The sequence below is a fragment of the Corynebacterium sp. c25Ua_47 genome (assembly GCF_039907205.1).
Taxonomy (GTDB): Bacteria; Actinomycetota; Actinomycetes; order Mycobacteriales; family Mycobacteriaceae; genus Corynebacterium; species Corynebacterium hiratae.
Genome location: NZ_JASBOH010000003.1, coordinates 1 through 56,235, shown reverse-complemented (window position 1 = coordinate 56,235; position 56,235 = coordinate 1). Strand labels below are relative to the sequence as shown.

Here is a 56,235-nt window from a genome sequence, read left to right as displayed (position 1 = left end):
GCGCCGCGCCACTATGTCATCCGTACCTCCTGGGTCTTCGGCGATGGAGCCAACTTCATGGCCACGATGCGCTCGCTGGCGGCTAAGGGGGTCAAGCCCTCCGTCATCCATGATCAGCGCGGGCGCCCCACCTTCGCCGAGGACCTGGCCAAGGGCATCATCCACCTGCTCAAGACCAAAGCCGAGTACGGCGTGTACAACATCTCCAACTCCGGTGATGCGGTGGGTCGCGATGAAATCGCCATGGCCGTCTTCACCGGCGTGGGCCAAGACCCCGCTGGTGTCACGCCGGTCAGCACCGAGCAGTACCGCGAGATCGCCGGGCCTGAAGCTCCCCGCCCGAAGGAGTCCACCTTCGACCTGTCCAAGATTGAAGCCACCGGCTTTAAGCCGATGAATTGGCGGGCCGCTTTAGCGCTTTACCTGGGCCTTTACCCGGCATAACACTTAACATAACACTTAGCTTCCCAGGTGTTATGTTGAGTGGGAAGTTAAGTGTTATGTTCGCCAGCCCGCGCCGCCGCACCCCGGCGCGGGACCCCTCCGTTAAGCTTGAAGCCCATGAAGGGCATCATCCTCGCTGGCGGTTCAGGGACCCGCCTCTACCCCATCACCAAGGGCATCTCGAAGCAGCTCATGCCCATCTATGACAAGCCGATGGTCTACTACCCTCTGACCACCCTGATCCAGGCCGGTATCCGCGAGATCCTCATCATCACCACCCCAGAAGACCAGGCCGCCTTCCAACGCCTGCTTGGCGACGGCTCCCAGCTCGGCCTCATGCTGCACTACGCTGTCCAACCCCGGCCCGAAGGTTTGGCCCAGGCCTTCCTCATTGCGGAGGACTTCATCGCCGAGGATGACGTGGCCCTAGTTTTGGGTGACAACATCTTTGACGGCCACGGCTTCTCCACGGCGCTGAATGAGTGCAGCCACCCGGGCGGCGGCATCATCTTTGCCTACGAGGTCTCCGATCCGCAGCGCTATGGTGTTGTCGAGTTTGATGAGTCTGGCCAAGCCCTGTCCATCGAGGAAAAGCCCGCCGCGCCCAAATCCAACCACGCCGTGGTGGGCTTGTATTTCTATGACAATTCCGTGGTGGAGATTGCTAAGTCCATTACGCCCAGCGCACGCGGGGAGTTAGAAATCACCGCCGTCAACGAGGAATACCTGCGCCGCGGGCAGCTGCGCGTCAAACGCATGCAGCGCGGTGATGTCTGGCTGGACACCGGCACAGTGGACTCCATGAGCGAGGCCTCGGCCTACGTGGAGGTAATGCAGAAGCGCACCGGCACCGTCATCGGCTCGCCGGAGGTTGCCGCCTTCGAGGAGGGCTTCATCGATGCCGCCGCACTCACCGAGCTGGCCGAGCCCCTCCTGAAGTCCGGCTATGGCCGCTATCTCCTGGCCGCTGCCCAAGAGAGTTGAGGCCGAGGTGCATTTCGATCAAATAAGGACCGAAAACCCACGGGATCTGGGACCTAATTTGATCGATCCGTACTTGCCAAAGCGTCCCCACGCAGTATCAGAAGCCAGCATCACCCAAACGGGCCTAGACGCGTTAAGGTAATCGCATGCCTACTTCATCCTCTCGCCCCACCAGCGATCCCAAGAAATCAGCGCTATCCACCATCAGCCCCGTGGCGTGGGGCCTGTTGGTGCTCGTTGTCATTCTGGCCGTCATCATCGGCTTCCTTCTGGCAGAGCGCAATTCTTCCGGCGATGCCGGGACTCAAGCGGCGCAGGAGACTTCGACGAGCGCGGCGCCCACCGAAGACTTGGCAAAGGATGCCGACAAGGCCACGCCCGGCACGAAGTTCTCCGACGGGAAGGGGGACCCGATGGTATTCGGCCCCGGCGGTGACACCAAGAGCGGCGATATCACGGTGGTGCACCGCAAGAAGGAGGATGATCCTTTCGCCGTGGGAGCGGTGGATGCACCCGTGGTGATTTCGGAGTTCTCCGATTTCGAGTGCCCGTTCTGCTCCCGCCATGCCAATGTCACTGAGCCAGACCTCCTCAAGAAGTACGTGGAGAAGGGCCTGGTGCGCATCGAGTGGAATGACTTCCCCGTCAACGGCCCTGCCGCCGTCGAGGCTGCTAAGGCCGGGCGCGCGGCCGCGGCACAGGGCAAGTTCCAGGAGTTCAAGCACGAGCTCTACTCCGCTAGCAAGGACATCAGCGGCCACCCGGAATTCGGCATCGAGGACTTCATGAAGTTCGCCGAGAAGGCCGGCGTTGCGGACTTGGATAAGTTCCGCCAGCAGGCCACGGATGATACCTACACCGAGGTCATCGAGAAGGCCACCAGCTACGCCTCCCAGATTGGTATTACGGGCACCCCGGCCTTCGTGGTGGGGGATCAGTTCATTGGTGGAGCGCAGCCACCGGAAGTCTTTGAGCAGACCATCCGGGAACAGCTAGGGAAGGCGGCCAATGGATAAGCCGCCACTCATCGTGTGGATCTTCATCGCGCTCGTGGTTCTGACCGCGTTCTTAGGCGGCTATGCAGTGGGGGTGAGCGTATGAGTATCGGAGTTTTTGGCGCCGTCATCGCCGGTGTGCTGACTTTGATCAGCCCCTGCTCAGCGCTGTTGGTGCCAGCCTTCTTTGCCTATGCTTTTGAATCGCAGCGCCAGCTGCTGCTGAAAACCCTGGTCTTTTTCTTAGGCCTGTGCACCACGCTCGTGCCCATCGGCATGGGACTGGCTGCAATCCTCGCGCAATACCGCAGCCAGGTCATCACGGTGGCGGGCTGGATCATCATCGCGCTGGGGATCTTTACCGCCTTGGGCGGCGGTTTCCGCATCCCCGGCATGGATGCCCTGTCCAGTAAGGCGCGGGGCAAGGTGTTTCTGCTCGGCGCGGTCTATGGCTTCGCGGGCTTTTGCGCGGGCCCACTCTTAGGTGCTGTGCTCACCACTGCAGCCGCATCCGGCAGCGCACTCTACGGCGGGATCATCATGGTGGCGTATGCCGCGGGCATGGCCGCACCGCTCTTTGTTCTGGCGGCGCTGTGGGAGCGCCTCAATGTGGGCTCGTGGTCCTGGCTGCGCGGACGCGAGGTGGTCCTCGGCCCCGTGCGCACGAACACCTTGTCCATTGTGTCGGGCGCGTTCTTCGTGCTCATCGGCGCGCTATTCATTGCCAGCTATGGCACCGCGACCTTGCCCGCGGTCTTGAGTACGGATGCGCAGTTCGCGGTGCAAGAAAAAGCCCGCGCTGTGAGCGCGGGCGTCGCTGACGCGTGGGTATGGTTCGGGCTCTCACTTGCCGCCACGGTGGTGGCAGGCATCAAGGCTGCCCGCACCCCGGCCTAGTAGCCGCGTGCGATGTATTCGTCGATACGCGCAGCCTCAGCACCAATGGTGGTCTCGTCGCCGTGCCCCGGCAGGACGCGGGTCTCCGGCGGAAGGTTCAGCACGCGGTTGCGCAGGGACTCGATGATGACGTCAAAGTCGGAGTACTTGCGGCCGGTGGCGCCGGGACCGCCGTTGAAGAGGGTATCTCCCGACAGAAGCGTGGCTTCGTCCGCGATGTAGAGCACCACGCACCCTGGCGAGTGACCAGGCGTGTGGAAGACCACGAAGTCACTATCGCCCACGGTGAATAGCTGGTTATCCTCCAGCGGCACGAAGGTCGCATCCTCGTGCGTTTCCTCCCACAGCGGGCGGTCATCCGGGTGCAGGTACACGGACACACCGAAGTGCTCAGCCACCTGGGGGGCGAGCTCGCAGTGGTCGTTGTGCGCGTGGGTGAGGATAACGCCCTTGACGGTGCGCTTTCCTACCTCGTCGATGACGCGCTCGGCGTCGTGGGAAGGATCGACGATGTAGCACTCGGCGTCGCTTGACGCGCCGCCTGCGGCCAGGATGTAGACGTTATTGTCCACGTCCCACTCACCGCCATCCAGGCGGAACTTTCCTGAGGTTACAAACTGTTCGATAATCATTTACAGCTCCACTACGGATCGAAGTACCTTGCCAGCCTTCATGGTAGCGAAGGCCTCCTCCACGTCGTCGAGGCCAATGCGCTCGGACACGAAGTCCTGCAGCGGGAAGCGGCCCTGCAGGGAGAGGTCAACGTACATGGGGAAGTCGCGCTCCGGCAGGCAGTCGCCATACCAGGAGGACTTGAGGGAACCGCCGCGGCCGAAGAAGTCGATGGCTGGGACGTCGAAGCGGCTGGTGAGGTTCGGGACGCCCACCATGACCATGCGGCCGGCCAGGTCGCGGGAGTAGAAGGCCTGGCGGGTGGTGGCTGGGATGCCCACGGCATCGATAGCCACGTCGGTACCGAAACCATCGGTGAGCTCGCGGACCGCCTCGATGACCTCGTCCTCAGACTTATCCTTCGCCGCGATGGTGTGGGTAGCACCGAACTGCTTGGCCAGCTCCAGCTTGTCCGGATCCAGGTCCACGGCGATGACCTTCGAGGCACCCGCCAGCACCGCGCCGGCGATGGCTGCCATGCCGACACCACCGCAGCCGAAGACCGCGACGGACTCGCCTCGCTTAACGTCACCGGTGTTGACCGCAGCACCCAAGCCTGCCATCACGCCACAGCCCAACAGGCCCGCGGCGGCCGGGTCTGCCTCCGGATTGACCTTGGTGCATTGGCCTTCATGAACCAGGGTCTTCTCCGCGAAGGAGCCGATGCCGAGCGCCGGGGTGAGCTCCGTGCCGGCGTCGGCGTCGCCCTCGGCAAGCGTCATCCGAGCGGACGCATTGTGAGTGTTGAAGCAGTACTTCGGCTCACCCTTCTTGCAGGCGCGGCACTCGCCGCACACCGCGCGCCAGTTCAGGACCACGAAGTCCCCAACCTCGACGTGGGTAACAGCATCGCCCACGCGCTCGACGACGCCCGCCGCCTCATGCCCAAGCAAGAACGGGAAGGCATCCTCGATATCGCCATCGCGGTAAGCCAGGTCGGTGTGGCAGACGCCGCAGGCCTGAATCTTGACCACGACATCGTGCTCGCCCGGAGCGGGTACAACAATGTTCACGGTCTCGACGGGCTCGCCCTTCGCGCGCGCAATCACGCCGCGGACAACCTCCGAGCCTTGCTGGGAGTTATTTTCATTTAGGTTTTCATTAACAGTCATGTCCGCGAGGGTACGCGAAAGGCCCGGGCACCGTTGCCCGGGCCTTAAAGTCATAAGAACGCGTTTCTAGAAGCTCGCGAGATGGTTGGCCACAAACTCGTGACCACGAGCATTGATGTGCAGCGGTAGGTTGCCCGGGCCGGCAGAGAAGTCCACCAGACCCGCCCACAACCGCTTATCGGCATCGGCACACATACCGCGATCCCAGGTCATCGGCTTCATATCCACGAACTCGGTGCCGGTCGCGTGCGCTAGGTCCACCTGCATCCACTGCGTGACGTTTTCATAGCGCTGTACCATCGGCAGGGCCGTGGCATCGGCCGGCTTCGGGCCAAAGTGGAGGAGGCAGTAGCGGTCACCGGAGCCGATGGTCGGATAACCCACGATCTGAATGCGGGCATTGGGGGCCGCTGCACGAATCTTGTTGATAATCGGCGCATTTGCGCCAACAAAGCGGGCGCGCATGTCGGCGTCGGAAAGCTGAGCATTGTTATACGTATCGTTAAAGCCGCCCGCATAGAGCACGCGCTGGGTGTCCGGGCTGAGCGCACCGCGGCGGATGGCATCATCGACCTGCGCGTTCATCTGCGGACCCTGGGACATCGAGACCGCACCGGAGCAGGAGAAATCCGCCACCGGCATGCCCAGCTTGGACGCGACGCGCTTGGCGTAGTTATTGCCGGAGGGGCAGTCGAGACTCGGGTTACGGTTGGAGGAGCCGAGGCGCGAGGAGAGGTAAACATCCAGCTGCGGATCCGCCAATACGGAATCGCCAAAGGCGACGAGGTTTCGCTCGCCGGCGGCGGCCTGCGGAGCCTGGGACAGGCCTACTGCCACGAGGAGGGAGGCGCAGAGGGCAGTGATGCGCTGAGTAAACTTCACGTGACTGATGTCCTTTCAAGAAAAGGGTATGTTCTTAACCGAAACCATATTAAACTAAGCTAGCAGTTAATCTTGTGTAACAATAGCAACAACTGTAACAATTTGTCGTTTTAAAAACAGGCGCGTTAGCCGCCTCCCCCGTAACCTTCTACCCCTTCCCTACGATGAGAACCCTATGAAGCTTTCTGATCTCACCTTCCATGCCGCCGCTCTCGCGCGTTTTGTCCCCGCCCTCTTTCGCGCCGGCCTTATTAGCCCCGCTGGCGGCCCACGGGCAGTACTCTCCACCGCGCCGGTTCTCGCCCGCTACCGCTTCACCACCGCCCGCGAGGTGGAGCAGGCATACCTGACCTGCCCAGAACGCCTAGCGCTTATCGACGACGACGGGGCCCTCACCTACCGCCAGCTGCGCGAACAATCCCAGACCTTCGCGCGCTGGTTGCTCTCCCTGGGCCTCGACGAGATCCGTCTCGGCGTCATGGCTCGCAATGGGCGCGGCATTATCACCCCGCTGGCCGCCAAAGGTTATGCCGGAGCGCACATCTTCCTACTCAACGTTGGCTCCTCCCCTGAGCAGCTCGCCGGATGCATTGAGGAAAACCGCATCAACGTGCTCGTTATCGACGATGAATTCGTTGACCGCCTTGCCCCCGCAGACAGCGCTAGCCCCAGCCCCGTTGCTGGACTGCAGGTCGTGATTGGTCATGAGTCCGGCGAGGAGATCCCGGCTGAGCTGGCCGAGGCCCCGACTCTGCGCCAGATCGTGGTGAACCCGCGGGACGTCGAGAAGCAGAAGCTTCCCGCCTGGCCTAAGCACGGACATATCGTGCTCATGTCCTCCGGAACCACCGGCATCCCCAAGGGCATTATGCGCCCAGAGCCCACGCTGCCCGTGGTGGTTGCCTCCATCGTGGATGCGGTGCCGTGGCGTGGGGACCAGAAGGTGCAAATGACCGCCTCCATCTTCCACACGTGGGGCTGGGCCTGCCTCAACATCGCGCTGGGCCTGCGCAACACCATTGTCACCCGCCGCGTCTTTGACCCGGCGGCCGCGCTCGATGACATCCAGCGCTACCAACTTGATGGCCTGCTCTCCTCCCCCGTTTTCTTCCGCCAGATGGTGCAGGCCGACCCAGATTCGGCCTATGACACCTCCAGCCTGAAGTTCATTGCTTCTGCAGGACATGCGCTGACCCCGGAGATCGTCAAAGAAACCCACGAGCGCTTCGGCCCGATTCTCTGCAACGTCTATGGTTCCACGGAGCTGGCGCTGGCATCGACGGCCACCATGGAAGAGGTGGCTAAGGACCCAACCATCGGCGGCAAGATTGCCTCTGGCACGAAGCTGCGCATCCTCGATGAGGATGGCAAAGAAGTCCCGCGCGGCGAGGTCGGCGAAATCTATCTGACCAACTCCACCGCGCTCATTGGCTATACCAACCCGAAGATTCCGCTCAACAAGGTTGATGGCCTCATCTCCATCGGTGACTTGGGCTATATCGACCCCGAGGGCTACCTGCACGTGGTGGGCCGCGCCGATGACATGATCATCGTCGGCGGCGAGAACGTGCACCCGCAGTCGGTGACGGAGGTGCTTGAAACCATGCCGGGCATCGCGGAAGTGCATGCCGGCGGCGTGGAGGATGAAACCACCTTCCAGCGCATCGCCGTGTGGGCCGTGACCACGCGCGATGCCTTGGGCAACACCGTGACTGCCGACGCCATCCGCACCTGGGTCCGCGAGAACCTCGCCGACCACTCCGTGCCGCGCGACGTCCACTTCCTAGACAAGCTGCCGCGCAATGCCACGGGCAAGGTGGTGCCGCGCCTGCTAAGCCACACCGACTAGCCCACGCTTTTAGAACCCCCAAGCCAAAACTGCCCTTGTTGCCAAAACCTTCGCTCCTCACCGCATGGAGCGCCGCTGGTTTTGTCAACTAGGGCAGTTTTATTCCTGGGCTGAGCCAGGGGGTCAGGTTAGTTGCTGCGCTTGACGGTTGCGGCGACATCGCCTGGCAAGGCATGACCCTCGCGGGCAATGTCGACTCCGGTGACTTGCTTGGCCGTCGGGCACACCACCGGTGTGATGAGGTTGACGCCGCGCTCGCGCAGCTTGCTTGCCTCCACCGCGATGATCGGCGTGCCGGCGCTAACGGTATCGCCCTTCTTGGCCAGGGCCGTGAACCCTTCGCCCTTGAGCTCCACGGTGTCGATACCGATGTGGATGAGCAGGTCCAGCCCGTCCGCTGTCTTCATGCCGAAGGCGTGGCGCGTCTTGAAGATCATGGTGATGGTGCCGTCTACTGGGGCGCAGACGTCGAAGGCATCGACGGCATCAGGCATAACGGCGAAGCCTTCGCCCACCATGCCCTGTGCAAAGGACGCATCCGGGACCTGGGAGAGCTCGACGACGTCACCCGCGAACGGGGCGCGTACGTCGACGTCCGTCTCACCGTTGACGCTCTTAACGCCGGCGCTGGCCGGCACACTGGCTGCAACACCCGCAGCTCCAGCCGCGCTCGCAGCACCCGCCGTGGCCAGCGCCGGAGAACCGTGACGCAGCTGGTGACTGACCTCGTCATACATGAATTGCACGGCCGGGCCCACGATGACCTGGACGCTCTTCTCCGAGGGGTGGATGACGCCGGAGACGGCGGCGCGCTTGATTACGGAGTCGTCGACAAGCGCGCGATCCTTGACGCCCACGCGCAGGCGCGTGGTGCAGTAGTCCAGGGAGTCAATGTTGTCCTTGCCGCCGAGGCCTTCGATGATGCGCGCGGCATCGGCTGCGGTCTTGTCATCGCCGCTGACGGAATCCGCCGCGTCGTCGGCCTCATCCTCGCCGCGGCCCGGCGTCTTCAGGTTCAGCCAGCCGATGAGGAAGTAGAAGATGACGAAGTAGAGGAAGAAGAAGCCCACGCCCATGACCAGCAGCATGTACCACTTGTTGGCCAGCGGGTTCTGGGAGGAGAGCAGCATATCCACGAAACCGGCGGAGAAACCGAAGCCGGCGGTCCACTCCATGGCGGAGGCGATGAAGACGGACAGGCCCATCAGTAGCGCGTGCACCACGTAGAGCAGCGGGGCGACGAACATGAAGGAGAACTCCAGCGGCTCGGTCACTCCGGTGAAGAAGGAAGCCAAAGCGCCGGCGGCCATGAGGGAGCCGACGACCTTGCGCTTGCTCTTATCCGCGCGCAGGTACATGGCGAGTGCCGCGCCCGGCAGACCGAACATCATGACCGGGAAGAAGCCCGCCTGGTAGCGGCCCACGACGCCCTCGACCGTGCACTGGCCGTTGGCCCAAATACCCGGGCAATCAGCGGCAGAGGTCGCGGCCGCGGCGGCGTCGATGGTGGCCTGGCCGGCCTGGAAGTTACCGATGTCGTTGATACCGATGACGTCGAACCAGAAGACGGAGTTCAGTGCGTGGTGCAGGCCAGTCGGGATGAGCAGGCGGTTGGCCACGCCGTAGATGCCGGCACCCGCCGCGCCCAGGCCCTGGATGGAGGTACCGAAGTTGAACAGCGCGTTGTAGATGAACGGCCACACAAAGTAGAGGATCCCGGAGACAACCATGGCGAAGATCGCGGTAAGGATCGGCACCAATCGGCGGCCAGAGAAGAAGGCGAGGAAGTCCGGCAGCTTAGTGCCGTGGAAACGGTTATATACCCAGGCCGCCATGATGCCGGCGAGGATGCCGAAGAGGACGTTGCCGCCGCCCACAGCATTCCAGCCTTCCGCGGCCCATTCCAGCGCCTCATCGCCGGTCAACGCGGTGGGGTCTTCGATGCCGCGGTAGCCGGCCACGGCCTCCGGGCCGAGCAGTTTCATAAACGTGGCGAAGGCCAGGAAACCAGATAGTGCTGCGGCGCCGTTGGAATCCTTGGCCAGGCCGAAGGAAATCGCGATGGCGAAGATCCAGCCCAGGTTAGCCAGCACCGCATCACCGGAGCTGATGAGCAGCTGCGCGGCGAGGTTATCCGGGCCGGCGGCGCTGGATATCCAGTAACCAACACCGCAGAGGATCGCCGCGACGGGCAGCACCGCCACGGCGCCCATGAGGGCTTTTCCGAGCCGCTGCAGCGGCCCCATGACATCGACTTTCATGCGAGGAGTCCTTTCACATTAGTAAGGAATAGATGGAGTTTTTAGGAGAAGAGTGGGCGGTGCGGACGATGTTGGTCGGCGAAAATGTAGTACTCGCGGTCCTCCAACTGGGAAGCAGCGGATTCATCCACAATCACCGTGGCGTGCTGGTGCAACTGCAGGATTGAGGCCGGGCAGTGTGCAGACAGTGGGCCTTCCACCATGTCGCGCACAGCATTGGCCTTGTTGCTACCGGTAGCCAGCAAGAGCAGACGACGCGCCTCGTTAATCGTTCCCAGTCCTTGAGTGACGGCAAAGCGCGGCACCTCGTCCACGGTGTCAAAGAAACGGGAGTTATCGTTCACGGTCTGCGGGTGCAGAGTAGTGACGTGGGTGCGCGACGTCAGGGAGCTGGAAGGCTCGTTAAAGCCGACGTGCCCGTTGGCCCCGATGCCTAGCAGCTGGATGTCCACGCCGCCGGCATCACGGATGGCTTTGTCATAGGTGGCCGCGGCGGTGGCAGGGTCATCGGAGTCACCAGCTGGGCTTTTTACCAGGTCATCATCGAAATCCACGTGGCTGGTGAATTCGCGGCGAATGGTGGAATAGTAGGACTGCTCGTGGGTGCGCTCCAGCCCGATGTATTCATCGAGCAGGAATGCGCGGCTGCGGGCAAAGCTCACCTCGCCGCGCTCATAGCGGGCGATGAGTTCCTTGTACATCGCCACCGGGGTCGATCCCGTGGCGAGGCCCAGGGTGGACCCGGCGTTGGCGTAATGCGCGAAAATGTTCGCGGCTTCCACGGCCACCTCGGCGGGGGTAGAGCGAATAAGTATGTCCATGAGCTGCCTTCCTCGTTGCTTCTTTATTTAACGTCTAGATTTTTAACGGTCGAGCGGGATATCAGCACCGCCAACGATGACGCGCACCGGTTCCAGCTGGGCATTGAGACCCACCAGATTGGCACGAGCGTCAACAGCGATTCGGCCGAGATCTTTGCATCCCAGCACATCCGCTGCCGTGGTGGAGGTAAAACGCACCGCCTCGCCCAGACCATGGCGCGCGGCGAAGCTGGCGAATTGCTGAGACAAAGTAGAGGTGCCGCCCGCGATAGCACCGCTGGGCACGCGCGCGACTCCCCCGCTCACGGTGACAGGCAGCGAACCCAGCTCATAGTCACCATCGGCCATGCCGGCCGCCGCCATGGCATCAGTGATGGCGAAGGCGCGGTGACTGTGAGCCATGTCCACGGCGCCGTCGACAAGATGCACACCATCTGCAATGAGCTCGACGGACACATCCCCCGCCTTCGCCGCGGTGAGCAAGGCCGCTACCGGGCCCGGCGCGCGGTGGTGAATAGAAGGCATGCCATTAAAGAGGTGCGTTCCAGTCACGGTCAGGCCGAGCTCCTTAGCCTTGGCGATAACGCTCAGCGTGGTGTCGTAATCGGCCTCGGTGTGGCCCAGGCTGGCGATGATGCCATGCTCCGCGCAGACTTCGAGCAGCTTGTCGACGTTCTCCGTTTCCGGCGCGAAGGTAATCGAACGCAGGTGGCCGCGGGCCGCGGCGATGACTGCTCGGAAGAAGTCCGGGTCACCGGGCACGATGCGCGAAGGGTCCTGTGCGCCGCATTTGGCCGCCGCGATGAAGGGGCCCTCCATGTGGATGCCGGCGATTTCACCCTCCTCAGCCAGTTGGGCTAAAAGCTCAGCCCGGGCACACAGCTCTTCTTGTGTGCCGGAGACCAAGCTGGCCAACAACGTTGTGGTGCCGTGCGCGCGGTGGAAGCGGGCGGCGGCCAGGCACTGCTCATAGTCGCCGTTGGGGAAGCCCCCGCCATTGCCTCCATGGTTGTGCAGGTCCACGAAACCGGGCACCCACAGCAACGCATCCGGGTCCCCGGCGTGCCAGGCGGCCTCGGCTGCGGGGACGTCGCCAAGCACTATGCCCTCAATGTTCTCCCCGAACGTGACGGCTCCGGCGCGCAGCTCGAAGTTCTCATCAATGTAGAGGCCCTCGACGTGGCCTTTCGCCTTTGTCTGCATAACTCATTCGATTCTGTTTGTACGGGCTGGCGTGACACAGCCCAGTTGACAATTCACTTGAAATTTATCAGGGCTGTCGATTTTTGTGAACCACGCCTACTTCTGAGGGGGATGTGAGCACGGGTTACTTTTAGCATGTTCGGTACACTGCGCGGGATGGCGAAAGGCCCCGCGAGTTACCAGCCGCGGGTGGCCACTCGGTCCCAAAGCGCGTTGCGAGCTAGCTCACCGGCGCCCGCTGGTGAGGTGCCAACGAACACGTCTCGCGCATCAGGATCGTCAGCAAGAATGTAGCGGAACCACGCGGTGGCGTAACCATCCCCGAACTCTAAAACGTCCTTGTGGTCCGCGCCTAGGCGGCGGGCAATGACTGCCGGACCACCAGCTGATTCATAGCTCTCCTGCAGGTCTTCCCACGGGCTAACAAACCAGCGGTCTGAACGGCCATCACTCGTCATCAGGAAAAGCGGTTCCTCTACGTCGGCTGTGTTGTAGTCCCAGTCATTGGACCGCGCCACCTTGTAGGAGGCCGGGCTCGCCGCATACACGGCTGCTACCTCCACTTGTGCCGCAGCGTTGATGGCACCCGCGCCGCCCTGCGAGTGCCCGAAAATACCGACCCGTGACCGGTCCACACGGGAATCCAGTTCCGGCAATCGCTCGATTAGATGCACGACATTCTCCCCTGTTCCGGTGTGGGGAGTCTCATCGCCGACGACCACGAAGCCCCAACTAGCCAGGTGTTCCGCCACGGGTAGGTAGCTGCTCAACGGCGTGTTCGTTCCATTAGCCATGACCACCGCCGGAAGCGGTCCCGCGCCCGTCGGTGCCGCAACGGTCACATCACCGTCACGCCGCACGTCGACCTCGTGTGGCCCCTCGTCCGCGAACGACGCTTCCAGCGGGCCACCTGTCTCAGCGCTGTATCCGGCAGCCACGCCGTCATCACCGGTCACGCTGTCTGCATCGACCCACTGCATGAATCCCACAAACCCGACAAACGCCACCACAATCACGGCCACCACGGCAATCATGCCAACCACAAGCTTTTTCATGCTCTATATTGTGTTTCCCACGAGAACGAAGGTCACTAGCGCTAGCACTACTTTTTCCTATACACAGTGCATGACCTGCCTCCGCTTGAAGTGGAGGCAGGCAGGTCTAGGGGTGTACCAAAGTAATGCCGCAATTCATCGGGCAGATCGCTTCCTGCCCCAACTACACCCTTGCGATATGAGACACACATCATTATCTTGCTGAATATAACCGTCATCACATATGGGAGAAATAATGGTTATCTCCGAATCGCTTTCCGAAGTAGTCACAGTAGGACGTTCAGGTCCGTCCAGCAGTCAGGGCAACGAAACAGTTGCAGCCTAAATGCATCCCCCTAGAAACAGTGGCGGCAAAGAGTTTTTATCTATCTACACCTTGACCGCCACATATTTTTTATTATCAGTGTGCGGGTCAATGACCAGCCTCTCGATTTCACTCCACTTCGCCGAACTCAACAAGGGCGAACTGTTGGTGGCAAGCATCTTCATCTCGGGTACTTGCGCTCAAGTTTTTGCAGTCCCCTTTCTGACCCCGCTCTTCAACAAATTCAACAGCTATCACATTGCGCTTGCTGCACTTTTCTTAGATCTTCTGGGCTTGTTATCAATGGCGGCCTATCCAGAGCCATTGATCCTCATTCTTGGAAACCTCGTCACCGCATGCTTAAGCGGCCTGTCAATTCCATCCATTTTCACCATCGCTGATTCTCAGGTCGGCGAAGGACAGGAGGCGAAAGCCTTCTCCCTCTTAGATACAGCCCGACTTGGCGGCGGATTCCTAGGCCCGCCTCTAGGTGGATTACTACTGGACCAAAGAAACCTGCAGACAGCGCTCTTCGTCGAAGCCTGCGCCGTTGGGGTCTCGCTGCTTGCTTTTTATTTCCTTTATAAATCCTCGCCCCAGAAACCCCTGCTTCATCCAGAAACCAAAGACTCTTCACCGAGTTTTCTCCACAAGGTCCTCGAAGCACCTTCTCTTTTGCTGAAGAATAGAAGCGCTCGGTCCGCGTTAACCAGCATTTGGGGAGCAATTATCTGCACCTCGATTTTCAACGTTTCGCTTGTCTTCTATGCGACACAGACCCTCCACGTCAGCGGTACGTTATATGCCATCATTGCCCAAGCATTTATCGTGGGCCGCATCTTTGGCGCACGGCTTTCAGCTCGCCTTCACTCACAGAACGCTGGGAAAGTCCTGGCCGGGGCAGGATTCGCTATGGGGTGTTTCATAGCTTTACCTGGACTATTTCCCTCATTGTGGCTCTGCATCCCATGTTTCCTCCTGGGCGGAGTCTGCAATGCTGCTCAGGTGGCCGCACTACGCATAATCGTTGTCGGATCCGTACCTGATGAAGTGAAACCCAAAGCCCTTTCTACGATGGGTTCAATTAACAGCTCCGCAATGCTTATTGGATACATCATCGGGGCACCTGTTGTAAGTGCCATCGGCCCAGCTGCGGCCCTTGTCGTATCAGGGTTTGGCACCTCTATCCTCACTCTGGGGCCAATTCTGAAGACCACCATGTACGGTGCCTCCGGTGACCAAGACTACGACAACAAATAGCATTCAATTCTGTAGTAAATCTACTGTCAGATGCGAGTTTTTGGTACCGGTGTGTTCAGAAGACTGAAATGGTAGCGGTGTGGTGAGGGGCCTGACCCCCGGAAAGTAGACACGTCGGGGGTTAGCTATGCTGCTCGGGTCAGTGTAGCTGATGTGAGTGCTTCGTAGTCATCGGGGGCTAGAAGATTGCACCAGGAGTGTCGTCTACGGGTGTTGTAGCGCATGCACCATCGGAAGACTTCTTGGCGGCAGCTGATGGGATTGTCAAAGACTTTCCTATCTCGCAGAACTTCACGCTTTAGGGTGGCGTTAAATGATTCTGCCAGGGCATTATCGGCACTCGTTCCCACTGCTCCCATGGATTGGCGTACACCAAGCTTGGCGCAGTGGTCCCTAAATGCCTGTGAGGTGTACACACTGCCGTGATCGGAATGGAAAATTGCCCCTTTAAGGCTTCCACGGACTTTCCTTGCATGAGATAAAGCTTCGATAACCAGCGATACGCGCATGTGGTCAGCGAGTGCATGGCCGACGAGTTTGCGCGAGTAGGCGTCGATGACCGTGGCTAGGTACATGTTCTTGCCGCCCTTACACGGCAGGTAGGTGATGTCGCCGACGTAGACGTGGTTCGGCCTGTCAGCTGTGAATCTGCGGCTTATTAAATCTGGCATGACTCGGTGGCCAGGCTTGCGCCTGGTGGTGATGCATCGACGCCGTTTACTAAAGCCTTTCAGCCCCATGGATTTCATGATGCGTGCGACCTTCTTGTGGTTGATCGGAGGAATGTCCGTATCGTCGTTGAGGCTTGCAGCGATGCGTTTAGCACCATAAAGCCCGTGCTCATCATCGAAGATGGTCTTGATTCTCGCCCCAATAAGGGCATCGGAACACGTCTTTAACCTGCGTTTTTCGCGGGTGTTAACCCATTTGTAGAACGAGGAGCGATTGAGCTTTAACACGTGGCACATCCGCTTGACCGAGTATTCGGTTCGGTGGTCATAGACAAACTGGAAGCGGATTACCAGCGTGTCTCTTCGGCAAAATACTTAGCAGCCTTGCGCAGGATGTCGCGTTCTTCGCGCAGCTTAGAGACTTCTTTTTCTAGCTGGCGGATCCGTTCAGAATCAGTCGTCGCCTGGGCCTTGTCACGCAGGGTCTTCGTGCGGGCACGCTTGCCGGTGCCGTACTGCTTAAGCCAGGAATAAAGTGAGGAGCGATTGACTCCTAGCTCTGCTGAAGCCGCGTGAAGTGAGAGGTCCTCATTGTTTTCGTAGAGGGCCACAGCATCACGTTTGAACTGTTCGGAGTACCTAGGCATGGTGGTAGATTACCTTTCTTCCCAACCCAACTGGGCTGGATATCAGGTGTCTACCAAACAGGGGTCAGGTCCTATCGCGGACAAAGCCACCTACCACAGGTCATCGACGCCATGTTTAATACAGACCAGCTCGAAGCGGAGTCCAAGCGCCTAGACGAGAAAATCCGCGCTCTTGCCAGCGAGATTGAATCATTGGTTGCAGAAAATCAGCGGGTAGCGCAAGACCAGGACCAATACCTCGCCCGCTACACCCAGCTAGAAGCGCGATACCAGAAAACCCTGGGCCGCAAACAAGCCATCGAGGCCGAGATTGCTGCCAAGAGTGCCAAGGCCACTGCGATCAAAACCGCCTACACCCAGTTGGCCGACAAGCCCATCCAGCATTTTCAACCATCCCAGTGGACAGCGCTTATCGACCATGCCGTTATCGGAGCCAACGAGATCCAGTTCGTCTTCAGAATCGGCACTGAAATCACCGTGCCTATTGCTAGCAGGCTGCCAGTTTCTTCCACTTCCTGATTTTGGTGCGAAACGTCGTAAATGGCGCGACGGTGTTGATATGCACCCATTTCCACACCGGCCACGCCGACGGGGTGGAAGAAGCCCACGCACGCTGACCCGAACTAAACAATTCTGATTCGGTTAGACCGCCCACCATTTTGACTATCTCACCAAGCAGGATCTTGAACCTGTCGATCAAATCCTCAGTAGATACCTGCTCCCAGCGTTGGTAGAACGATTCATACAATCCGCCCAGTTGATTCCACTTAAAACCAGGTGCCGGAGTCACCACGTCAAGACCGGCTTGTTCGTCACGTTCCCAGCCGAGCAGTAATTCCATCCAGCCAAGCTGGTAGGCGATCATCTGCCGGGGCGTGCGGTCAACACCGTCAACCAGCCGGTCCCAACCATCGCCAGGAACGCCTACGAACTCGCCGATAAAAAGTTCGCCACGCTTAGTAATCTCTGCGGCTAGTTCATCGCCGGACGCATACGATCTCACCACACACCTCCTCGTGAAACGGCCTTAGGTTTAACGCTTCGTTAGCGCGTTAAACCCTGAATACGCATTTTACTAGGGCAAACAAGATACCCGCTAACGCAAAACCCAAACCCGCTAACGCAAGCGATTTTTCACACCCCCCTAAGCGATACTCGCTAACGCAAAAGGGTACTTATCAAATCCGACGTCTAAGTGGAGCCGCCTGCGAGAATCGAACTCGCGACCTTCTCATTACGAGTGAGATGCTCTACCGACTGAGCTAAGGCGGCACGATGCAGTGTGTATATGCACCGCCTGAGAGTTTAGCCTAGGCCTGGGCTGATAAAGAAATCGGGCTATCACCTGTAGTGTGCACGCAGCACACGTGCTGGTTAGCGCGCGCCACAGGCCAGGCGCAGGCGGCCCACCATGCCGTCGAAAGCCACCTGCGGGGTGACGTTCTGCGGCAGCTGCTCGCGGCAGGTGCGGATGGCGGACTGAGCAGCCAGCAAGCCATCTTCGCTCACGCGCTGGGCAAGTTCACCGGCTAGGCCCGCGAAGTCCGGGTGGGTCATCTCCACCTCAGCGCCAACTTTCAGCATGAGCGCATCGCGGTAGATACCGGCGAGATCCACGAGGGCGATGTCGAGGCCGTCGGAGATGCGTCGTTTAGCGCGCTTCTTGTGGAGCTCCTCCATATCCTTCAGGGCACTGCGGGCGTCGCGCTGCGCCTTCGTCGCGCCCTTGCCCTTAGCGCCGACACCGAAGGATTGCTCAATCTTGGAGCGCTCCGCCTCCTCCGCCGCCGCGTGGGAGTCCTTGGCTTCCTTCTCAATAAACTTCAGCAGCGCTGTGACGGACTGAAAGGCCTGGGAGCCGTGGAAGACATCCTCGGCCAGGTTGATGGCCATGGCGCGGCGCTTCTGCGCGGCGGGGTCGTTGACCAGGTGCCGCGCACGGCCCACGTGGCGCAGGGTGGTCACGGCGGCCAGGCGCGCGTCATCCTCGGTAGCACCTTCGGCGACGAGCTGCTTGACGACGCCCTCCACACTCGGCGCCGGGATATACAGGTGCCGGCAGCGCGAGCGCAGCGTGACCGAGAAGTCCTCCGGGTCCTCCGAGGGCGCCACCATGATGATGACGGTGCGCTCCGGGGGCTCCTCCACGGTTTTCAGCAACGCGTTGGCGGCCTCGTTGCGCAGGCGGTCGGCCTTGTTGAAGATGACCACGCGCCACGGCGCCACGCTAGGCAGGCTGGCCGCGCGCCCGATGACCTCGCGAGCCTCGCCCACGGTGATGAATTGCTCCTGCGGATCCACGTAGACCAAGTCGGTATGCTCCTGCTTGGCCAAGACGCTCTGACAGGAAGGGCAGCGCCCGCAGCCGGGGTTGCCGTTCTCGTCGGCGGACGTGCACATGAGTGCTGCGGCGAAGCATTGCGCGGCCAGCGAGCGGCCGGCACCGGGAGGACCGGTAAAAAGCCAAGAGTGGCTCATCGCCCGCGGGTCGCCCTCACCGCGTGCCGCGCGGGCAGCACTGAGGATGGTGTGGGCGACGGAGGGGGCGTCGGCAAGCCTTTCTGCAACGCTTGATGTATTCACTCGCCCTAGCCTACTGGGATAACTAAAGTGAGTAATCATGAATAGACTGATGCGTGGCGCCCGCTGGTTATGGGGTACTCAATGGCCGATGTACGCCGCGCTCGTCCTTGGCTCCAACATCATCGGTGCCATTGCGATCATGACCTTCGTGGTCTTCTTTCTGCCCATGCCGGAGATCTCCGACTTCATCGCCCACACGCCCCATCTGTGGACCTATGGCACGTTATTCGTGACCTTCGCTGTCATCATTGGCATCGCGGTGACCCTGCGGCTGTTCCGGCCGGTGTTGGACTGGCAGCGCAGCCCCGATGATCATGACCCCAACATGGTGCGCAACTTGGTCCTGCGCATCCCGCTCTACCAAGCCGGGGTGGCCGCGGGTGTGTGGCTGCTGGGCATTGTTTTGGCGGTGATATTGGCGGCCCAGCACTCGGCACGGCTGGCCGTCGCCGTGGGCGTTTCCGCTGCGCTGGCCGGCGGCCTCATCGTTCTCCTGACGTACCTGCAGGCAGAGCGTCTCGTACGCCCCGTGGCGGCGGAGGCCGTAGCCCGGCGCTTCGAGGATTCCACACTGGAGCCGCCGATTAAGTACCGGCTGCTGTCCACGTGGCTCATGACCTCCGGTATCCCCCTCATCGGCATCATCTTGGTGCACCTTGGTCAGAAGATGGGGATGTTCACCGCCGATACCGCCGATATCATTCCCGCCATCATCGCGCTGAGTATTACGGCGCTGGGCACGGGGCTTATCGGCACCATGTTCGCCATGATGAGCGTGGTGGATCCGATCCTGGAGCTGCAGGACGCCATCAACCGCGTGCGCCGCGGCGAGAACGACGTCCAGGTGGACATCTACGACGGCTCCGAGCTCGGCGTTCTGCAGGCCGGTTTCAACGAGATGATGCGCGGCCTGCGTGAGCGCCAGCGCGTGCGCGACATCTTCGGCCGCTACGTCGGCACTGAGGTGGCACAGCGCGCCCTTGAGGAACGCCCGGAGCTGGGCGGCGAGGACCGCAAGGTGGCAGTGCTGTTTATCGACGTCATCGGCTCCACCACCTTCGCCGTCAACCACACCCCGGAGGAGGTCGTGGAGGAGCTCAACAAGTTCTTCGAGCACGTCGTTGAGGTGGTGCACCGCAACAAGGGCATCATCAACAAATTCCAGGGTGATGCCGCTCTGGCCGTCTTCGGTGCCCCGCTGACGGTCTACGACGCCAACTCCATGGCCTTGCAGGCCGCCCGTGAATTGCGCCAGGAGCTGCGCGGGCTGCGGCTGCAGGCAGGCATCGGCGTGGCCGCGGGCCACGTGGTGGCTGGCCACATTGGTGGCGCGGACCGCTTCGAGTACACGGTCATTGGTGATGCCGTCAACGAGGCCGCACGTCTCACCGAGCTGGCCAAGGACACGCCCGGCCAGGTGCTCACGAACTCCGCCACGCTGCGCGGTGCCAACGAGGCGGAGCAAGCGCGCTGGACGCTCATGAAGTCTATTGAGCTGCGCGGGCGCCGCCGCATGACGCAGCTGGCACGCCCTATTCGCCCGACCTTGGCGGAGCGTGCCCTCGGATAAATAAGTCTTTGTGATTCTGGTAGCTTCGGGGCCATGCTCCAACAGCCACATCAGCCCCATCCGCCACGTCAGAATTCGAGTCCTCGCCTCCTCGTCCCCGACGTCGCCCGCGGCATGGCCCTGCTGGGCATTGCTTTGGCAAACGTCTGCACTGCATGGATCATGAACAGCGGCGATGGCCCCGATGTTTATTTCGGCGGCGTGGAAACGCTCGCGGACAAGATCTACGTGGTCTTTGCCGCCATGTTCATCCACGTGCGCGGCCTGCCGATGTTCTCCACGCTCCTCGGCTTTGGCGTGGGGCTTATTGCGATGAGCTTGTGGCGGCGAGGCTTCCCGCTTCGCCGCGCACAGGCCGTGCTGGCAAAACGCTATGGCTTTCTCGCCCTGTTCGGCGTCTTGCACTGCCTTTTCCTCTTTTCCGGCGACATCATGATCCTCTATGGCGCGATGGGCATGCTCATTGCGTTACTGCTTTCTTTCACCGACAAGCTCCTCATGCGTGTGGCCTACGGGCTCTGTGCGCTACTGGTTGTGTCGGGCATCGGAATGGGTATTGGGGCCGCGTTCATCGATACCTCAGAATTCGATTTCAGCGGCTTTACTGCCGCCGAGTCCTACTGGGAGCTGCTGGGTGAGCAAGCCATCATGGCCGGCGCCCAACTGATGTCCATTCCCCTAACCGGCGCCATGGTCCTGCCGGTCATGCTCGTGGGCTTCGTGTGGGCGCGCCGCGGAACCTTGGCCGGGGGTCATCAGCGCGAGCTGTGGGCGTGGACCCTTTTGGCCCTAGCCATCATCCTCTTCCTCGGCCTGCCCTGGGGCTTGTCGACGATTGGGGTACTGGATCCAGCACTGGCGGAACCCCTCAACGCGGCGAATAGCTGCATCGGTATGCTCACTGGGCCGGGCATCGTGGCGGCGGCGACACTTGCCCTAGAACCGCTGCAGCGCCGCGGTGCGCGCCCGTGGTTCCTGTGGCCGCTTATTGCGCTGGGCAAGCGTTCCATGACCGGCTACGTGCTGCAGTCCGTGTTCTTCCTGGCGCTGGTTTACCCCTTCACCCTCAACATTGGCCCTGAGTTCAGCGCCGCAGGCCAGGCAGCGCTGGCCGCCGGCGTGTGGCTGGCCACGCTTCTCATTGCCTGTGCGCTCGAGGCCGCAGGAAAGCCCGGGCCCTTCGAGTGGGTGCACCGCCGCTTGTCCTATGGCAAGACGATGCGCCCGGAATTAGGTGCTGCGCCTAACCCCGCGCCTTCCGCGCCAGCCCATCCACCAGCAGCACCAGGCCTACCGTCTGCGCCGCCGACTGCGCCGCATCCAGGGCTCGGCCACGCAGGCCCGCATCCCGGCGCTGCTCAGCCGGGTTCAGGACCGTCAGCGCCTCAGAGGCCAGAAGCAGGTTAGCGCCGTGGCTCAGCCCCTGCGTAGATTCAGCAGCGCGCAGGGCTGGGTCACCGGCTAGCGCGGAGAGCGCAGCCGCCGGGGTTCCGGCGACTGCCGTGGCAAGGCGCTCGCCCCCGGTACGGGACAGTGCAATGCCTGCGGCCCACGCCCCAGCACGCAGGCCCCAGCCCAGCGCATCGTTGCGCGCACCGCGCAGCCCCCACGCGAAGGATGCGTATTGCACGCCGACACACGTCACGCCGAACGTCGTTGGCTCACCGCGCTTGGCGGCCTGGCCAAGCGAAGCGGCGATGAGCCCCACGCGGGTCGCCGGTGCGCAGTCTGGGCGCAGGGCCAACAGCACTGGTACAGCGGCCGTCGTGGCCGTGCCGAGCGTGCGCCAGTTAAACAGGCGTGACCAGACTGCAGTCTCCCCCGCAGCGAGCGCGCCGAGGGTGAAGTGATCGCGGCCGGTAAAGGCCGGGCCCACCGCGCGCAGGAGAGCCTCAGTGCCCTCCTGAGTGCGAGCCACCATGTCGCGCGCGAAGCTGGTCTTCATGTCCTGCTACTTCCTGCGCGATCCGGCCTTGACCACGTTCTTGGTGCCGGGCGAAGGCTTCTTCGTGGCCTTCTTGGTCGACTTTTTCGTAGCCTTCTTGGTCGATTTCTTAGTCGACTTCTTAGTGCTCTTCTTCGTCGACTTCTTCGCCCCACCATTTGCGGCATCCTTGGCGCGGCGCTCGGAGAGGAGCTCGTTCGCGCGGGCGTCGGTAAGCTGCTCCGGATCGTCACCACGGCGCAGCGAGGCATTCGTCGTGCCGTCGGTGACGTACGGGCCAAAGCGGCCGTCCTTGACCGTCATCGGCTTGCCGGAGACGTCGTTATCACCCAGCTGCTTAATCGGCGGCTGCGCGGCAGCACGGCCACGGCGCTTCGGCTCCGCATAGATGCGGCGCGCCTCATCCAGCGTGATGGAGAAGATCTGCTCCTCCTTGGCCAAGGAACGCGAGTCCTTGCCCTTCTTCAGGTACGGGCCATAGCGGCCGTTCTGCGCGGTGATGACCTCGCCGTCCGAGGGGTCCACGCCCACCTCACGCGGCAGGCTCAACAACTTGAGTGCTTCCTCCAGCGTGACGCTGGACGGCTCCATCGAAGCAAAGAGCGAGGCCGTGCCCGGCTTCAGCTTCTCCTCAACGTACTCAGCAATGCGCTTTTCCTTCTGCTTCGCCGCGGTCTTGGTCTCCCAGTTCTTCGCGCGCTTGCCCTCGGCCGCGCGCTGGGCATCCTCCGCGGCGCGCTCCTCCTTGACGATCTCCTCGGCTTCGGCCTCGGCCTTCTCGCGCTCGTCGTCACGCACCTGCTCGGTCACGTACGGGCCGAAACGGCCCTCCTTGGCCACGATGGTGCGGCCATTCTCCGGGTTCTGGCCCAGCTCGCGGCCGCCCTGCGGGGTGGCAAAGAGCTTCTCCGCCAAAGCCTCGTTGAGCTCATCCGGGGTCACGGTCTCGGACAGGTTAGCGCGCTGGTACTCCACCGTGCCGTCCTCATTGGTGCCCACAGCGCGCTCAATGTAGGGCCCGTAGCGGCCCACGCGCACGAAAACATCGCGGCCCTCCGCGTCGGTGTAGAGACGCAGCGAGTTGACCTGGCGGGCATCGATGGCCTCCAGGTTGATGTCCACCAGGGACTTCAGGCCGCCGTGACGGGCAATGGATGCGGCCTTCCGCTCGCCGGCCTCCGTGTTTCCGAAGTAGAAGTTATTCAGCCAATCCGTGCCGTTCTCCGAGCCGGCCGCAATGGCATCGAGCTCATCCTCCATGGAGGAGGTGAAGTCATAGTCCACCAGCTCGGTGAAGTTATTCTCCAGCAGGCCCACCACCGCGAAGGCAACCCACGAGGGCACCAGCGCGTTGCCGCGGGAGAGCACGTAGCCGCGGTCCTGGATGGTCTTGATGATGGAGGCGTACGTCGACGGGCGCCCAATGCCCAAATCTTCCATCTTCTTAACCAAGCTGGCCTCGGTGTAGCGCGCCGGCGGGTTGGTGGAGTGGCCGTCGGCAGTAACCGCGGACGTTGTCAGCGTGTCGCCCTCGTTGAGGTGCGGCAGGCGCGACTCTTCCTTCGACCCCTTCGCCGCCACGTCCTCGTAGGCCTTGAGGAAGCCCGGGAAGGTAATCGTGCGGCCGGTGGCGGAGAAGTCGGCGTCGTGGCCGCCGGCGTTGACGGTCGCAGTCACCTTCATCGAGGTTCCCTTGGCATCGGCCATCTGGGAGGCGACGGTGCGCTTCCAAATCAGCTCGTAGAGCTTGTACTCCTCGGCGTCGAGCTGCCCGGCCAGCTGGCCCGGGGTGGCAAAACGCTCACCGGCGGGACGGATGGCCTCGTGGGCCTCCTGGGAGTTCTTCACCTTACGGTCGTAAGTGCGCGGCCCGTCGGCCACAAACTCGGCGCCGAAAATGGACGTCGCCGCCTCACGTGCCGCGTCCAGGCCCTGCTTGGACAGGGAGGTCGAGTCGGTACGCATATAGGTAATGTGACCGTTCTCGTAGAGGCGCTGCGCAATGCGCATCGTGCGCTCCGAGGTGTAGTGCAGGCGCCGACCCGCCTCCTGCTGCAGGGTCGAGGTCATAAACGGCGCGGAAGGCTTGCGCGAATAGGGCTTGTGCTCAACGCTGGCCACGGTCATGGTGGAGCCCTCCAGCGCGCTGGCCAGCTCCTCCGCCTGGGCCTGCTTGACGACGACCACCTCGTCGCTCTTCAGCTGACCCCTATCGTTGAAGTCGCGGCCCGCGGCCACGCGCTTGCCGTCGAGGGCGCTCAGGCGCGCGTCGAAGTCCGGCGTGGATTTCAGCGTTGCCGTGAGATCCCAGTACTCGGCGGGGATGAACGCCATGCGCTCGCGCTCGCGCTCGACGATGACGCGGGTGGCCACGGACTGCACGCGGCCAGCCGATAGCCGCGGCATGACCTTCTTCCACAGCACCGGGGAAACCTCGTAGCCGTAGAGGCGGTCCAGGATGCGGCGGGTTTCCTGGGCGTCGATGAGGTTTTCATCGAGCTCACGGGTGTTTTCCGCGGCCTCCAGGATGGCGGACTTGGTGATCTCGTTGAAGACCATGCGGCGCACCGGCACCTTGGGCTTGAGTACTTCCAGCAGGTGCCAGGCAATGGCCTCGCCCTCGCGGTCGGGGTCTGTTGCGAGGTAGAGCTGATCGCACTGCTTCAGCTTGGCCTTGAGGTCAGCGACCTTCTTCTTCTTGTCCTGGCTGATGACGTAGAGCGGGGTGAAGTTATCCTCCGGGTTAACACCGAGGCGCGCCCAGGATTCCTTCTTATATTTGGCGGGGACGTCGGCAGCGCCGCGGGGAAGGTCCCGGATGTGGCCGACGGAGGCCTCAACAATGTACTTATCGCCGAGGTAAGGCTGAATCTTCTTCGCCTTGGTTGCTGACTCGACGATGACCAGGGTCTTCCCCGGGCCGGTAGCTTCTGCCACTTCGACTTCATCCCTTCCGATGGCTAGTCCTCTGCTGGGCAATTGCCCCTAGAGTACACAGATAGAGGTTCACTCTAGTTATTCAGGCCAGTACACGTCCACACAACCGGGGGTCTATACTGGCCGTCCGAGGATTCGCCTCACAGTACACAACCGGGAGACAGCGTGATTGCGTCTATTACTGCATGGTTCGAGGTCATCATGGCCACCCAGTGGATTTATCCGCTGGTGGGCTCGCTGATTTTCCTCGACTGCTTCTTCCCCGTTTTGCCTTCAGAGGTTCCCCTCAACATGGTGGGCGCCTGGTCTGGTTCCCAAGGATTCCCCCACCTCCCCACCATGTTTTTCGTCGCCATGGTTGCCGCCATTTTGGGGGATAACTTGTGCTTCCTCCTAGGAACCCGGCTCATTGCCCTTATTAATAGAGCCCAAAAAGGCACGAAGGCTTATGACGCCTTGACGTGGGTCAAGCGCAACATTCGGCGCAGCGGCGGCGCGGCCATCATCATTGCGCGTTTCATCCCCTCAGCCCGGCTCTTCATGACGATTCTGCTGGGTTCCATGCGCTACCCGTGGGTACTGTTTTTCTTCTTCGACACCATCGGCGTCCTGCTGTGGGTGGCACAGGCTCTAGCCATTGGTTATCTCGGCGGCGTGGCCTTCTCCGGCTCGCCGGCAATAGCCATGCTCATTTCCATCATCGCCGCCGTCATCATCGGCTACGGCCTGCAGAAGGGACAGAATAAGCTGCTGGAGTGGTGGGATACCCGGCGCGGCTATGCCGAATCCCCCTAAACCACCTCGACGTTGGTGGCCTGCTGGCCTTTAGCGTCTTCCCCAATCTCAAAGGAGACGCGCTGGTTATCTTCGAGGGTGCGGAAGCCGGTTCCTTGGATTTCGGTGTAGTGCACGAAGATGTCGCCGGAGCCGTCCTCCTGCTCAATGAAGCCGTAGCCTTTTTCGGCGTTGAAGAACTTGACGGTACCGTATGCCATGATGAGTTGTCCTTTGCGGAAATAAAGTAGTGCAAACTAGTGCACTAGTGTGCCACGTTTGGACACCTGCAGCAGATTAGTGGAGGCAAGCGTGAGTGAGAACCCTCTGGGTGAGGAGCTCGTCGAGCACCTCGTTGAGCGTTTCCCCGAGTCCGAGCTAACACACTCCACTACCCTGCCCGCCCAGCCAGCGAGCTATGCCGAGTGGCCAGAGTGGATGCTGCCGGAGTTGCGGTCGGCGTTGGAGGAGCAAGGCGTCGCCAAGCTCTATGCCCACCAGGTCGCCGTGGCACAGGCCGCGTGGGAGGGGCGCGATGTGGTGGTCTCCACCGGCACGAGTTCCGGAAAGTCCCTGGGTTATCGTCTGCCCATCCTGTCCCGCCTGGCGGAGGACCCGACCGCGTGCGCGCTCTACATCACGCCGACGAAGGCGCTGGGTTCGGACCAGCTGCGCACGGTGCTCGAGCTCACGCAGAATATCGCCGCGCTTCACGACGTCCACCCCGCCCCCTACGACGGCGATACCCCCACAGAGGCGCGCGCCGGTATCCGAGATCAGGCGCGGTTTATCTTCTCCAACCCGGACATGATTCATTCTTCTCTGCTGGGCGCACACCAGCGGTGGGCGCGGGTGCTGCGGCACTTGAAGTTCATCGTGATTGATGAGGCGCATGCCTACCGCGGGGTTTTCGGGGCGAACGTAGCACTCGTGGTGCGGCGTTTGCTGCGGCTGTGCGCACACTACGGTTCGCGGCCGGTGGTGATTGCGGCTTCGGCGACCATGCGGGATCCCGCCCGGCATGCCGCACGGCTGACGGGGCGCGAGTTTCTCCCTGTAACCGAGGATGGCGCGCCGACGGGCGCGCGGACGGTCGCGCTGTGGGAACCGGGCTTCATGGAAGGCATCGAAGGGCAGAACGGTGCTCCTGTGCGCCGCGCCGCCACGACGGAGGCGGCCTGGATGATGGCCGCGCTCGTGGCGCAGGGCGCGCGGACCTTGACCTTTGTGCGCTCGCGGCGCGCGGCAGAGACCACCGCGCTGCGGGCAGCAGAAGAGCTCTCCGGGAGGCTGGGCCGGCCGGATTTTGCGCGCCGGATTGCCGCCTACCGCGCGGGGTATCTGGCCGAGGACCGCCGCGCGCTGGAGCAGGCGCTGGATGATGGCTCCCTGCTCGGCGTGGCCACCACGTCTGCTTTGGAGCTGGGCATCGACGTCGGCGGGTTGGATGCCGTGGTCACCGCCGGGTTCCCAGGTACCGTCGCTAGTTTTTGGCAGCAGGCCGGACGCGCGGGCCGCCGCGGCCAGGGCTCGCTGGTGGTGCTGGTGGCCCGCGATGAACCGATGGACACCTACCTGGTCCACCACCCGGAAGCGCTGTTAGGCCGGCCGGTGGAGGCCAGCGTGTTCAACCCAGCTAACCCCTACATCCTGGCCGGGCACGTGTACTGCGCGGCGGTGGAGAAACCGTTGTCTGATGCCGACGTAGCCGCCTTCCGCGCCGAATCCGTGGTCCACGACCTAGCCCAGCAAGGCTTGCTGCGCCGGCGCCCGCAGGGCTGGTTCGCCGCTCCCCTGCCGGCTGGCTCCAGCGAGCTCACCCCGGAGACCGCTCACACGGCCGTCTCGCTGCGGGGTGGCTCGGGCGAGGAGGTCATGATTGTGGATTCCTCCGACGGCCGCCTGCTCGGCACCATCGATTCAGCCCGCGCGGTGAGCCAGGTGCATCCCGGCGCGGTGTACCTGCACCGTGGTGAGAGCTTCGTCATCGAGGAACTTCACCTCGGCGGCGCTGGTGGCGCAGCTCCCGCCGAACCGGGAGTGGCACTCGCCGTACCGAAGACGCCGGACTACACCACGCAGCCGAAGTCCACGACGGACATCCGCATCCTGCGCGAAGCCGATGACCTGGTGAACTACGCCCCCGGCCTGTGGGTGGCCAGCCTGGAGGTCGAGGTGACCGACAAAGTCACCGGCTACCAGGTACGGCTTCCCGATGGCTCCGTGGGCGAGGATATCCCCCTTGACCTGCCGGAGCAGCGCCTGGTGACCCGAGCGGTGGCCTACACCATCGATCCGCTGGCACTCGCAGCGATGGGAGTCACCGCCGGGCGCACCCCGGGCACCCTCCATGCGGCAGAGCACGCCGCCATTGGGCTGTTGCCGCTCATTGCCACCTGCGACCGCTGGGATATCGGTGGCGTGTCCACCGCGCAGCACGCCGATACGGGCTTGCCCACGGTCTTCGTCTACGACGGCCACCCCGGCGGCGCCGGCTTCGCCGAGGAAGGTTTCCGCTGCTTCCCCGAGTGGATTAAAGCCACCTTTGAGGCCGTGCGCTCCTGCCCTTGCGAGTCCGGTTGCCCGTCGTGCGTGCAATCCCCCAAATGCGGCAACGGCAACAACCCCCTGGACAAGGCAGGCGCTATAGCCCTCCTCGGCGCGCTGGTCACCATGACCTCTTAGACCGGACCAGCGCGGGCAATAGCGGTGCGCCCCCGCAGCCGGGCGGTGACCTCAACATCGCGATCATCGATGACGCAAGAGTCGAGATTCGCGCCGTTTAGCGCGGCAACCTCCTCAGCCTTCGTGCAGGCGTCCCTGCCTTTGGCCACCTCCCACGCCCCCGAGACCGCGGCGAGGTCCGCCGCTACCTGCGCTTCGTGCCGCGCCACCACAACCGAGCCGACTGCCGCCACCGCGAGCAGCAGCGACGCGACTGCGGCGATGATCCCGACGGTAACAACGGTGGCATAGCCGTCCTCACCCGCTAGGAGTCTCGCCCATCTGCGCTGACGACGCCTCATGGCCGCGCCTTCGCGTCCCCACCGGAACCCATCTCCGCGGGAAACACCGCCTGCGCGCGCATGGTCCCTAAGGGTGCCGGCACAGCGGCCTCAGCAGTGATGAGACCGGAGCTTTCGCTTAAGCTGACTGTCACTCCATCGCGGTGATAGTCCACCCCGATGGCGGCAGAGCGAGCTGCAGCACCCGCGGCGTCAACGGCAGCGAGGTGGGCCGACAACGTGGCGATGCCACCCACGATTCCCGCGGCAACGATGACGAGCGCGGACAGCGACAATGCCGCCTCGATGGTGACGGAGCCGGCGTCATCAAGCGCGCGCATTAGCCTGGGGAGTTGGACAGGGCGTCGGTGATGATGGACGTGATGGCGCTGGTAACTTCGCCACCATTGACCACGGCATAGAGGACCGCGGCAAGCGCTGCCGCGGCCAAACTACCCATGGCATATTCAATCGTGGACATACCATCATCATTTCCTAATAGTGACTGGTAGTTTACCTTTTTCTGCATGATGTACCTAGCTTTCTTTTCCCTTGTTTGTGTCAGTTATGTGTACTGAGTTGGTGAGTGGTTAGTTGTATGTGCTGATTTAGAAGAGTTGCTGCCCCAAGCTGATGAGGACAGGTATCAACCCAAGGACTAGGAATGCGGGAAGGAAGCACACCGCCAGCGGTGCTGCGATGAACACGCCAGCGCGTTCCGCCCGCGCGGTAGCTTGTGCCGAGGCTTCGGCACGCAGCTGCGCCACCAAACGGTGACACCCAGTCGCCATGGCCGCACCCGATTCGCCGGACAGCTGCGTCAGTCGCACAAGTTCTTCCAAATGCGGCTGACTGGCCAGCGCCGACCACGCGGTACTCATAGGAACCCCCACCCCGATGAGCGCCGCTGCCTCCGACCACCGTGGCGAAGCTTCAGCGACAGCTAGCACGGCACTGCGCGTGGAGAGACCGGCCTCTAGGCACGCGGCGAAGAGCTCCAGGTCACTCGCAGCATCGAGCGGGCCGTATTCTGCCGCTGGGCCATCGCGCGGCGTCTTCGGGCGCGGTGTGCGCGACCCTGACTGGGCTATCCTCCCGGCTGGCGCAGCAGCAGTAATAGCGAGTGCTGCAGCCAGCAAGGCAGCGGATAAATACGTCACGACCATCACTGCGCTGCCTTCCGCAATATCAAGCGCGACCAGATGAATCCGGCGCACACGAGTGCCACGCCGACGTCGAGAAGCAGGCCACCGAGACCACCGCCAAGCAAAAGCCCCAAAGAATCCGCGCCCATCGCCCCGCCCATGAGGATGCCCGCCAGCGGCAAGCACGCCAGGATGACCGCGGTGGCCTGTGGCCCTTGCAAGGAGGCCGCGGTCTCACCGGCATGGCGGCGCGCGGTATCCAGCTGGCTTTGGGCCTGCTCAATGAGGCTCGCCAAGGCCACGCCATGGCGTCCGGAGAGCGTGAGCAACGCCGCGTAGCGCCTAACCTCCGGCGCGGTGAGAGCGACTGCGGGTTCCCCGCCCTGCGCCGCGAGGCCCGCTGCCGTGCTCAACACGGCACGGAGATTCTCCGGGGTGGAGTCTGGAAGAGCGTCGGCGCCCCGGCGAAGCGCGCCCGCCGTCGTCGATCCCGCCCGCAGTTCGGCCGCAACAGAGCCAAAGTAGGAGGCGAGCGCTTCAGCGCCGCGGCGCTCGCGCCGGGAAGCCGCAAGGTCGTTGGCAAACCACAACGCACAGGCCAGGATGCAGCCGGCCGCCACCACAACCGTCGGCCTTCCGAAGAAGACACAGCACCCGACCCCGAGGAAGAGCGCCCCGGGTGCCAGCGAGCGAGGCTTCGGCGATTCCAGCCGCGTCACCGAAGCAGGCTGTGAGAGCAAACACGCCGCTGCAAGGAATAGCCACATCATGGTTCCACCCCCAGCCGCGAGCACAGCTGCGCAAACCCAGGAAGGGGGCCGTCTTCGACCGTCCACACCAGCTGCGGTGTAACCGGGTTTCCCTCCAGCACGCCGAGGTGCGCTAGCCGACGCCCCTGCGGTGTGCGCTCCATCCCGAGGACCACGTGCACTGCGGCCGCAAGCTGCGAATGCAGCGCTACGCGGTCGAGCCCGCCGAGAGCGGCGAGTGCCTCCATCCGGGCGGGCACTTCATCAACAGAGTTTGCGTGCACGGTGCCCGCACCACCATCGTGCCCGGTGTTGAGCGCAGCCAACAACTCCACGACCTCCGCGCCGCGGATCTCCCCGACGACGATGCGGTCCGGGCGCATGCGTAGCGCTTGGCGGAGCAGGAGCGACATGGATATCTCGCCGCGTCCTTCCGCATTAGCCCGGCGCGAGACCAAGGTCACCACGTGCGGGTGATTGGGCGAAAGCTCCGGGGTGTCCTCGATGATAAGCAAGCGCTCGGTGGCGGGCACGCACCCCAGCAAGGCGGCGAGCAACGTCGTCTTGCCGGAGCCAGTCCCACCAGTGACCAGGAAGGATGCCCGCTGGTTAACCACGGCACGCAAGACATGCTCCAGGCTGGCGTCAATGCTCCCATTGGCCACCAACTCCCCCAGGCTGGTTTGCGCCTGGCGCAGCACGCGGAGGCTGATGCAGGTTCCACTTGCCGAAGGAGGAGCAAGTAGCGCGTGGAGCCGGATTCTCGTGCCATCGGGGCGGGTCAGGCGCCCATCGGCAAAAGGCTGCGCGTCATCAAGCCGCACGCCCGCCACCGCAGCCAGCCGTGTAGCAAGCTGGCGCACCTCGGCATCATCGCTAAAGCCGATGTCACGCGGCTGCAGGCCCTGCCCGCAATCAACGAAGCAGGAATCGGGGCCGTTGACAACGACATCGGTAAGGCCTGGCAGCGACAACACTGGTTCCAGCAGCCCCAGCCCCACGGAATCGTGGCGCAGACGCTGCAGGAGGTCAAGCACATCAACATCGCTGATGACGCCGGCTTCCTGACGAATACGCCGCGCCAAGGCCGGAGCATCGTGGGCAAGCTGCGGCTCGGAGGCCACGATGGTGCGCATCGTATCGAGCAGGCTCATGCCACGGCCTCCCAAATCTGGCGGGCCACCCGCGTCAGGGCGCGTGGCAGCTGCCACGGCAACCCACTCGTTTCTACCGTGCGGGTCAGACCACGGATGGTCGGCAGGTCAGCGATGGGATCCGCATGGGTGACCGTGGCAATGTCGCTGGAATCGAGGCCTGCCCACTGGCGGTGGCGCACGACGACGGAGCAGTCCTGCGGCCGGGCGCGAAGCTCTGCTACCAGCTGCGCGCAGGCGGCAGCCGCCCGCACCTCTGCGGCGGTCAGCAACACTACGTGATCCGCCGCATCGGGGATATCCCACGGAGGGCAGTCCACAACCACGGTCCCTGGGTATAAGCAGGCGGCCTGCATAATGGCCGCGCGCCGTGTCGTGCTCATCGCAACCGCCTCTGTGCTGGCCGACCTCGCAGCCGAGAGAACCGCGATGCCATCTGGGGTGGTGGGCAATGCACGGACGAGGTCTGCCGCATCAACCGCACCGGTCCCCGCAGCGAGATCCGGCCACCGCGCGCCGGGCTTGTTTTCAATGCCGATGAGCAAGTCGAGCCCTCCGGAATTGGGGCACGCATCAACCAGAAGGTCCGCGCCCGCCTCACGGGCCAGCGCCGCCGCCACCGTCGAGACCCCCAAGCCACCAGCGGAACCGGTCACCGCTACGGTCACGCCAGTGGACACCGTTGTCTCGGGACTGGTTTCTGTGGCGAGCGCACCTAGGAGTTCTTTGGATTGCGCAGGCAGGATAAAGGCAGCTGTGGCCCGGCAGCATAGTGCAGCTTCATAGTCGATCGGCCCCGGGTCGAGCGCCACAAAGTACACCCGTGGATGTCCCGCCACCAGGCGAGCTGTCAGCGAATCAGCCAAGACGGCATCCGCCTTGGGCAGGTGCCGGGAGAAGTCCCGCGGATCCTCCACAGTGCTCACTTCCGCAATACTGGCAGCGGCCGCGGATGCTGCCTCTGCTCGCAGTGTGGAGTCCCCAACGGCGATAACTAGGTGAAACGTGCTCATGCCTGAAGCATGCGCGAGGGAACCAACCGCGCGCTAGGGCTACCTAGCCGCCTGTGGATAACTCGGCTGTTTTCGCGTCATTCGCACCCATTTTGCTGACTCTTAAACAAAGTCACGGGGCTTAGGTACCGAATATTCACAGGGAACCAAAAACTTGCCTCTTAGGCGGGCCCGCCCTGAGTGCCCCAAAGCAAATACCCCCGAGCTGCGCTCGAGGGTATCGCAATAAGTGCGGTAGATAATGGCTTGGTTAGCCATTAAACTCGGGTGGTGAGTCTGAGACTCGGCCCGAGGGGCGCTTGCTTTTAGCCTGCGGCTATGGCGTTCAGCGCCTCACTTAAGAGTATCGTTGGCGCTTCAATTCTGTCAATGACCTCTCATGGCTTGTCTCAATCTTCAAAAGTGATGTACGGCAGTCACTGAAGTGACTCTCACCTAATGCAGCCGCAATACCTTTCGAAAGCCTGGCCTTTGGCGAACGATCTTCCAAGAAGGCCTCCAAACCCACGTCTTCGATCTTCTTTCGCGCATGGAAAACCGAACTAGCTAGCAAATCCGCCACCTGCAGAGCCGGACACGTCCGAGAATCCAGGCTAACCGCCGTTGCAAACCGCTTATTTCCAAATCTCTGATTGAGAGAATTCACCAGCGCATCTCCATAGGAAACCCCGACAGGAACATCAATGTGATCAAGCAGCACCACCCCAACCTCACGCCGAGTAACCAACCCCCGTAACAGCCGATCTGTCGGGAACAAATGCCCCTGCCACTGTTCTCGGCTACTCCATGGATCAAAATGTCTCTTGTCCAGAACAAAAGCACCAAACGAGCAGCCCGCGTTTACCGCTGTTTGAAAAATCTCCAGCAAAATAGGTCCAGAGTGTTTAGTGACTTTCGAAAACTTAATCTCGTCAGCCTTTGTGAAGTTGTGCTGCTCACGACATGCCTTAATCTCTCTCGAAAGGAAATCAGGATCCCCCGTTCGAACAGCCGCAACAACAAAATACTTCCCTAAAGTTCCTTTACTCCCTGCTTCATCAACAAAGTAGACGGTGCTTTCTGTAGCAAGTGACAAACTCACTTGAGGGGGGAACGGAACCTCCTCGGCGAGAGGAAGAATTTGAACGATAGCCTGTCACGACTGAGATTATATCGCCACGCCAAGACATTAAATACGAACAGTTTGATGGCGGAAAAATTAAAAAGGTGATGGCCCGCGCCTCGGGGGGGTGTGCGCGGGCCATCGGTAACCCGGCATCGGGGGGGTGCGCCGGGGCAGGCCGCACTGTATATCGGGGCCTTGCACATCACATTATGACATGCGAGGGAACAGATGACAACAGCGAGCGACAACATTCCTTGAGATCCCTAACACCGTGCCGATGCACTCCCGGTTCTGCCTGCTAAGAGGCTACGATGAGCAGGGTAACTCGCACAATGACGGCAGGCCTTCCTCGATGACCGGTACCCCTTTTCCCACTGACGGCGCCACCCGCGCGGCCGCGTTCTTCGACTTGGACAAGACGATCATTGCCACATCCTCGGCGTATGCCTTCGGCCGCGAATTCATGCACAACGGCCTCATCACGCATGCGGAAGCACTCCAGCTGTCTTTAGCCAAAGCAAGTTACATGCTGGCTGGACACAGCAGTGAGCACATGGACACCACCCGCGATCAGCTTGCCGCCATGGCCGCCGGCTGGTCCGTTCAGGAGGTCCACGACATCGCGGTGGAGACCATGCACACAGTGGTCACCCCCGCCATTTATGCGGAGGCACGCGCGCTTATCGACGCCCACCGCGCCGCCGGCCACGAGGTGGTGATCATCTCGGCGTCGGCAAGCGTGCTGGTCGAGCCCATCGCACAGGAACTGGGCATCGAGCACGTTGTGGCCACCGAGCTCGCCGAGGAAGACGGCCGGTTCACCGGAGAGATACTGTTTTATTGCAAAGGTGCAGCGAAGGCCGAAGCCTTGGCCCGCATGGCCGTACAGCTCAACGTCGATCCCGACGCATCCTTTGCCTACTCCGATTCCGCCACAGACATCCCGATGCTGGAGCGAGTCGGCCACCCCGTTGCCGTGAACCCGGACCGCCTATTGAAGAAGCACGCCATCGCCCACGACTGGGAAATCCGCACGTTTAAGCATCCCGTACCGCTCTTCACCGCACCCAGCGCCCGCGAGTTCGGTATTGGCTCGGCGGTCGTGGCCGGCATCGCTGCCCTCGTGGTCGGTGGTGTTTTCTTTGCGCGGCAGCAGCTGCGAGATTAGGCCGCTTGCGCGATGCCGTCGGCTTCGCGGGCGCCGGCCTCCCAGGCGTCGAGAAGCAGCGTGATAAGTGCCGCCGGATCCTTGTCATAGGTGTCCAGTGCCGCACGGTAGTCCGCGCGGTGCCGGTTGAGGTAGGTCTCGGGCACGGCGAATCCCCGCGGATCGAAGCCGGTATGGATGGCAGCGGTGCGCGCGGCGACGAGCGCCACGGCGGTGCTGCGCGCACCGAACAGAGAGCGCGCGGCGATCTCCGCGTGCACCACCACCGGCAACAAGCGGTCAAAATCCACCCCGGCCCCGCGCGTGATGAGCTGCGCCAGCGCCTGCGCCACCGCCGGCCCCTGATCCGGGTGGCCCGCGCCGCCCGCCGCGACATCAATGCTGGCCAAGACCTGCAGCGGGGCCCGTGCGAAGGTCCGCACCGTGGCGGCCTGTTTTTCGGGGGCAAGCAAAGAATAGGCACTGACCGCGGGCGGGATCCCGTCAGCCTCAAGCGGCGCGCCGTCGATCGCCGCGGCCGCCCGCGCACCGCGCAACAGCGACTCGGAAGAAATAACGTCATACTTGCGCAAGCCCGCGGGCCGGCGGTGTACGCGCGCTATCGCTGCGGCAGCGGAACCGGCTTTGTCCTCCACCCCAGAAAGGGCCATCAGCGGGGTCAGCGGGTCAGAATGCGGCATACCCATTACAATAACGCCGTACCCACTTTGCGGGCCGCACCACATGAACTCTGGAAAGTTCATTACTATGGCCGATATAGATTGCGACAAAACAGTAGGAGTATTAAACCGTGAGCAACGACGGACTATTCACTGACGGGTCCAACAAGTTCGCCCCGAAGGTAGACAGCATTCCCTTGAGCGATGCGGATACCTCCCGCCGTGGCGAGGCATCCATCGGCCAGCTCGTATCCAACGCCACCGAGCAGATGTCCCAGCTGGTTCGCTCCGAGGTCGAGTTGGCCAAGACCGAGCTCGCTGCTTCTGCCAAGAAGGGCGGCATCGGCGCGGGCATGTTCGGTGTGGCTGGCACCGTGGCGCTGTATAGCTCCTTCTTCTTTTTCTTCTTCCTGGCGGAGCTGCTGGCCGTATGGCTCGACCGCTGGGCGGCCTTCCTGATTGTCTTCCTCATTATGGTTGTCTTGGCCGCCGTCGTGGCCTTTATCGGCTTCAAGCAGGTCAAGCAGGTCAAGGCCCCGGAGAAGACCATCCAGTCCACGAAGGAACTCAAGAAGCTGGTTCCGGGTAAGGCTGAGAAGTCCATCGAGCGTGGTCTCTACACCTAAACCCTCAGGGTCCTTTCTCTCTCTTTACAGCCCCGCCCCGAGCACATGCGTTCGGGGCGGATTTCGTCTATCTACCCTCCCCCTTCGAAAGGCCCGCCCCTATGAATCCCCTACCGCCCTCCGTAGTGGAGCTTGACGGCCCCTTTGAGCACGAGTTCCTGCACACGCGCGGCATCCGCCTGCACGCCGTCACCGCCGGCAACCCGGATGACCCGCTGGTGCTGCTACTCCATGGTTCTTTCGGCGGGTGGTTCGACTTCCGGAATGTCATTGCCCCGCTTGCCGACGCCGGCTTCCACGTCGCCGCCCTCGACATGCGCGGCTTTGGCATGTCTGACAAACCGCCGCTCGAACCCGGCCAGGATATCCGCGTGGCGGTTGGCGATGTCAGTGGTGCCATCCGCGCATTAGGCCACGATGATGCCTACCTGGTTGGTGCGGATACCGGTGGTGCGGTGGCATGGGCGCTGGCGACCGAGCGGCCCGAGCGGGTACGCGGGCTGGTTTCTGTTTCGGCAGCACACCCAACCGATTTGCGCCGCGCCATCGCCGCACGCCCCTGGGATTTCGGGTGGGTTCTCCTACGCGCGGCGTTGTGCCGCCTGGGAAAGATCGGCGCCCCCAGCCTCCTACTGCGGGAAGATACCTATCACCGGGAGATGGATCTCGACGCCCTCGGATCCTTCAGCGGCGCCGAGCGCGCGGAGGCCCTGCGCTTGCGTGTGGCCTCCTCACGTATTGGAAACGTCCGCCGCGGAATCATCTGGAACCACCGACTGCGCACCGCCGTGGTTCCGCTGAGTTGGCTCGAGCTCAGCGTGCAGTGTCCGACGCTGTTCATTCATGCCGATCAGATGTTGTGGCGGCCGGTAGCCCGGCGCGCGGCGCGACGCTGCCATGGGGGCTTTACCGCCACCACCATCCCCGGCGCCAAGAACCTCCCCTACCTTGAGAACCCTCACGGTTTTACCCAGACCATCACTCAGTGGCTGCGAGATAGGTAACATTCACTCCCCCTTCGTGTCCCACCCCTCTCAGGGGGATGGGACTTTTTTCATTCTCCAACAAAACCGCAGGTCAGGAACAAATACCTACCGATCTATAGCTTTCATTGCAGGACATATTTTTCGATTCCTTGTATATGAGGCGCGCCACGCGGTAGCTTCATAACAAACCAACACCACAGGTTTTCTACATCTTTCGCACCACGGAGGTCTAAGACCCACATGACGCTCAAGAAGACACTTGCTGCTCTCTCTGTCGCTACCCTGCCGCTCACCCTCGCGGCCTGCGGTGGCGATAACTCCGGTTCGGACTCTGCTTCCGGCTCCGCATCCGGTGACGGAATCGTCACCGTCAACGGCTCCGAGCCGCAGAACCCGCTCATCCCGGCCAACACCAACGAAACCGGTGGCGGACGCATCGTCGATTCCATCTACGCCGGCTTGGTCTACTACGACGGCGACGGCGAAGCCCAGAACGAGCTGGCTGAATCCATCGAGCCGAACGATGACAACACCGAGTTCACCGTCAAGCTCAAGGAGTCTAAGTTCTCCGACGGCTCCCCGGTCACCGCGAAGAACTTCGTGGACGCCTGGAACTACGCCGTGGCCAATGACCAGCTCAACGCTTCCTTCTTTGCCAACATCAAGGGCTTCGAGGAAGGCGTGAAGGAGATGGAAGGCCTCAAGGTCGTCGACGACCACACCTTCACCATCGCACTGAACAGCCCGGAGCAGGACTTCCCGGCACAGCTGGGCTACTCCGCGTTCTACCCGCTGCACGAGTCTGCCCTGGAGGACATGGATTCCTTCGGCCAGAACCCGATTGGTAACGGCCCGTACAAGCTGACCGAGTGGAACCACAACCAGGACGCTACCGTCGTTCCGAACGAAGAGTACAAGGGTGGCCAGACCCCGCAGAACGACGGCATCAAGTTCGTCTTCTACGCCTCCCAGGACGCGGCCTACGCCGACCTGCTGGCAGGTAACCTTGACGTCCTCGACGCCATCCCGGACGCCGCCTTCGACAAGTACGAGACCGACCTCGGTGACCGCGCTGTGAACCAGCCGACCGCCGTGTTCCAGTCCTTCACCTTGGGTGAGAACCTCGAGCACTACTCCGGCGAGGAAGGCGTCCTGCGCCGCCAGGCCATCTCCCACGCTATCAACCGCGAGGAGATCACGGACATCATCTTCAAGGGCACCCGCACCCCGGCCAAGGACTTCACCTCCCCGGTTATGCCGGGCTACTCCGAGGACATCAAGGGCAACGAGGTCCTGAAGTATGACCCGGAGAAGGCTAAGGAGCTGTGGGCTGAGGCCGACAAGATCAACAAGTGGGACAACCCGACCCTCGAAATTGCCTACAACTCCGACGGTGGCCACAAGAGCTGGGTGGATGCAACCACCAACTCCATCAAGAACACCCTCGGCATCGAGTCTGTCGGCGCTCCGTACCCGGACTTCAAGTCCCTGCGCGATGAGGTGACCAACCGCACCATCAAGACCGCCTTCCGCACCGGCTGGCAGGCAGACTACCCGAGCCAGGCCAACTTCCTTGCTCCGCTGTACAAGACCAATGGTTCGTCCAACGACGGTGACTACACCAACCCGGAGTTTGACAAGCTTCTCGACGAAGCCCTGACCTCCACCTCCGAGGAAGACGCAATCAAGAAGTACACCGCGGCCCAGGAAATCCTGTTCAAGGACCTGCCGGCCATCCCGCTGTGGTACTCCAACGCCACCGGCGGCTACTCCGAGAACGTCGACAACGTCGTCTTCTCCTGGAAGTCCCAGCCGGTGTACTACAACATCACCAAGAAGTAACGCCACCTTTGCTACTTCGCACGACCCCCGCAACCTCCGTGAGCGGGGGTCGCCCCACGTTTTCACCCCCGAAGTGTGATTAGAAACGCGCTATAGATTTCCCGGAGCGTGGGATCACACATTAGAATTCTCGTAAGCTTTGACCTGCGTCCCAAAAATCGGAGAACGCTGGCAAGCACCTGCCCCACAATGAGTAAAGGACCACACTATGCTGCGCTATATCGGGCGCCGAGTGCTCCAGATGATTCCGGTGTTCTTCGGAGCCACCCTGCTCATCTACGCGCTCGTCTTCTTGATGCCCGGCGATCCAGTCGAAGCCCTTGGCGGTGACCGCGGCCTCACCGAGGCTGCCCGCGCCCGCATTGAGGCGGAATACAACCTCGACAAGCCGTTCATCATTCAGTATCTGCTCTATATCAAGGGCATCTTCATGTTGGACTTCGGCACGACCTTCTCCGGCGTGCCCGTGACCCAGGTGATGGCTAATGCCTTCCCGGTTACCGTGAAGCTCACCGTCATGGCGATCATTTTTGAATCCGTCTTCGGCATCCTCTTCGGCGTCTTCGCCGGTATGCGCCGCGGCGGCTTCTTCGATTCCACCGTGTTGGTCGTCTCCCTGCTCGTCATCGCCGTGCCCTCCTTCGTTATTGGCTTCGTCTTCCAGTACCTCGTAGGCATTAAGTGGGGCGTCCTGCCGGTTACCGTCGGCGCTAACGCCACGGTGAAGTCCCTTCTCATGCCGGCCATGGTGCTCGGCGCGCTCTCCCTGGCCTACGTCATCCGCCTGACCCGCCAGTCCGTGGCTGAGAACCTGCGCGCCGACTACGTGCGCACCGCCCGCGCCAAAGGCCTGTCCAACGGCGCGGTGACCCGCCGTCACGTGCTGCGCAACTCGCTGATTCCCGTGGCCACCTTCATCGGCGCCGATATCGGCGCACTCATGACCGGCGCCATCGTGACCGAGGGCATCTTCGGCATCAACGGCGTCGGCGGCACCATGTACCAGGCCATTCTGCGCGGTGAGCCGACCACCATCGTCTCCTTCACCACGGTGTTGGTGATCATCTACATCATCGCCAACCTGCTCGTTGACCTCCTGTACGCCGTACTTGATCCGAGGATTCGCTATGCCTAATTTCGAGAAAACCACTCCCTACCCGGGCCAAGAGCACTTCGTCTCGGAAACCGATGAAACGGGTCTCGGCGCGGTCGACGCCGTCAAGGATGAGTCCGCTCCCTCCTCTCAGTGGGGCGAAGCGTGGCGCTACCTGCGCCGCCGCCCACTGTTCTGGGTCGCTGCCGTGATGATTCTCGTGGCAGTCCTCCTGGCTATCGCACCGGGTCTATTTACTAGCACCGACCCGCGCCTGTGCGAACTATCCAGGTCCCTCGCCCCCGCCGAGCCAGGCCACCCCTTCGGCTTCAACCGCCAGGGTTGTGACATCTATGCCCGCGTGATCTACGGTGCGCGTGCTTCGGTCGCCGTCGGCATCCTCACCACGCTGCTCGTCGTGGTGCTTGGTTCAATGATCGGCGCTATCGCCGGCTTCTTCGGCGGCTGGATCGACTCCGTCCTGTCCCGCATCACCGACATCTTCTTCGCCATCCCGCTGGTGCTCGCCGCCATCGTGGTTATGCAGATGTTCAAGGAGCACCGCACCATCATCACGGTGGTCTTGGTTCTTGGCCTCTTCGGCTGGGTCTCTATCGCCCGCATCACGCGCGGCGCGGTAGTCTCCATCAAGAATGAGGAATTCGTGCAATCCGCGCGCTCCATCGGTGCGTCGAGCTGGCGCATCCTGTTCAGCCACATCCTGCCGAACGCGGCCGCGCCCATCATCTCCTACGCCACCGTGGCGCTGGGTACCTACATCGTCGCCGAGGCCACCCTGTCCTTCCTGGGCATCGGCTTGCCGCCGACGTTCGTGTCCTGGGGCGGAGACATCTCCGACGCGCAGGCCTCCCTGCGTGTTGCCCCGGCAGTTCTGTTCTACCCGGCGGGTGCCTTGGGCCTGACCGTGTTGAGCTTCATCATGATGGGTGACGTCGTCCGCGATGCACTCGATCCGAAGGCGAGGAAGCGTTAATGACTAACCCACTTCTTGAAATGAAGGACGTTCGCATCTCCTTCACCACGTCGACCGGCGTGGTTGAGGCAGTGCGTGGCGTCAACATGTCCATCTACCCGGGCCAGTCCGTGGCCATCGTGGGCGAGTCCGGTTCCGGTAAGTCCACCACGGCGATGTCCATCCTGGGCCTGCTGCCGGGCACCGGCAAGGTCACCGGCGGCCAGATCCTCTTCGAGGGCGAGGACATCACTCACTACAACAACAAGCAATTCGAATCGCTGCGCGGCGACAAGATTGGCTTGGTCCCGCAGGATCCGATGTCCAACCTGAACCCGGTGTGGCGCATCGGTACGCAGGTCGAGGAATCCCTCAAAGCTAACAACGTGGTGGAGGGTTCCAAGCGCCACGAACGCGTGGTGGAGCTTCTGGAGGAAGCCGGGCTTCCCGACGCCGAACGGCGCGCCAAGCAGTACCCCCACGAGTTCTCTGGTGGTATGCGCCAGCGCGCGCTCATCGCAATCGGCCTGGCCGCCCGCCCGAAGCTACTCATCGCCGATGAGCCCACCTCCGCGCTGGATGTAACTGTTCAGAAGACCATCCTGGACCACCTGGAGCATCTCACCGAGGAGCTGGGCAACGCCGTTCTCTTCATTACCCACGACCTTGGTCTGGCGGCCGAGCGCGCCGAACACCTCATCGTGATGCACCGCGGCCGCATCGTTGAGTCGGGCCCGTCGCGCGAGATCCTGCGTTCCCCGCAGCACCCTTACACCCGCCGCCTTGTCAAGGCCGCCCCTTCCCTCGCCTCCTCCCGCATCCGCGCGGCCAAGGAAGCTGGCGTGGAGGCCAAGGAGCTCAAGTCGGGCGAGGCTATCGGCGCCGACGTTGAACCTGGCGCCATCACTGCAGATTCCACTGGCAGTTCATCTGCCGAAGAGCAAGCCCCAGTGATTTCGGTTCGCAACCTCACCAAGGAATTCGACATCCGCGGCCAGCGCGGCGGCAAGAAGCTCCTCAAGGCTGTCGACGATGTCTCCTTCGACATCCGCCGCGGCACCACCCTGGCGCTGGTGGGCGAGTCCGGATCCGGCAAGTCCACGGTGGCCAACATGGTGTTGGGCCTGCTAGAGCCGACCTCCGGGACCATCGAATTCGAAGGCCGCGATACCTCGAAGCTATCGAAGCAGGAACTCTTCAAGCTCCGCCGCAAAATGCAGGTGGTCTTCCAGAACCCCTATGGCTCACTGGATCCGATGTACTCCATTTACAAGTGCATCGAGGAACCCATGGCGCTGCACAAGGTGGGCTCGCGCAAGGAACGCGAGGCCCGCGTGGCCGAGCTCCTCGACATGGTCTCCATGCCTCGCTCCGCCATGCGCCGCTACCCCAACGAGCTCTCCGGCGGCCAGCGCCAGCGCATCGCCATCGCCCGCGCGCTCGCGCTGCGCCCAGAGGTCATCGTCCTCGACGAGGCCGTTTCCGCCCTGGACGTGCTGGTGCAGAACCAGATCATCCAGCTGCTTGCGGAGCTGCAGTCTGAGCTCAGCCTGTCCTACCTCTTCATTACCCACGACCTCGCAGTGGTCCGCCAGACTGCCGACGACGTGGTAGTGATGAAGAAGGGCCAGGCCGTCGAACAGGGCACCGCCGACGATATCTTCGAAAACGCCCAGCAGGAGTACACCCGCAACCTCATCAACTCGGTTCCGGGTATGCACCTCGATATCGGCACGGATATCTAGCTCAAGCGCGCCGACTACCCGTCAACCTTGCTGTGGTTGGCGGGTTTCGCCTTTAAGGGCTTAAGGATCCTGCCGTGGCTGCCCCTGTTGTATCCGGCGGTGACTGAAGCGCAACCTGGGATCGCCGATATCCCCGTCAGTGTGGCTTTGTCTGACGGGTGCTTCTATCGGGAGCGCCTTTGTCGCAGGTTACCGGCGCTTTTTGTGTTTGGTGGCTGGGGTGTTAGCTGCTGTCGGGTGGTGGGTCCGGTGGCGGGTCTGGTGGTTGTCCTGCTTGTTCGGCGGCGAGTCTGGCGACTGCTTCTTGGTATTCGGGCATCGCGGTGATTGGTGTTCCCCAGGGTGGGATGAAGCTGACCCCGGTGTTGAGGCGGTACATGTAGCCACGCCCGGTAGGCCTTAAAGGGTCATCGTCGTTAATGCCGTTGTGGTAGGCGCACAAAAACGTCAGGTTCTTGATGTTGGTGTAGCCACCAGCCTGCCAGGGCACCAAATGATGGATTTGGCAGTAATCAGCTGGTTTATTACACCCAGGCCTAGAACACGTGTGGAATTCAGCGTGCAGGGTGAGGCGTTGGTTGAAGTTTGCCCCGCGCTCTAAGCGCCAGGTGTTAATGGGTCCTTCAATAGGGTGCACGATGGTGGCGTAGCCTATTTCGGCGAACTTGTGGGTGAGGAATTCTGCCCCGGTCATGCGCCCACCGTTGGTGAGGTTGAGCTCGATCTCGTCCCCGTCACCGTTAATGATCTGGTCCAACTCATTCAGGGTGACGATGACTTGGGTGCGCACCGCCGGTTTGGAACCAGTGCCCTCTTTGAAGAAGACGTCGTTGGCGGCTTGAAGCAGGTCGGTGTTGTTGGTGGATTCGAGTACTGCGCGCATGTTGGCAATCGTGGTGGCATCATCGGTAATCGAGAGCGTGTTGGGGCCTTGCTCTCGGTAGGTGATGCGCACGCCTGGTTTGGCGGTTCTTTTACGTGTGAGTTCTTTAAGCCGTGCTGTGGCAACGGCTCGGATGCGGTGTGCGGGTGTGGCGGTAAGTCTGACTCTCAGGTTCCAGGCGTCGAGGGTTTTCTTTACTTTTGAAACATAGGTTTCAATCAGTGTGAGGGTGCTCAGGCTGTGGCGTTGTTGAAGCGCTGCGTGGCGGGCTTTGCGTTGTTTTCCGCTAAAGCGGGTGGGGCCGAAGTACACCTGGTGCAGGCCTGCGAGTTCGGTGGCGTCGGCTGGGTCGGCGCCGAGCGCGCGGAGCTCGTCGGGTGTGCCAGGTATATGCTCCACCAGCGCAATCCCCGAGTTGCGGAGGCGGAGGTAGGTTTCGATATCCCCCATGGGCACGAAGATTAAACCAGCACCCGCAACCCCGCAACCGGAGAGAAGAAAATACCTGGTGTTAGCCGACGCAGGAGCCGGTTGGGGTGGCGTCGACAAGCTGCGTAACGTCACCCACGTGGCCGCGCACCTCGTCCGCGGTGAGTGCATAGCCCGTATCGGAATCCTCCACGGAAGCACCAAACACAACGCCGAGCACCTGGCCCTCCGGGTTGATCATCGGGCCGCCGGAATTGCCCTGCCGGATGCTGCCGCGCACCGTGTAGGCATCGCGCTCCACACGGCCCGTGGAATAGATATCCGGCCCCGCGATGGTGAGGCGATCCCGCACTCGCGCCGGTTCTGCAGTAAAGGGCCCCGACTGCGGGAAGCCCAAGACGATGGCATCATCCCCCGTCACAGCCGCTTGCTCCGCCCACGGCAAAGGCTCCAAGCCCAACCCGGGGCTATGCAGCACCGCAATGTCCACATCCGAGTTGTAGTACACCACGTGCGCCTCCTTGAGCCCGAGCACAGTATCGAGGTGAACCTTATCCGTGCCGGCCACGACGTGGGCGTTCGTGATGACGTAGTCCGGTTCCGTAACAAAGCCCGAGCCCATCAGCCGGCGCGAGCACGCCTCCGCATCACCCAGCACGTGGATTACGGAAGGCCGCACGCGTTCCGCGAGCTCAGGGTCCTCGATGTTCACTGCGGGAGCATCCACCTCCACATCGGCACCGGAACGCTCCCACGGAGACACCAGCGGCGGCAGCCCAGACTCGTTGAGTAGTGCTGCGATACCGTTCGGCAGCGCCGCTAGGCGCGAGGGTGCCGCTGCATTGAGCGCGCTGAGCACGTGCGACTCACGCAGCGCCTGCCCCGGCCGGCCACCCAGGTTGGATGCCAAGGGCAGGGAAACCAACCAAATCACCACGATGGCCGCCACCGCCTGGAATACCGCACCAATTGAGGAGTCCACGCGCTGCCCCGAGCGGGTGCGCATGCGGTCCCGCAACGCCATGCCAAGCGACGTCCCCACCAGCTGCCCTAAGCCCACCAGCAGAATGAGCACGCCGACAGCCAACAAGAAGCGCACGGCGGCTTGGTCCGCCAAGCCCATCGCCAGCGGGGCAACCACGGTTCCCAGCACCAGCCCCGCAATGATTCCCACGGCGGCGAGGACCGCTGCCAAGGCGCCCTGCCGCCAACCCACGCGAACAGCGAGGAGCACGGCAACCACGATCAGGATGTCAACAGCAAGAGACACAGAGGGAATGCTTTCTTAAGGGCTAAAAGGGGCAGAAACTAACCTATCTTCTCATTATTCAAGGAGCGGTTGAGTGATTCACGCAGATCGTGAACCATTTTCTTATCCCATTCCACGCTCCAGCCCGCATGATCCATCAGCCCAGACAGCACTCCCGCGGTAAAGCCCCACACCAGGTAGCCCCGCGTCCGAAACGCCGGCCCCTTCCAGCGGCCAAATCCCACCATCATGCGATTCGTGGGATCCGCCAGCTCCCGCAAAGGGACGGTGAAGACATCATCGGTTTCCGCGGGGCTCGCCGGCCACACGTCACCCGGTTTATGCCAATACGCCAGGACCGGGCTCACGGTATTGCCGGTAGCTGGGATATCCAGCTTGCCCCACTGTTCAAGGGGTGTGACGGCGGAGCGGTCGAGGCCGGTTTCTTCTTCGGCTTCGCGCAGGGCGGCGTCGACAAGCGAGGCGTCCTCCTCGTCCTTGCGCCCACCGGGGAAAGCAATCTGCCCGGAGTGCGAGCGCATCGAGGGCGAGCGGTGCGTAAGCAACACCTCACCGTCTGCGAAGCTTTCGCCCTTCAAGAGCACCAACACTGCCGATTCACGCCGGCGCTTGGCGGCCGGGACATGCCGAATGAGGCGTTCTTGGACCTTGTCTGTATCAACCCCGAGCGCCGGGCGCAGCCACTCCGGGGCGTGAGCAGGAAACAGGCGGCTCACTGAAGAACCTCCTCGACGGCCGCCTCCAATTCTTCGGCGGAGCTAAACGGTTTGATGAACTTCTCTTCCACCTTGCCATCGCGCACCACGAGGGTGATGGGGATGACGCCCGGCAGCCCGAGCTCGCCAGCGAAGGTCCCATCCTCGTCCTGGTAGCTGGGGATGTCGACCTGCAGGTCACTCAAAAGCGCAGCACCGTTGGCGGCGTTCGCATCCGCATGCACGCCGACGACATTCCACGTCGAGTGCGAGCGTGCAAGGTCTTCGAAGAAGGGCAGCTCCGTGCGGCACGGCTCGCACCACCATGCCCACAACGTGACGATCTGAACGTTCTTGGCCGCCGCGGTACCGGCCGCTCCTAAGCAGGGAAGGTCCACCCCAGCAATGGGCCCCTCGGGGCACTTGGGACGCTTGGCTACTTCTTGCTCCTGCGCCTCGGGGACGGGGACCTCCGGCTCATCATCCTCAAGGAGATTCACCACGCCGACGAACGCGAGTGCCGCCAGCGCAACAATGGCTGCGATGCTGACCTTCACGTATCCGGGCCACCGAGAATATTGGCTCATTGCTCCACCTTAACCCCGCGACGGGCACCATGGGGCGAGCACGCAGGCCGTGCACTTCGGCTTCCGGGCGGTGCACACGCGCCGCCCATGGAGGATGAGGCGGTGAGAGAATACGGTTTGTTCCTCTTCGGGCACGCGCTTGGCGACGTCCCTCTCAATCGCCCGCGGCGTCTTCGCCTCGGTCAGACCGAGCCGCTGACTCAGTCGCGTGACGTGGGTATCCACGGTGATTCCCGGCAGCCCAAAGGCATTTCCCCGCACCACCAACGCGGTCTTGCGGCCGACGCCGGGCAGCGAGGTGAGCTCGTCGATGCCGCGTGGTACCTGCCCGTCGAAGTCCGCGACGAGCTTTTCACCGATGCCCAACAGGTGGCCGGCCTTCATGCGCTGAAAGCCGAGTGGGCGGAGAATGCGCTCAAGGTCGGCGCGGTCCGCGGCGGCATAATCCGGTGCGGTGGGGTAGGCGGCGAACAGCTCCGGGGTGACCTGGTTGACGCGGGCATCCGTGCACTGTGCTGAAAGCACTGTCGCTACGAGTAGCTCAAGGGGGTTGGTGAAGTCTAGTTCACAGTCGGCATCGGGATATTCGTCCGCGAGGGCGGTACGAATATGGGCAACACGCGCTTCCTCGGTATCATCGTCATGCTGTGCAAAAAGGTCAGGGGACATAGAAATAACTCTAGTGACGGAAGTTAGAATGGAAAGCATGATTTCGCTCGTTGTCCTCGTCCCGCTGTGCCTCGCTCTGTTTGCCATTCTCATGGAAAAGCTAGAGGCAACGGCCTTCGAGAATTAAACAGATTAGTAAAGGCATGTGACTATTTTTCCCGTTGGTGGAAATAGTGACTAATTGCACTGTATGATGTTATGCAGTGCCTCGTGGCGCACTGGAGACTAGGTGCGTCAAAATAGACCAAACCAGCTTGCGTCCAAGTGTTTTCCTCGCTGCGCAGGCTTTAAGGAGTAACAGTGGAAGGCGTACAGGACATCCTCTCCCGCGCTGGCATTTTCCAGGGCGTCGATCCGGTAGCAGTACAAAACCTCATCGAGCAAATGGAAACCGTCCGTTTCCCGCGCGGCACCACCATTTTCGAGGAAGGAGAGCCGGGCGACCGCCTCTACATCATCACCTCGGGAAAGATTAAGCTTGCTCGCCACGCCCCGGATGGCCGTGAGAACCTGCTGACCGTGATGGGCCCGTCCGATATGTTCGGTGAGCTTTCTATCTTCGATCCGGGCCCGCGCACCTCGTCTGCTGTGTGCGTCACCGAGGTCACCGCCGCCACGATGAACTCCGAAATGCTCAAGCAGTGGGTGGCTGATCATCCGGCGATTGCGCAGCAGCTGCTGCGCGTGCTGGCCCGCCGTCTGCGTCGCACCAACGCCAACCTGGCGGACCTCATCTTTACCGATGTTCCGGGCCGCGTGGCCAAGACCCTGCTGCAGCTGGCTAACCGCTTCGGCTCGCAAGAGGGCGGTGCACTGCGCGTGAACCACGACCTCACTCAGGAAGAGATCGCCCAGCTCGTCGGCGCGTCCCGCGAGACCGTCAACAAGGCGCTGGCCACCTTCGCCCACCGCGGCTGGATTCGCTTGGAAGGCAAGTCGGTGCTCATCGTCGATACCGAGCACTTGGCTCGCCGCGCGCGCTAGGTCTTAAAGGCCGAGCCAGCATATGCCGCCTCCGGGCGGCTGTGGCCCAATGCAAAATCCCCCGAGAATTTCTCGGGGGATTTTCCTATGCGGTGTTTTAGTTCTGAGCCGCGAGGTACTTCAGCGCAGTGCGCGTGGATTGCTCGGCGGCGTGGCGAAGGACCGGGTCTACGTCGTCGTACATCTCATCGACGAGGGTCTTAACGTCAACATCCTCACCAAGGCGCCCGCGGACCTCTTTAATCTGATCCAAGCGGTGGTGGCGGCGGTCAATGTACTTGCGGGCAACCGCGGAGGTGTCCTCCAAGTCCGGGCCATGCCCCGGGAAGAGTGCTACATCCTTGCCGCGCTCTTCGAGAAGGTCCAGCGTCTTCAGGTAGGCACCCAAGTCACCATCGGTCTCAGACAGGAGCACGGTGTGACGGCCAGCGATGGTATCACCGGTCAGAATTCCCTCCAGGGTGGAGTGCTTAGCCTCTTCGGACCATACGAAGAAGCAGGTGGAATCCGCAGTGTGGCCAGGGGTATGGACCACCTCGAGTTGCGGGGTGATGCCGTCGACGGTGATCACTTCGCCGTCGACAAGCGCCTCCGCGCCGTTGCAGTAGTTCGGATCGAACGCGCGAATCGGAGCGCCGGTGAGCTGGCGCAGACGCTGAGCGCCCGAGGCGTGATCATCGTGGCGGTGAGTGAGAAGGATCAGTGCTACCTCGCCCGCTTTCGCGGTCACAACGTTGAGATGACCCTCATCCTCTGGGCCTGGATCGACCACAATGGCGCGAGAATCTTCTCCGGCGCGAATGATCCACGTGTTGGTGCCTTCCAAGGCGGTGTAGCTGGGATTATCGCACAGCACAACACCGACGGACTGGCTCACGGGACGCAATTGGCTATATGCAGGATGCTCCATGGTTCTAACCCTATCCGATTACTCAGCGATTTCTACGATAACTTCGATCTCAACGGGGGAATCCTTCGGAAGGACCGCTACCCCCACTGCAGAACGCGCGTGAACACCGGCATCACCAAAGACCTCCCCGAGGAAGTTCGAGGCACCGTTGATAACCGCGGCCTGATCCGTAAAGGATGGAGCCGAGGCGACGAAGCCGACCACCTTCACCACGCGGGTGACACGGTCGAGGCCCACGAGGCCATCGATGGCAGCCAACGCGTTTAGCGCGGCCGTGCGCGCCAGCTCCTGCGCCTTCTCGAGGTCCACTTCTGCGCCAACCTTGCCGGTGGCAGGCAATTCGCCGCCCACGACGGGCAGCTGACCGGAGGTCCATACCTGGTTTCCTACCTGGATGGCCGGGATATAGGACGCGAGAGGAACAGCGACGGAAGGCAGCTCGACACCGAGTTCTTCCAAGCGTGCGAGGGCGCCCATTAGGACTCCTCCAGAGGGCGCTTGAAATAGGCGACGACATTCTCCGGGTTCATGCCCGGGGTGATAGTGACGAGCTCCCAGCCGTCCTCACCCCAGGAATCGAGGATTTGTTTCGTCGCGTGTGTAAGAACCGGCGCGGTTGCATATTCCCATTTAGTCATGGGCCCAATGCTACTAAATACCGATGAGTTCGCCACCCTCAGCAAGGTAATGCGCCCAGCTGGTGATGTGCGGATTTTTACGCAGAAGGGCGCGGCGCTGGCGCTCCGTGAGGCCGCCCCACACACCAAACTCCACGCGGTTATCAAGGGCATCCGCGCGACACTCGTTCAGCACCGGGCAGTGGCGGCAAATCACCGCGGCCTTACGCTGCTCTGCCCCTCGCACGAAAAGCGCATCGGGGTCACCGTTGCGGCACTTGGCTTGGGTAACCCACTCACCACGCTCGGAGGTTAACGAGGCATTCTTTACCATTGCGGACCGTCCTGCACCTTTGACACTGACTGCCATGGCTAGGTAACTCCTTCCAAGTTCCCCCCGTCGTAGTGGAAGATCGTGAATAACCCTCAACCCGACGGAATATTATGTACCATTGGTAAGTCTATTCACAGACCGGTATACCTGTCTAACAGGTCACACTTTAGGGGGGTCTCCCGGTTGTCGCCCTAAAGCACTAGTGTGTGGAGGGTGACTGTCATCAAATCCCTGGGAAAGCTCGTCCTGTCCACAGCACTGGTCGGCATCCTCATCGCGCTAGCCATCGCCCCCGTCGCCGGCGTCAGTGGCGTTGCCGTTGCTAGGACGAACGAAACGATGCAATCGGACATCCAGGATCTCACCAGCGGGGATACCCCCGGCGTGAGCACCATCTTGGATGCCAAGGGCAACCCCCTTGCCTACATCTACGAACAGCGTCGCCATCCCGTACAGCCGGATGAGATCTCCGACGCTATGAAGCAGGCAGTTGTGGCCATCGAGGACCGCCGCTTCTATGAGCACGAAGGTGTCGATCTGCAGGGCAACGTCCGCGCTTTGTGGACCAACCTGGCAGCGGGCGGCGTCTCCCAGGGCGCGTCCACGCTGGATCAGCAGTACGTGAAGAACTATCTCCTCCTCGTCAACGCCACCACGGATGAAGAACGCCAAGCCGCAACCGAGCAATCCATAGCCCGCAAGCTGCGCGAGATGCGCATGGCGACGGATATCGACGCCAAGCTTTCCAAGGACGAGATCCTCACCAACTACCTCAACCTCGTGCCCTTTGGTAACCACTCCTACGGTATCGAGGCCGCCGCCCGCACCTATTTCGGCTCCGATTCCGCGCACCTCACCGTGCCGCAGGCAGCGATGCTCGCCGGCATGGTGCAGTCCTCGGAATACCTCAACCCCTATACCAACGAGGAAGGCGTGCTCGAGCGCCGCAATGTGGTGCTCCAAGCTATGGTCGACACCGGCTCTCTATCCCAGGAGGACGCCGATGCCTATGCCCAAGAACCCCTTGAGGTGTTGGATAGCCCCGCCACGCTGCCCAATGGCTGCATCGGCGCGGGAGATCGCGGTTTCTTCTGCGACTACGTGATGGACTACCTCGCCGATAAGGGCATAGACCGCGAGCATCTAGCGCGCGGTGGCCTGACCGTGAAAACCACCCTTGACCCCGACGTCCAGGACCAAGCTCTCAACGCAGTACGCAGCCACACCGCCCCGGATACCGAGGGCGTGGCGGAAGTCATGAACGTGATCAAGCCGGGCACTGATTCCCGCAAGGTCCTCGCCATGGTGTCCTCGCGCACCTACGGGCTCGACCTGGCCAACAACGAAACCCTCCTGCCCCAGCCCAATTCGCTGGTGGGCAACGGCGCCGGCTCGGTGTTCAAGCTCTTTACCGCCGCGGCCGCCTTGGAATCGGGCTATGGCATCAAAGACAAACTGGCAGTGCCCAAGCGCTACGAGGCCGAAGGCCTAGGCTTCGGCGGCGCTGAGAACTGCCCACCCAACAAGTACTGCGTGGAGAACGCCGGCAGCTACGCCTCCACGATGACTATGCAGGACACTCTCGCCTACTCCCCCAACACCCCCTTCATCCAGCTCACTGAGCAGCTTGGCGTCGAGCGCATCGTCGACATCGCCGTGAAGCTCGGCCTGCGCTCCTACGAGGAGCCCGGCAGCTACGACGGCGAATCCTCCATCGCCGACCACATTAAGGACTCCAACCTGGGCTCCTTCACGCTCGGCCCGACGGCGGTGAACGCGCTCGAGCTTTCCAATGTGGGCGCGACGGTGGCGTCGGAAGGCATGTGGTGCGAGCCGAACCCCATCGAGGAGGTCACGGACTCCCACGGTAACGAGGTGTACCTCAAGCACACCCCGTGCGAGCGCGCAGTGGGCAAGGAAGTTGCGAAGGCGCTGGAAAACAACATGACCGCCGATACTGAAAAGGGCACGGCGGCCGATTCTGCGCGTGCTGCGGGCTTCAGCGGTAAGGCCGCCGCCAAGACCGGTACCACGGAGTCCAACCAGTCCTCGGCATTCCTCGGCTTCAACTCTGAGGTTGCTGCCGCGCCGTATATCTACAATGACGGCACCACCACGAGCCCGCTGTGCACCGGGCCCGTGCGCCAGTGCGCCAACGGCAACCTCTTCGGTGGCAAGGAGCCCGCATCAACGTTCTACACCATGGCCGCGCGCGTTCCCGATGCACTGAAGGGAACGGTGCCGGACTACGACCGCGCTTATGATTCGGGCACGGTATCGCCGCTTATCGACGGGCTGAAGGGCAAGTCCGAAAGCCAAGCCCGCTCCGCTCTGGAGAAGGCTGGCTACGTGGTCAAAACCACCGAGGTTCCCGCGCCCGGCGTGGGCTACGGCAAGGTGGTTCGTGTCATCACCGGCGCATCCGGCACTAAGAAGGGTGCGGAGGTAACGCTGCAGCTTTCCGACGGCTCCGCTGGCGACTCCGCAAGCTCCGGCACCTCTGGCTCCAGCTACTACACCCCGTCGGCGCCGAGCGGCAACGGCGGTGGCACGGACAATGGCCAGCCGGCTACTCAGTCCGACCCGCTGTTCTCCCAAGAGGATGTCGACCGCTTGACGAACGACGTGCGGGATTTCTTCGGGCTTTAGCGCAGAGCGCTAAAGCGTAAAAACGGGCTACAGCGTGACAAGGAGCTAGAGCGTAAACGAGCTAGAGCGTGACAAGGAGCTAAAGCGTAAAACGGGCTACAGCGTGGGCGCTAGCGCTCCTGCGCTAACACGCTAGTTGAGGGCAGCCTTGACCGCGGTGGACAGGCGCTTTCCGTCAGCGCGACCAGCGGCCTTGGCGGTGGCGATCTTCATCACGTTGCCCATCTGCTTGATGGTCACCGGCTCGCCGGAGTCCTTCTCAACCTCGGCGATGGATTCAGCGACGAGGGAGTTCAGGGCGTCGTCGTCAAGCTGCTCCGGCTGGTAGGCCTCGAAGAAGGGGACGTCGACAAGCTCTGCCTCCGCCAACTCGGGGCGGCCGTTTTCCGCGTAGACCTCTGCGGACTCGCGGCGCTTCTTGATCTCACGGGCGATGACCTTGAGGATGTCCTCATCGGTGATCTCGTGGCGGGAACCAGTAGTTTCCTCCGCTTGGATGGCAGACAGCAGAGAACGGATGGCGCTCGTACGGGCCTTGTCCTTGGCCTTCATCGAGGTCTTGAGGTCAGCACGGATAGTTTCTTTCAACTCACTCATGCCCTTCAATCTACGCCTGCCGGCCAGGTAGTGTGGTGAAGGTGAAGATTTTCCCTGTTCTTGGCGGACTCGCCGCCGCCGGCCTAGGCGTTGCCGCGTGGGCGCACTCAGAACTCACCAAGTTTGAGCTCAAGGAGTACACCCTGCCGCTGCTGGAGCCCGGTACGCTGCGCGAGGAGTCCGAGTTCCGTATCCTGCACGTGTCCGACCTCCACATGATCCCGGGCCAGCGCGCCAAAATCGAGTGGGTCTCAGGCCTCGATGCCCTTGACCCGCACTTGGTGATCAATACCGGTGACAACCTCTCCGACGAGCGCGCCGTACCCGAGGTCCTCCGCGCCCTTGGCCCGCTGCTGAGCCGCCCGGGGATGTTCTGCTTCGGCACCAACGACTACTGGGCGCCGCGCATCCCGAACCCCTTCAACTACCTGATTGGGAAGAAGAACGAACCTTCCTACGTGAACCTGCCCTGGAAGGGCATGCGCGCGGCCTTCCTGGAACACGGCTGGCACGACGCCAACCAGGCCCGCGTGGAGTTCAAGGTAGGCGATGTCCGCCTCGCTGCCGCCGGCGTGGACGACCCACACCACGATTTGGATGACTACTCCGAAATCGCCGGCGCCCCCAACGAGGATGCCGACCTCTCCTTAGCACTACTGCATTCCCCGGAACCTCGCGTCCTGGAGAAGTTCGCCGCCGACGGCTACCAGCTGTCCCTGTCCGGACATACGCACGGCGGCCAGCTCTGCCTGCCTTTCAAGGTGGCGGGCTCGCGCTCCATCGTGACCAATTGCGGCATCGACCGCGTTCGCGCGGAGGGCCTGCACCGATTCGGAGAAATGTACATGCATGTCTCCAACGGGCTGGGCACCTCCAAGTTCGTTCCTTTCCGCCTCTTCTGCCGCCCGTCCGCCACGCTGCTGCGTATCACAGAGAAGGCCGCCTAGGAATACCCCCTCCACGCTGCCGTTTTGTCCTTTCAGGCTGGGGTGCGTTACAGTATTCCGGTACCGCTTAGAGCGAGACACCGGGATATGGCGCAGCTTGGTAGCGCGCTTCGTTCGGGACGAAGAGGTCGCAGGTTCAAATCCTGTTATCCCGACCATTAAACCCGCAGGAAACTGCGGGTTCTTTTCGTTTTTAAGCTCGGCCCCGGAGTCTCTAAAGCAACCCTAAAGCGGGGCTTAAGGCCTAAAGCCTCTAAAGCGGCACAAAGACCCGGGACACGAAGAAAAATCCTTCATCAGTTACTACATACGCAAGACCATACTTCGTTCCACTCCTGTAGCCTTTTTCGTACTTGTCTGCTTGCTTCTCCAAAGGCCCCTGCAATTCAGAATGCGTCTTGCCGGAGGTAGGAACAAACAGTACGTCCACGGTTAAGAGTCCCGCGTGACGCCTTTCCAGATAAGTCGCTGCCCGCATTTCTTTCAGCCCCTGGGGAAACGCGGTATCTGAGAAAACGCGAGAGTCACTAACGAAATAGGCTAGCCTTTCCGCTTCATTGCTTTCTTCCTGTGAACGAGTACCGCCCGCAGATTCAATTCTTTGGCGAACATCCATTTCATACCGCTGCGCAATCTCTTTGGTTGCGCGGTAAGAGTTGGCTACGCGGAAAGGGTCAGTCTTCGATTGACCAGTTAGGCTCGAAAGCAGTGAAGACTCAGAAGACATGGATGAGAGATTGGCCAGCGGTGATTGCGCGGCGGCCAGAGGAGAACCACACAAAGTAAATGCAAGCGTGGCGGCGATAGCGCCTGAGTGAATCTTGTTCATACCCAAGACAGTACGTTAGCCATTGCTTTTCAACTGGTGTTTTGCTCATGATCTTAAGCATTCATCATCACAAAGGTTTGGGAGTTTTGCCCAACATGACTGACCATTACCCCCACAGCGAATACCCAGCACGTCTCCAGATTTCGGTTTAGAATCCTTTCTTATCTCTGCTCTCTCGAAAGGATTCTTCGTGTTCTCTCTGCACTCTTTACGAGGCGCTGCACATAAAGCTTGTGCAGTTCTCGCCGCCGTAACACTCACCGCCGCCGTCTCACCTACTGCCCTGGCGCAGTCTTCTTTCTCCAGCAGTTCTTCCAGCGGGCGGATTACCACACCTGCTAACCCGAATGACGGCAACTTTCAGTTCCCAGATTTCCCTTCCTTCCCGGACAACCCAAGGCGGCCAAACCCACCTTCCGGTGATAACGGGACCTGGAATAACCAGGAACGCTCAAACTACCAAGAACGCAACGTGAATGGCGTGCGCACCTGCACCTATGAGTACTCGGTGTCTGAGACTATCAACGGTCAACTCACCAAGAGCCACCGCGAAAAAATCACCCGCCACGGGTCCGATTGCGACCTCGAATGGCCAGGCCGCCCTGCTGAGCGACCAAAGAACCAACCGTCCACGCCAAACCCGCCAGTTACCAAGCAGGTCAAACTGACGCAAGGCGATCGTGTGGTTCTTCAACGCCCCGACGGA

General features: G+C 61.9%; 54 protein-coding genes and 2 tRNA genes (1 of these 56 only partly in view). 23 read left to right on the top strand and 33 right to left on the bottom strand.

The window, feature by feature from the left end; genetic code table 11:
• The 4 genes from QKE52_RS04225 to QKE52_RS04210 all read left to right on the top strand — a co-directional run.
• On the top strand, positions 1–444 hold the end of the coding sequence (locus tag QKE52_RS04225; RefSeq protein WP_070511285.1) for a bifunctional dTDP-4-dehydrorhamnose 3,5-epimerase family protein/NAD(P)-dependent oxidoreductase. It extends 921 nt beyond the left edge of the window; the window shows 444 of its 1,365 coding nt (coding positions 922–1,365); its start codon lies beyond the left edge, outside the window; the stop codon is at positions 442–444.
• A 117-nt stretch (positions 445–561) separates the two neighbouring features.
• The gene (rfbA, locus tag QKE52_RS04220; protein ID WP_347948226.1) at positions 562–1,428 is read left to right on the top strand and encodes a glucose-1-phosphate thymidylyltransferase RfbA; all 867 of its coding nucleotides are present in this window, start codon (positions 562–564) and stop codon (positions 1,426–1,428) included.
• A 146-nt stretch (positions 1,429–1,574) separates the two neighbouring features.
• A complete protein-coding gene (locus QKE52_RS04215; protein ID WP_175974854.1) occupies positions 1,575–2,444 on the top strand; it encodes a thioredoxin domain-containing protein in 870 nt (289 codons plus the stop codon).
• 81 nt (positions 2,445–2,525) lie between these two features.
• A complete protein-coding gene (locus tag QKE52_RS04210) occupies positions 2,526–3,320 on the top strand; it encodes a cytochrome c biogenesis CcdA family protein (protein ID WP_347948225.1) in 795 nt (264 codons plus the stop codon).
• Here QKE52_RS04210 and QKE52_RS04205 read toward each other — a convergent pair.
• From QKE52_RS04205 to QKE52_RS04195, 3 genes are all read right to left on the bottom strand, one after another.
• Positions 3,317–3,952 carry an MBL fold metallo-hydrolase gene (locus QKE52_RS04205; RefSeq protein ID WP_049157613.1) on the bottom strand — a complete coding sequence of 212 codons (636 nt, stop codon included), beginning with the start codon at positions 3,950–3,952 and terminating at the stop codon, positions 3,317–3,319. The two genes, QKE52_RS04210 and QKE52_RS04205, sit on opposite strands and share 4 nt — an antisense overlap.
• Positions 3,953–5,104, bottom strand: coding sequence for an S-(hydroxymethyl)mycothiol dehydrogenase (locus tag QKE52_RS04200; protein ID WP_347948224.1), 1,152 nt, complete (start codon positions 5,102–5,104; stop codon positions 3,953–3,955).
• A 66-nt stretch (positions 5,105–5,170) separates the two neighbouring features.
• The gene (locus QKE52_RS04195; protein ID WP_049157617.1) at positions 5,171–5,986 is read right to left on the bottom strand and encodes a GDSL-type esterase/lipase family protein; all 816 of its coding nucleotides are present in this window, start codon (positions 5,984–5,986) and stop codon (positions 5,171–5,173) included.
• Positions 5,987–6,161: 175 nt separating this feature from the next.
• On the opposite strand from QKE52_RS04195, the gene QKE52_RS04190 reads away from it, so the two are divergent.
• Complete coding sequence (locus QKE52_RS04190) at positions 6,162–7,835, top strand: acyl-CoA synthetase (RefSeq protein WP_347948223.1); 1,674 nt, start codon at positions 6,162–6,164, stop codon at positions 7,833–7,835.
• A gap of 128 nt (positions 7,836–7,963) precedes the next feature.
• Here the strand turns inward: QKE52_RS04190 and nagE are convergent, their stop codons facing one another.
• The 4 genes from nagE to QKE52_RS04170 all read right to left on the bottom strand — a co-directional run bounded on the left by nagE (position 7,964) and on the right by QKE52_RS04170 (position 13,175).
• Positions 7,964–10,096, bottom strand: a complete 2,133-nt coding sequence (nagE, locus tag QKE52_RS04185) for an N-acetylglucosamine-specific PTS transporter subunit IIBC (RefSeq protein WP_347948222.1) — start codon at positions 10,094–10,096, stop codon at positions 7,964–7,966.
• Positions 10,097–10,137: 41 nt separating this feature from the next.
• On the bottom strand, positions 10,138–10,917 hold the full coding sequence (gene nagB, locus QKE52_RS04180; RefSeq protein ID WP_102234643.1) for a glucosamine-6-phosphate deaminase: 780 nt from the start codon (positions 10,915–10,917) through the stop codon (positions 10,138–10,140).
• 42 nt (positions 10,918–10,959) lie between these two features.
• Positions 10,960–12,120: an amidohydrolase family protein gene (locus QKE52_RS04175; protein WP_347948221.1), complete on the bottom strand. Its 1,161-nt coding sequence runs from the start codon at positions 12,118–12,120 to the stop codon at positions 10,960–10,962.
• 176 nt (positions 12,121–12,296) lie between these two features.
• Positions 12,297–13,175 (bottom strand): hypothetical protein, encoded by an 879-nt coding sequence (locus tag QKE52_RS04170; RefSeq protein WP_347948220.1) that lies wholly within the window; start codon positions 13,173–13,175, stop codon positions 12,297–12,299.
• Between the two features lie 325 nt (positions 13,176–13,500).
• Between QKE52_RS04170 and QKE52_RS04165 the strand changes: the two genes are divergently transcribed.
• Positions 13,501–14,739: an MFS transporter gene (locus QKE52_RS04165; protein WP_347948219.1), complete on the top strand. Its 1,239-nt coding sequence runs from the start codon at positions 13,501–13,503 to the stop codon at positions 14,737–14,739.
• A gap of 125 nt (positions 14,740–14,864) precedes the next feature.
• On the opposite strand, the gene QKE52_RS04160 is transcribed toward QKE52_RS04165, so the two are convergent.
• Positions 14,865–16,057 (bottom strand): IS3 family transposase gene (locus QKE52_RS04160; protein WP_143336241.1). Its coding sequence is split into 2 segments (ribosomal slippage): positions 14,865–15,778 and positions 15,778–16,057, totalling 1,194 coding nucleotides; the frame shifts between segments, so codons are not numbered across the junction.
• A 111-nt stretch (positions 16,058–16,168) separates the two neighbouring features.
• Between QKE52_RS04160 and QKE52_RS04155 the strand changes: the two genes are divergently transcribed.
• A complete protein-coding gene (locus QKE52_RS04155; protein WP_049157908.1) occupies positions 16,169–16,576 on the top strand; it encodes a hypothetical protein in 408 nt (135 codons plus the stop codon).
• On the opposite strand, the gene QKE52_RS04150 is transcribed toward QKE52_RS04155, so the two are convergent.
• From QKE52_RS04150 to QKE52_RS04140, 3 genes are all read right to left on the bottom strand, one after another.
• Positions 16,545–17,060, bottom strand: a complete 516-nt coding sequence (locus QKE52_RS04150) for a ClbS/DfsB family four-helix bundle protein (RefSeq protein ID WP_034969882.1) — start codon at positions 17,058–17,060, stop codon at positions 16,545–16,547. The genes QKE52_RS04155 and QKE52_RS04150 overlap by 32 nt on opposite strands.
• 193 nt (positions 17,061–17,253) lie before the next feature.
• A tRNA-Thr gene (locus tag QKE52_RS04145) sits at positions 17,254–17,329 on the bottom strand.
• A gap of 102 nt (positions 17,330–17,431) precedes the next feature.
• Complete coding sequence (locus tag QKE52_RS04140; RefSeq protein WP_083312694.1) at positions 17,432–18,679, bottom strand: DNA polymerase III subunit delta'; 1,248 nt, start codon at positions 18,677–18,679, stop codon at positions 17,432–17,434.
• Here QKE52_RS04140 and QKE52_RS04135 point away from each other — a divergent pair.
• Both QKE52_RS04135 and QKE52_RS04130 read left to right on the top strand, forming a co-directional pair.
• On the top strand, positions 18,678–20,210 hold the full coding sequence (locus QKE52_RS04135; RefSeq protein WP_347948218.1) for an adenylate/guanylate cyclase domain-containing protein: 1,533 nt from the start codon (positions 18,678–18,680) through the stop codon (positions 20,208–20,210). The two genes, QKE52_RS04140 and QKE52_RS04135, sit on opposite strands and share 2 nt — an antisense overlap.
• Before the next feature lie 33 nt (positions 20,211–20,243).
• The gene (locus QKE52_RS04130) at positions 20,244–21,617 is read left to right on the top strand and encodes a DUF418 domain-containing protein (RefSeq protein ID WP_347948217.1); all 1,374 of its coding nucleotides are present in this window, start codon (positions 20,244–20,246) and stop codon (positions 21,615–21,617) included.
• 544 nt (positions 21,618–22,161) lie between these two features.
• Here QKE52_RS04130 and topA read toward each other — a convergent pair.
• Complete coding sequence (gene topA, locus QKE52_RS04125) at positions 22,162–25,092, bottom strand: type I DNA topoisomerase (protein WP_347948216.1); 2,931 nt, start codon at positions 25,090–25,092, stop codon at positions 22,162–22,164.
• A gap of 165 nt (positions 25,093–25,257) precedes the next feature.
• On the opposite strand from topA, the gene QKE52_RS04120 reads away from it, so the two are divergent.
• On the top strand, positions 25,258–25,887 hold the full coding sequence (locus QKE52_RS04120; RefSeq protein ID WP_070516381.1) for a DedA family protein: 630 nt from the start codon (positions 25,258–25,260) through the stop codon (positions 25,885–25,887).
• Here QKE52_RS04120 and QKE52_RS04115 read toward each other — a convergent pair.
• Positions 25,884–26,087: a cold-shock protein gene (locus QKE52_RS04115; protein ID WP_010189920.1), complete on the bottom strand. Its 204-nt coding sequence runs from the start codon at positions 26,085–26,087 to the stop codon at positions 25,884–25,886. The two genes, QKE52_RS04120 and QKE52_RS04115, sit on opposite strands and share 4 nt — an antisense overlap.
• Before the next feature lie 91 nt (positions 26,088–26,178).
• Here QKE52_RS04115 and QKE52_RS04110 point away from each other — a divergent pair, with 91 nt between their 5' ends.
• Positions 26,179–28,551, top strand: a complete 2,373-nt coding sequence (locus tag QKE52_RS04110) for a DEAD/DEAH box helicase (protein WP_293775356.1) — start codon at positions 26,179–26,181, stop codon at positions 28,549–28,551.
• Here QKE52_RS04110 and QKE52_RS04105 read toward each other — a convergent pair.
• From QKE52_RS04105 to QKE52_RS04070, 8 genes are all read right to left on the bottom strand, one after another.
• Complete coding sequence (locus QKE52_RS04105; RefSeq protein ID WP_070511221.1) at positions 28,548–28,892, bottom strand: Rv3654c family TadE-like protein; 345 nt, start codon at positions 28,890–28,892, stop codon at positions 28,548–28,550. The two genes, QKE52_RS04110 and QKE52_RS04105, sit on opposite strands and share 4 nt — an antisense overlap.
• Positions 28,889–29,212: a hypothetical protein gene (locus QKE52_RS04100; RefSeq protein ID WP_070511219.1), complete on the bottom strand. Its 324-nt coding sequence runs from the start codon at positions 29,210–29,212 to the stop codon at positions 28,889–28,891. Before QKE52_RS04100 ends, QKE52_RS04105 begins: the two co-directional genes overlap by 4 nt.
• The gene (locus QKE52_RS04095) at positions 29,212–29,400 is read right to left on the bottom strand and encodes a DUF4244 domain-containing protein (protein ID WP_046647874.1); all 189 of its coding nucleotides are present in this window, start codon (positions 29,398–29,400) and stop codon (positions 29,212–29,214) included. The genes QKE52_RS04100 and QKE52_RS04095 overlap by 1 nt, the downstream gene beginning before the upstream one ends.
• Positions 29,401–29,479: 79 nt before the next feature.
• Positions 29,480–30,037, bottom strand: coding sequence for a type II secretion system F family protein (locus QKE52_RS04090; RefSeq protein ID WP_293775359.1), 558 nt, complete (start codon positions 30,035–30,037; stop codon positions 29,480–29,482).
• A complete protein-coding gene (locus QKE52_RS04085; protein ID WP_102234627.1) occupies positions 30,037–30,786 on the bottom strand; it encodes a type II secretion system F family protein in 750 nt (249 codons plus the stop codon). The genes QKE52_RS04090 and QKE52_RS04085 overlap by 1 nt, the downstream gene beginning before the upstream one ends.
• Positions 30,783–31,901, bottom strand: a complete 1,119-nt coding sequence (locus QKE52_RS04080; RefSeq protein ID WP_293775358.1) for a TadA family conjugal transfer-associated ATPase — start codon at positions 31,899–31,901, stop codon at positions 30,783–30,785. The genes QKE52_RS04085 and QKE52_RS04080 overlap by 4 nt, the downstream gene beginning before the upstream one ends.
• Before the next feature lie 14 nt (positions 31,902–31,915).
• Positions 31,916–32,932, bottom strand: a complete 1,017-nt coding sequence (ssd, locus tag QKE52_RS04075; protein WP_347948215.1) for a septum site-determining protein Ssd — start codon at positions 32,930–32,932, stop codon at positions 31,916–31,918.
• 337 nt (positions 32,933–33,269) lie between these two features.
• On the bottom strand, positions 33,270–34,013 hold the full coding sequence (locus QKE52_RS04070; RefSeq protein WP_128081848.1) for a DUF3800 domain-containing protein: 744 nt from the start codon (positions 34,011–34,013) through the stop codon (positions 33,270–33,272).
• Between the two features lie 376 nt (positions 34,014–34,389).
• Between QKE52_RS04070 and QKE52_RS04065 the strand changes: the two genes are divergently transcribed.
• Positions 34,390–35,205 carry an HAD family hydrolase gene (locus tag QKE52_RS04065; protein WP_046647878.1) on the top strand — a complete coding sequence of 272 codons (816 nt, stop codon included), beginning with the start codon at positions 34,390–34,392 and terminating at the stop codon, positions 35,203–35,205.
• On the opposite strand, the gene QKE52_RS04060 is transcribed toward QKE52_RS04065, so the two are convergent.
• The gene (locus tag QKE52_RS04060) at positions 35,202–35,891 is read right to left on the bottom strand and encodes an oxidoreductase (protein WP_347948214.1); all 690 of its coding nucleotides are present in this window, start codon (positions 35,889–35,891) and stop codon (positions 35,202–35,204) included. The genes QKE52_RS04065 and QKE52_RS04060 overlap by 4 nt on opposite strands.
• Positions 35,892–35,995: 104 nt before the next feature.
• Here QKE52_RS04060 and QKE52_RS04055 point away from each other — a divergent pair, with 104 nt between their 5' ends.
• From QKE52_RS04055 to QKE52_RS04030, 6 genes are all read left to right on the top strand, one after another.
• Positions 35,996–36,490, top strand: a complete 495-nt coding sequence (locus tag QKE52_RS04055) for a phage holin family protein (RefSeq protein ID WP_046647879.1) — start codon at positions 35,996–35,998, stop codon at positions 36,488–36,490.
• A gap of 101 nt (positions 36,491–36,591) precedes the next feature.
• The gene (locus tag QKE52_RS04050; RefSeq protein ID WP_347948213.1) at positions 36,592–37,494 is read left to right on the top strand and encodes an alpha/beta hydrolase; all 903 of its coding nucleotides are present in this window, start codon (positions 36,592–36,594) and stop codon (positions 37,492–37,494) included.
• 222 nt (positions 37,495–37,716) lie between these two features.
• Positions 37,717–39,318 carry an ABC transporter substrate-binding protein gene (locus QKE52_RS04045; RefSeq protein WP_347948212.1) on the top strand — a complete coding sequence of 534 codons (1,602 nt, stop codon included), beginning with the start codon at positions 37,717–37,719 and terminating at the stop codon, positions 39,316–39,318.
• 208 nt (positions 39,319–39,526) lie between these two features.
• A complete protein-coding gene (locus tag QKE52_RS04040) occupies positions 39,527–40,453 on the top strand; it encodes an ABC transporter permease (RefSeq protein WP_049157864.1) in 927 nt (308 codons plus the stop codon).
• Positions 40,446–41,405, top strand: a complete 960-nt coding sequence (locus tag QKE52_RS04035; RefSeq protein ID WP_049157862.1) for an ABC transporter permease — start codon at positions 40,446–40,448, stop codon at positions 41,403–41,405. Before QKE52_RS04040 ends, QKE52_RS04035 begins: the two co-directional genes overlap by 8 nt.
• A complete protein-coding gene (locus tag QKE52_RS04030) occupies positions 41,405–43,129 on the top strand; it encodes an ABC transporter ATP-binding protein (protein ID WP_102234552.1) in 1,725 nt (574 codons plus the stop codon). Before QKE52_RS04035 ends, QKE52_RS04030 begins: the two co-directional genes overlap by 1 nt.
• A 223-nt stretch (positions 43,130–43,352) precedes the next feature.
• On the opposite strand, the gene QKE52_RS04025 is transcribed toward QKE52_RS04030, so the two are convergent.
• The 5 genes from QKE52_RS04025 to nth form a co-directional block, all read right to left on the bottom strand.
• Positions 43,353–44,462, bottom strand: coding sequence for an HNH endonuclease signature motif containing protein (locus QKE52_RS04025; RefSeq protein WP_052750538.1), 1,110 nt, complete (start codon positions 44,460–44,462; stop codon positions 43,353–43,355).
• Between the two features lie 61 nt (positions 44,463–44,523).
• Positions 44,524–45,711 (bottom strand): MarP family serine protease, encoded by a 1,188-nt coding sequence (locus tag QKE52_RS04020; protein WP_046647884.1) that lies wholly within the window; start codon positions 45,709–45,711, stop codon positions 44,524–44,526.
• A gap of 38 nt (positions 45,712–45,749) precedes the next feature.
• Complete coding sequence (locus tag QKE52_RS04015; protein WP_070547185.1) at positions 45,750–46,427, bottom strand: CoA pyrophosphatase; 678 nt, start codon at positions 46,425–46,427, stop codon at positions 45,750–45,752.
• On the bottom strand, positions 46,424–46,993 hold the full coding sequence (locus QKE52_RS04010) for a TlpA disulfide reductase family protein (RefSeq protein ID WP_046647886.1): 570 nt from the start codon (positions 46,991–46,993) through the stop codon (positions 46,424–46,426). The genes QKE52_RS04015 and QKE52_RS04010 overlap by 4 nt, the downstream gene beginning before the upstream one ends.
• A gap of 9 nt (positions 46,994–47,002) precedes the next feature.
• On the bottom strand, positions 47,003–47,662 hold the full coding sequence (nth, locus tag QKE52_RS04005; RefSeq protein WP_246819888.1) for an endonuclease III: 660 nt from the start codon (positions 47,660–47,662) through the stop codon (positions 47,003–47,005).
• 300 nt (positions 47,663–47,962) lie between these two features.
• On the opposite strand from nth, the gene glxR reads away from it, so the two are divergent.
• A complete protein-coding gene (gene glxR, locus QKE52_RS04000; RefSeq protein ID WP_046647888.1) occupies positions 47,963–48,646 on the top strand; it encodes a CRP-like cAMP-activated global transcriptional regulator GlxR in 684 nt (227 codons plus the stop codon).
• Positions 48,647–48,743: 97 nt separating this feature from the next.
• Here glxR and QKE52_RS03995 read toward each other — a convergent pair whose 3' ends face one another.
• The 4 genes from QKE52_RS03995 to QKE52_RS03980 are packed head-to-tail and all read right to left on the bottom strand — an operon-like array spanning position 48,744 to position 50,507.
• Complete coding sequence (locus QKE52_RS03995) at positions 48,744–49,556, bottom strand: MBL fold metallo-hydrolase (RefSeq protein WP_046647889.1); 813 nt, start codon at positions 49,554–49,556, stop codon at positions 48,744–48,746.
• An 18-nt stretch (positions 49,557–49,574) separates the two neighbouring features.
• Positions 49,575–50,033 (bottom strand): RidA family protein, encoded by a 459-nt coding sequence (locus QKE52_RS03990; RefSeq protein WP_046647890.1) that lies wholly within the window; start codon positions 50,031–50,033, stop codon positions 49,575–49,577.
• A complete protein-coding gene (locus tag QKE52_RS03985; protein ID WP_010189965.1) occupies positions 50,033–50,194 on the bottom strand; it encodes a DUF4177 domain-containing protein in 162 nt (53 codons plus the stop codon). The genes QKE52_RS03990 and QKE52_RS03985 overlap by 1 nt, the downstream gene beginning before the upstream one ends.
• Positions 50,195–50,207: 13 nt before the next feature.
• Entirely contained in the window at positions 50,208–50,507 is a 300-nt protein-coding gene (locus QKE52_RS03980; protein ID WP_046647891.1) for a WhiB family transcriptional regulator, read from the bottom strand.
• Positions 50,508–50,720: 213 nt separating this feature from the next.
• On the opposite strand from QKE52_RS03980, the gene QKE52_RS03975 reads away from it, so the two are divergent.
• Positions 50,721–53,156: a transglycosylase domain-containing protein gene (locus QKE52_RS03975; protein WP_347948211.1), complete on the top strand. Its 2,436-nt coding sequence runs from the start codon at positions 50,721–50,723 to the stop codon at positions 53,154–53,156.
• A gap of 132 nt (positions 53,157–53,288) precedes the next feature.
• On the opposite strand, the gene QKE52_RS03970 is transcribed toward QKE52_RS03975, so the two are convergent.
• Positions 53,289–53,753 carry a GatB/YqeY domain-containing protein gene (locus QKE52_RS03970; RefSeq protein ID WP_046647893.1) on the bottom strand — a complete coding sequence of 155 codons (465 nt, stop codon included), beginning with the start codon at positions 53,751–53,753 and terminating at the stop codon, positions 53,289–53,291.
• 41 nt (positions 53,754–53,794) lie between these two features.
• Here QKE52_RS03970 and QKE52_RS03965 point away from each other — a divergent pair, with 41 nt between their 5' ends.
• Positions 53,795–54,700, top strand: coding sequence for a metallophosphoesterase (locus tag QKE52_RS03965; RefSeq protein WP_070509590.1), 906 nt, complete (start codon positions 53,795–53,797; stop codon positions 54,698–54,700).
• Positions 54,701–54,781: 81 nt separating this feature from the next.
• A tRNA-Pro gene (locus QKE52_RS03960) sits at positions 54,782–54,858 on the top strand.
• Positions 54,859–54,953: 95 nt separating this feature from the next.
• Here QKE52_RS03960 and QKE52_RS03955 read toward each other — a convergent pair.
• Positions 54,954–55,529, bottom strand: a complete 576-nt coding sequence (locus QKE52_RS03955; protein ID WP_347948210.1) for a hypothetical protein — start codon at positions 55,527–55,529, stop codon at positions 54,954–54,956.
• Positions 55,530–55,719: 190 nt separating this feature from the next.
• Here QKE52_RS03955 and QKE52_RS03950 point away from each other — a divergent pair.
• The coding region (locus QKE52_RS03950; protein WP_347948209.1) for a hypothetical protein at positions 55,720–56,235 on the top strand (516 nt) is incomplete at its 3' end.

Excerpts from the sequence above, each read along its gene's own strand:
- rfbA (WP_347948226.1), top strand. The coding sequence starts at position 562 with ATGAAGGGCATCATCCTCGCTGGCGGTTCAGGGACCCGCCTCTACCCC.
- QKE52_RS04215 (WP_175974854.1), top strand. The coding sequence starts at position 1,575 with ATGCCTACTTCATCCTCTCGCCCCACCAGCGATCCCAAGAAATCAGCG.
- QKE52_RS04210 (WP_347948225.1), top strand. The coding sequence starts at position 2,526 with ATGAGTATCGGAGTTTTTGGCGCCGTCATCGCCGGTGTGCTGACTTTG.
- QKE52_RS04205 (WP_049157613.1), bottom strand. The coding sequence starts at position 3,952 with ATGATTATCGAACAGTTTGTAACCTCAGGAAAGTTCCGCCTGGATGGC.
- QKE52_RS04200 (WP_347948224.1), bottom strand. The coding sequence starts at position 5,104 with ATGACTGTTAATGAAAACCTAAATGAAAATAACTCCCAGCAAGGCTCG.
- QKE52_RS04190 (WP_347948223.1), top strand. The coding sequence starts at position 6,162 with ATGAAGCTTTCTGATCTCACCTTCCATGCCGCCGCTCTCGCGCGTTTT.
- nagE (WP_347948222.1), bottom strand. The coding sequence starts at position 10,096 with ATGAAAGTCGATGTCATGGGGCCGCTGCAGCGGCTCGGAAAAGCCCTC.
- nagB (WP_102234643.1), bottom strand. The coding sequence starts at position 10,917 with ATGGACATACTTATTCGCTCTACCCCCGCCGAGGTGGCCGTGGAAGCC.
- QKE52_RS04175 (WP_347948221.1), bottom strand. The coding sequence starts at position 12,120 with ATGCAGACAAAGGCGAAAGGCCACGTCGAGGGCCTCTACATTGATGAG.
- QKE52_RS04170 (WP_347948220.1), bottom strand. The coding sequence starts at position 13,175 with ATGAAAAAGCTTGTGGTTGGCATGATTGCCGTGGTGGCCGTGATTGTG.
- QKE52_RS04165 (WP_347948219.1), top strand. The coding sequence starts at position 13,501 with ATGCATCCCCCTAGAAACAGTGGCGGCAAAGAGTTTTTATCTATCTAC.
- QKE52_RS04155 (WP_049157908.1), top strand. The coding sequence starts at position 16,169 with ATGTTTAATACAGACCAGCTCGAAGCGGAGTCCAAGCGCCTAGACGAG.
- QKE52_RS04135 (WP_347948218.1), top strand. The coding sequence starts at position 18,678 with ATGAATAGACTGATGCGTGGCGCCCGCTGGTTATGGGGTACTCAATGG.
- QKE52_RS04140 (WP_083312694.1), bottom strand. The coding sequence starts at position 18,679 with ATGATTACTCACTTTAGTTATCCCAGTAGGCTAGGGCGAGTGAATACA.
- QKE52_RS04130 (WP_347948217.1), top strand. The coding sequence starts at position 20,244 with ATGCTCCAACAGCCACATCAGCCCCATCCGCCACGTCAGAATTCGAGT.
- QKE52_RS04115 (WP_010189920.1), bottom strand. The coding sequence starts at position 26,087 with ATGGCATACGGTACCGTCAAGTTCTTCAACGCCGAAAAAGGCTACGGC.
- QKE52_RS04105 (WP_070511221.1), bottom strand. The coding sequence starts at position 28,892 with ATGAGGCGTCGTCAGCGCAGATGGGCGAGACTCCTAGCGGGTGAGGAC.
- QKE52_RS04100 (WP_070511219.1), bottom strand. The coding sequence starts at position 29,212 with ATGCGCGCGCTTGATGACGCCGGCTCCGTCACCATCGAGGCGGCATTG.
- QKE52_RS04095 (WP_046647874.1), bottom strand. The coding sequence starts at position 29,400 with ATGCAGAAAAAGGTAAACTACCAGTCACTATTAGGAAATGATGATGGT.
- QKE52_RS04090 (WP_293775359.1), bottom strand. The coding sequence starts at position 30,037 with ATGGTCGTGACGTATTTATCCGCTGCCTTGCTGGCTGCAGCACTCGCT.
- QKE52_RS04085 (WP_102234627.1), bottom strand. The coding sequence starts at position 30,786 with ATGATGTGGCTATTCCTTGCAGCGGCGTGTTTGCTCTCACAGCCTGCT.
- QKE52_RS04080 (WP_293775358.1), bottom strand. The coding sequence starts at position 31,901 with ATGCGCACCATCGTGGCCTCCGAGCCGCAGCTTGCCCACGATGCTCCG.
- ssd (WP_347948215.1), bottom strand. The coding sequence starts at position 32,932 with ATGAGCACGTTTCACCTAGTTATCGCCGTTGGGGACTCCACACTGCGA.
- QKE52_RS04065 (WP_046647878.1), top strand. The coding sequence starts at position 34,390 with ATGACCGGTACCCCTTTTCCCACTGACGGCGCCACCCGCGCGGCCGCG.
- QKE52_RS04060 (WP_347948214.1), bottom strand. The coding sequence starts at position 35,891 with ATGGGTATGCCGCATTCTGACCCGCTGACCCCGCTGATGGCCCTTTCT.
- QKE52_RS04050 (WP_347948213.1), top strand. The coding sequence starts at position 36,592 with ATGAATCCCCTACCGCCCTCCGTAGTGGAGCTTGACGGCCCCTTTGAG.
- QKE52_RS04045 (WP_347948212.1), top strand. The coding sequence starts at position 37,717 with ATGACGCTCAAGAAGACACTTGCTGCTCTCTCTGTCGCTACCCTGCCG.
- QKE52_RS04040 (WP_049157864.1), top strand. The coding sequence starts at position 39,527 with ATGCTGCGCTATATCGGGCGCCGAGTGCTCCAGATGATTCCGGTGTTC.
- QKE52_RS04035 (WP_049157862.1), top strand. The coding sequence starts at position 40,446 with ATGCCTAATTTCGAGAAAACCACTCCCTACCCGGGCCAAGAGCACTTC.
- QKE52_RS04030 (WP_102234552.1), top strand. The coding sequence starts at position 41,405 with ATGACTAACCCACTTCTTGAAATGAAGGACGTTCGCATCTCCTTCACC.
- QKE52_RS04025 (WP_052750538.1), bottom strand. The coding sequence starts at position 44,462 with ATGGGGGATATCGAAACCTACCTCCGCCTCCGCAACTCGGGGATTGCG.
- QKE52_RS04010 (WP_046647886.1), bottom strand. The coding sequence starts at position 46,993 with ATGAGCCAATATTCTCGGTGGCCCGGATACGTGAAGGTCAGCATCGCA.
- nth (WP_246819888.1), bottom strand. The coding sequence starts at position 47,662 with ATGTCCCCTGACCTTTTTGCACAGCATGACGATGATACCGAGGAAGCG.
- QKE52_RS03995 (WP_046647889.1), bottom strand. The coding sequence starts at position 49,556 with ATGGAGCATCCTGCATATAGCCAATTGCGTCCCGTGAGCCAGTCCGTC.
- QKE52_RS03990 (WP_046647890.1), bottom strand. The coding sequence starts at position 50,033 with ATGGGCGCCCTCGCACGCTTGGAAGAACTCGGTGTCGAGCTGCCTTCC.
- QKE52_RS03985 (WP_010189965.1), bottom strand. The coding sequence starts at position 50,194 with ATGACTAAATGGGAATATGCAACCGCGCCGGTTCTTACACACGCGACG.
- QKE52_RS03980 (WP_046647891.1), bottom strand. The coding sequence starts at position 50,507 with ATGGTAAAGAATGCCTCGTTAACCTCCGAGCGTGGTGAGTGGGTTACC.
- QKE52_RS03970 (WP_046647893.1), bottom strand. The coding sequence starts at position 53,753 with ATGAGTGAGTTGAAAGAAACTATCCGTGCTGACCTCAAGACCTCGATG.
- QKE52_RS03955 (WP_347948210.1), bottom strand. The coding sequence starts at position 55,529 with ATGAACAAGATTCACTCAGGCGCTATCGCCGCCACGCTTGCATTTACT.